50 protein-coding genes and 5 pseudogenes (2 of these 55 cut by a window edge) are annotated in these 57,671 nt (G+C 43.1%); 32 read left to right on the forward strand and 23 right to left on the reverse strand.

The features are described from left to right. On the reverse strand, positions 1-646 hold the 5' portion of the coding sequence (locus J5O05_RS18005; protein WP_208845015.1) for a M35 family metalloendopeptidase. Its footprint begins 464 nt before the window's first position; the window shows 646 of its 1,110 coding nt (coding positions 1-646); it begins with the start codon at positions 644-646; its stop codon lies beyond the left edge, outside the window. A 664-nt stretch (positions 647-1,310) separates the two neighbouring features. Between J5O05_RS18005 and J5O05_RS18010 the strand changes: the two genes are divergently transcribed. Continuing rightward, a complete protein-coding gene (locus J5O05_RS18010; RefSeq protein WP_208845016.1) occupies positions 1,311-2,852 on the forward strand; it encodes a winged helix-turn-helix domain-containing protein in 1,542 nt (513 codons plus the stop codon). Positions 2,853-2,947: 95 nt separating this feature from the next. Here the strand turns inward: J5O05_RS18010 and J5O05_RS22055 are convergent, their stop codons facing one another. The 4 genes from J5O05_RS22055 to J5O05_RS22065 form a co-directional block, all read right to left on the reverse strand. Beyond that, positions 2,948-3,262, reverse strand: a complete 315-nt coding sequence (locus tag J5O05_RS22055; protein ID WP_244370149.1) for a LamG domain-containing protein — start codon at positions 3,260-3,262, stop codon at positions 2,948-2,950. 242 nt (positions 3,263-3,504) lie between these two features. Then, entirely contained in the window at positions 3,505-3,879 is a 375-nt protein-coding gene (locus J5O05_RS22060) for a hypothetical protein (protein ID WP_244370150.1), read from the reverse strand. 390 nt (positions 3,880-4,269) lie between these two features. Next, positions 4,270-5,688 (reverse strand): choice-of-anchor B family protein, encoded by a 1,419-nt coding sequence (locus J5O05_RS18020; protein ID WP_341874741.1) that lies wholly within the window; start codon positions 5,686-5,688, stop codon positions 4,270-4,272. Then, complete coding sequence (locus J5O05_RS22065) at positions 5,570-6,979, reverse strand: choice-of-anchor B family protein (RefSeq protein ID WP_244370151.1); 1,410 nt, start codon at positions 6,977-6,979, stop codon at positions 5,570-5,572. Before J5O05_RS22065 ends, J5O05_RS18020 begins: the two co-directional genes overlap by 119 nt. An 82-nt stretch (positions 6,980-7,061) precedes the next feature. Here J5O05_RS22065 and J5O05_RS18025 point away from each other — a divergent pair, with 82 nt between their 5' ends. The 3 genes and pseudogenes from J5O05_RS18025 to J5O05_RS18035 all read left to right on the forward strand — a co-directional run bounded on the left by J5O05_RS18025 (position 7,062) and on the right by J5O05_RS18035 (position 9,455). Continuing rightward, complete coding sequence (locus J5O05_RS18025; RefSeq protein ID WP_208845018.1) at positions 7,062-7,796, forward strand: MbnP family copper-binding protein; 735 nt, start codon at positions 7,062-7,064, stop codon at positions 7,794-7,796. 76 nt (positions 7,797-7,872) lie between these two features. Continuing rightward, a pseudogene (locus J5O05_RS18030) lies at positions 7,873-8,956 on the forward strand (MbnH family di-heme enzyme). A gap of 55 nt (positions 8,957-9,011) precedes the next feature. After that, complete coding sequence (locus J5O05_RS18035; RefSeq protein WP_208845019.1) at positions 9,012-9,455, forward strand: GNAT family N-acetyltransferase; 444 nt, start codon at positions 9,012-9,014, stop codon at positions 9,453-9,455. Here J5O05_RS18035 and J5O05_RS18040 read toward each other — a convergent pair. Further along, positions 9,444-10,304 carry an EamA family transporter gene (locus J5O05_RS18040; RefSeq protein ID WP_208845020.1) on the reverse strand — a complete coding sequence of 287 codons (861 nt, stop codon included), beginning with the start codon at positions 10,302-10,304 and terminating at the stop codon, positions 9,444-9,446. The genes J5O05_RS18035 and J5O05_RS18040 overlap by 12 nt on opposite strands. A gap of 278 nt (positions 10,305-10,582) precedes the next feature. Here J5O05_RS18040 and J5O05_RS18045 point away from each other — a divergent pair, with 278 nt between their 5' ends. Beyond that, positions 10,583-11,146: a lipid-binding SYLF domain-containing protein gene (locus J5O05_RS18045; RefSeq protein ID WP_208845357.1), complete on the forward strand. Its 564-nt coding sequence runs from the start codon at positions 10,583-10,585 to the stop codon at positions 11,144-11,146. Between the two features lie 44 nt (positions 11,147-11,190). Here J5O05_RS18045 and J5O05_RS18050 read toward each other — a convergent pair whose 3' ends face one another. From J5O05_RS18050 to J5O05_RS18060, 3 genes are read right to left on the reverse strand one after another with little or no spacing between them, the layout of a single operon-like run. Then, the gene (locus J5O05_RS18050; protein ID WP_244370152.1) at positions 11,191-11,541 is read right to left on the reverse strand and encodes a HopJ type III effector protein; all 351 of its coding nucleotides are present in this window, start codon (positions 11,539-11,541) and stop codon (positions 11,191-11,193) included. Continuing rightward, positions 11,498-12,103 carry an FMN-binding negative transcriptional regulator gene (locus tag J5O05_RS18055; protein WP_208845021.1) on the reverse strand — a complete coding sequence of 202 codons (606 nt, stop codon included), beginning with the start codon at positions 12,101-12,103 and terminating at the stop codon, positions 11,498-11,500. The genes J5O05_RS18050 and J5O05_RS18055 overlap by 44 nt, the downstream gene beginning before the upstream one ends. Then, the gene (locus J5O05_RS18060; protein WP_208845022.1) at positions 12,100-12,675 is read right to left on the reverse strand and encodes a GNAT family N-acetyltransferase; all 576 of its coding nucleotides are present in this window, start codon (positions 12,673-12,675) and stop codon (positions 12,100-12,102) included. The genes J5O05_RS18055 and J5O05_RS18060 overlap by 4 nt, the downstream gene beginning before the upstream one ends. Before the next feature lie 102 nt (positions 12,676-12,777). On the opposite strand from J5O05_RS18060, the gene pdxR reads away from it, so the two are divergent. Continuing rightward, entirely contained in the window at positions 12,778-14,199 is a 1,422-nt protein-coding gene (pdxR, locus tag J5O05_RS18065) for a MocR-like pyridoxine biosynthesis transcription factor PdxR (RefSeq protein ID WP_208845023.1), read from the forward strand. A gap of 111 nt (positions 14,200-14,310) precedes the next feature. On the opposite strand, the gene J5O05_RS18070 is transcribed toward pdxR, so the two are convergent. The 3 genes from J5O05_RS18070 to J5O05_RS18080 form a co-directional block, all read right to left on the reverse strand. Next, entirely contained in the window at positions 14,311-15,468 is a 1,158-nt protein-coding gene (locus tag J5O05_RS18070; protein ID WP_208845361.1) for a type III PLP-dependent enzyme, read from the reverse strand. Positions 15,469-15,776: 308 nt separating this feature from the next. Then, positions 15,777-15,917, reverse strand: coding sequence for a type B 50S ribosomal protein L36 (gene ykgO / locus J5O05_RS18075; protein WP_208845024.1), 141 nt, complete (start codon positions 15,915-15,917; stop codon positions 15,777-15,779). Between the two features lie 136 nt (positions 15,918-16,053). Continuing rightward, complete coding sequence (locus J5O05_RS18080; RefSeq protein WP_208845025.1) at positions 16,054-17,328, reverse strand: Xaa-Pro dipeptidase; 1,275 nt, start codon at positions 17,326-17,328, stop codon at positions 16,054-16,056. Between the two features lie 268 nt (positions 17,329-17,596). Between J5O05_RS18080 and J5O05_RS18085 the strand changes: the two genes are divergently transcribed. The 6 genes from J5O05_RS18085 (at position 17,597) to J5O05_RS18110 (ending at position 24,224) form a co-directional block, all read left to right on the forward strand. Next, positions 17,597-19,444 (forward strand): S8 family peptidase, encoded by a 1,848-nt coding sequence (locus J5O05_RS18085; protein WP_244370153.1) that lies wholly within the window; start codon positions 17,597-17,599, stop codon positions 19,442-19,444. Positions 19,445-19,696: 252 nt separating this feature from the next. Beyond that, positions 19,697-21,031, forward strand: coding sequence for a hypothetical protein (locus J5O05_RS18090; RefSeq protein ID WP_208845026.1), 1,335 nt, complete (start codon positions 19,697-19,699; stop codon positions 21,029-21,031). A gap of 16 nt (positions 21,032-21,047) precedes the next feature. After that, positions 21,048-22,658 (forward strand): hypothetical protein, encoded by a 1,611-nt coding sequence (locus tag J5O05_RS18095; protein ID WP_208845027.1) that lies wholly within the window; start codon positions 21,048-21,050, stop codon positions 22,656-22,658. A gap of 195 nt (positions 22,659-22,853) precedes the next feature. Continuing rightward, positions 22,854-23,282, forward strand: coding sequence for a hypothetical protein (locus J5O05_RS18100; RefSeq protein WP_208845028.1), 429 nt, complete (start codon positions 22,854-22,856; stop codon positions 23,280-23,282). Next, positions 23,279-23,767, forward strand: coding sequence for a hypothetical protein (locus tag J5O05_RS18105; RefSeq protein WP_208845029.1), 489 nt, complete (start codon positions 23,279-23,281; stop codon positions 23,765-23,767). The genes J5O05_RS18100 and J5O05_RS18105 overlap by 4 nt, the downstream gene beginning before the upstream one ends. A 34-nt stretch (positions 23,768-23,801) precedes the next feature. Continuing rightward, positions 23,802-24,224 carry a nucleotide triphosphate diphosphatase NUDT15 gene (locus J5O05_RS18110; RefSeq protein WP_208845030.1) on the forward strand — a complete coding sequence of 141 codons (423 nt, stop codon included), beginning with the start codon at positions 23,802-23,804 and terminating at the stop codon, positions 24,222-24,224. A gap of 78 nt (positions 24,225-24,302) precedes the next feature. On the opposite strand, the gene J5O05_RS18115 is transcribed toward J5O05_RS18110, so the two are convergent. Beyond that, entirely contained in the window at positions 24,303-25,325 is a 1,023-nt protein-coding gene (locus tag J5O05_RS18115) for an MBL fold metallo-hydrolase (RefSeq protein ID WP_208845031.1), read from the reverse strand. Positions 25,326-25,511: 186 nt separating this feature from the next. On the opposite strand from J5O05_RS18115, the gene J5O05_RS18120 reads away from it, so the two are divergent. Continuing rightward, positions 25,512-26,054: a TetR/AcrR family transcriptional regulator gene (locus J5O05_RS18120; protein WP_244370154.1), complete on the forward strand. Its 543-nt coding sequence runs from the start codon at positions 25,512-25,514 to the stop codon at positions 26,052-26,054. Between the two features lie 97 nt (positions 26,055-26,151). Here J5O05_RS18120 and J5O05_RS18125 read toward each other — a convergent pair whose 3' ends face one another. After that, positions 26,152-27,522, reverse strand: a complete 1,371-nt coding sequence (locus J5O05_RS18125) for a flavohemoglobin expression-modulating QEGLA motif protein (protein ID WP_208845032.1) — start codon at positions 27,520-27,522, stop codon at positions 26,152-26,154. A 107-nt stretch (positions 27,523-27,629) separates the two neighbouring features. Between J5O05_RS18125 and J5O05_RS18130 the strand changes: the two genes are divergently transcribed. Beyond that, on the forward strand, positions 27,630-28,061 hold the full coding sequence (locus J5O05_RS18130) for a GFA family protein (RefSeq protein ID WP_208845033.1): 432 nt from the start codon (positions 27,630-27,632) through the stop codon (positions 28,059-28,061). A gap of 93 nt (positions 28,062-28,154) precedes the next feature. Next, positions 28,155-30,183: pseudogene (locus tag J5O05_RS18135) on the forward strand (S9 family peptidase). Between the two features lie 166 nt (positions 30,184-30,349). Here the strand turns inward: J5O05_RS18135 and J5O05_RS18140 are convergent. The 4 genes from J5O05_RS18140 to J5O05_RS18155 all read right to left on the reverse strand — a co-directional run bounded on the left by J5O05_RS18140 (position 30,350) and on the right by J5O05_RS18155 (position 35,704). Then, positions 30,350-32,521 (reverse strand): ATP-binding protein, encoded by a 2,172-nt coding sequence (locus tag J5O05_RS18140; RefSeq protein ID WP_208845034.1) that lies wholly within the window; start codon positions 32,519-32,521, stop codon positions 30,350-30,352. Further along, positions 32,496-33,686 (reverse strand): sugar ABC transporter substrate-binding protein, encoded by a 1,191-nt coding sequence (locus tag J5O05_RS18145; RefSeq protein WP_208845035.1) that lies wholly within the window; start codon positions 33,684-33,686, stop codon positions 32,496-32,498. The genes J5O05_RS18140 and J5O05_RS18145 overlap by 26 nt, the downstream gene beginning before the upstream one ends. A 111-nt stretch (positions 33,687-33,797) precedes the next feature. Continuing rightward, complete coding sequence (locus J5O05_RS18150; protein ID WP_208845036.1) at positions 33,798-35,135, reverse strand: NAD(P)/FAD-dependent oxidoreductase; 1,338 nt, start codon at positions 35,133-35,135, stop codon at positions 33,798-33,800. Then, positions 35,135-35,704, reverse strand: a complete 570-nt coding sequence (locus J5O05_RS18155) for a GNAT family N-acetyltransferase (protein WP_208845037.1) — start codon at positions 35,702-35,704, stop codon at positions 35,135-35,137. Before J5O05_RS18155 ends, J5O05_RS18150 begins: the two co-directional genes overlap by 1 nt. 203 nt (positions 35,705-35,907) lie before the next feature. Here J5O05_RS18155 and J5O05_RS18160 point away from each other — a divergent pair, with 203 nt between their 5' ends. The 4 genes from J5O05_RS18160 to J5O05_RS18175 all read left to right on the forward strand — a co-directional run bounded on the left by J5O05_RS18160 (position 35,908) and on the right by J5O05_RS18175 (position 40,153). Continuing rightward, the gene (locus J5O05_RS18160; protein ID WP_208845038.1) at positions 35,908-37,353 is read left to right on the forward strand and encodes a chitinase; all 1,446 of its coding nucleotides are present in this window, start codon (positions 35,908-35,910) and stop codon (positions 37,351-37,353) included. A gap of 185 nt (positions 37,354-37,538) precedes the next feature. Then, positions 37,539-38,714, forward strand: a complete 1,176-nt coding sequence (locus J5O05_RS18165) for an RsmB/NOP family class I SAM-dependent RNA methyltransferase (protein ID WP_208845039.1) — start codon at positions 37,539-37,541, stop codon at positions 38,712-38,714. Positions 38,715-38,940: 226 nt separating this feature from the next. Continuing rightward, positions 38,941-39,825 carry a DMT family transporter gene (locus J5O05_RS18170; protein ID WP_208845040.1) on the forward strand — a complete coding sequence of 295 codons (885 nt, stop codon included), beginning with the start codon at positions 38,941-38,943 and terminating at the stop codon, positions 39,823-39,825. Positions 39,826-39,901: 76 nt separating this feature from the next. Further along, positions 39,902-40,153 (forward strand): DUF2999 family protein, encoded by a 252-nt coding sequence (locus J5O05_RS18175; RefSeq protein ID WP_208845041.1) that lies wholly within the window; start codon positions 39,902-39,904, stop codon positions 40,151-40,153. 53 nt (positions 40,154-40,206) lie between these two features. Here J5O05_RS18175 and J5O05_RS18180 read toward each other — a convergent pair whose 3' ends face one another. The 3 genes and pseudogenes from J5O05_RS18180 to udk form a co-directional block, all read right to left on the reverse strand. Continuing rightward, positions 40,207-40,728, reverse strand: coding sequence for a dienelactone hydrolase family protein (locus J5O05_RS18180; RefSeq protein ID WP_208845042.1), 522 nt, complete (start codon positions 40,726-40,728; stop codon positions 40,207-40,209). A 327-nt stretch (positions 40,729-41,055) separates the two neighbouring features. Further along, a pseudogene (locus J5O05_RS18185) lies at positions 41,056-42,280 on the reverse strand (NupC/NupG family nucleoside CNT transporter). A 17-nt stretch (positions 42,281-42,297) separates the two neighbouring features. Beyond that, positions 42,298-42,927 (reverse strand): uridine kinase, encoded by a 630-nt coding sequence (udk, locus tag J5O05_RS18190; RefSeq protein ID WP_208845043.1) that lies wholly within the window; start codon positions 42,925-42,927, stop codon positions 42,298-42,300. Positions 42,928-43,216: 289 nt separating this feature from the next. Here udk and J5O05_RS18195 point away from each other — a divergent pair. The 9 genes and pseudogenes from J5O05_RS18195 to J5O05_RS18235 all read left to right on the forward strand — a co-directional run bounded on the left by J5O05_RS18195 (position 43,217) and on the right by J5O05_RS18235 (position 52,310). Further along, a pseudogene (locus tag J5O05_RS18195) lies at positions 43,217-44,432 on the forward strand (phosphopentomutase). Between the two features lie 16 nt (positions 44,433-44,448). Beyond that, on the forward strand, positions 44,449-45,150 hold the full coding sequence (gene deoD, locus J5O05_RS18200; protein ID WP_208845044.1) for a purine-nucleoside phosphorylase: 702 nt from the start codon (positions 44,449-44,451) through the stop codon (positions 45,148-45,150). Positions 45,151-45,434: 284 nt separating this feature from the next. Next, complete coding sequence (locus J5O05_RS18205; RefSeq protein WP_208845045.1) at positions 45,435-46,307, forward strand: tetratricopeptide repeat protein; 873 nt, start codon at positions 45,435-45,437, stop codon at positions 46,305-46,307. Between the two features lie 54 nt (positions 46,308-46,361). Next, positions 46,362-47,102, forward strand: a complete 741-nt coding sequence (locus J5O05_RS18210; protein WP_208845046.1) for a ferredoxin--NADP reductase — start codon at positions 46,362-46,364, stop codon at positions 47,100-47,102. A 46-nt stretch (positions 47,103-47,148) separates the two neighbouring features. After that, on the forward strand, positions 47,149-48,036 hold the full coding sequence (locus tag J5O05_RS18215) for a hypothetical protein (protein WP_208845047.1): 888 nt from the start codon (positions 47,149-47,151) through the stop codon (positions 48,034-48,036). A gap of 27 nt (positions 48,037-48,063) precedes the next feature. Beyond that, entirely contained in the window at positions 48,064-48,798 is a 735-nt protein-coding gene (locus tag J5O05_RS18220) for a substrate-binding periplasmic protein (protein WP_244370155.1), read from the forward strand. Between the two features lie 187 nt (positions 48,799-48,985). Then, positions 48,986-49,966 carry an L-threonylcarbamoyladenylate synthase gene (locus J5O05_RS18225; RefSeq protein ID WP_208845049.1) on the forward strand — a complete coding sequence of 327 codons (981 nt, stop codon included), beginning with the start codon at positions 48,986-48,988 and terminating at the stop codon, positions 49,964-49,966. Between the two features lie 93 nt (positions 49,967-50,059). Then, positions 50,060-51,548 (forward strand): annotated as a pseudogene (locus J5O05_RS18230) (carboxypeptidase M32). A 318-nt stretch (positions 51,549-51,866) separates the two neighbouring features. Then, entirely contained in the window at positions 51,867-52,310 is a 444-nt protein-coding gene (locus J5O05_RS18235) for a hypothetical protein (RefSeq protein ID WP_208845050.1), read from the forward strand. Positions 52,311-52,400: 90 nt separating this feature from the next. On the opposite strand, the gene J5O05_RS18240 is transcribed toward J5O05_RS18235, so the two are convergent. Continuing rightward, on the reverse strand, positions 52,401-52,910 hold the full coding sequence (locus tag J5O05_RS18240) for a MerR family transcriptional regulator (RefSeq protein WP_208845051.1): 510 nt from the start codon (positions 52,908-52,910) through the stop codon (positions 52,401-52,403). A gap of 201 nt (positions 52,911-53,111) precedes the next feature. Between J5O05_RS18240 and J5O05_RS18245 the strand changes: the two genes are divergently transcribed. The 4 genes from J5O05_RS18245 (at position 53,112) to J5O05_RS18260 (ending at position 56,971) form a co-directional block, all read left to right on the forward strand. Further along, positions 53,112-53,615 (forward strand): hypothetical protein, encoded by a 504-nt coding sequence (locus J5O05_RS18245; RefSeq protein WP_208845052.1) that lies wholly within the window; start codon positions 53,112-53,114, stop codon positions 53,613-53,615. A 144-nt stretch (positions 53,616-53,759) separates the two neighbouring features. Then, positions 53,760-54,218 (forward strand): GNAT family N-acetyltransferase, encoded by a 459-nt coding sequence (locus tag J5O05_RS18250; RefSeq protein WP_208845053.1) that lies wholly within the window; start codon positions 53,760-53,762, stop codon positions 54,216-54,218. Between the two features lie 223 nt (positions 54,219-54,441). Next, positions 54,442-55,071, forward strand: a complete 630-nt coding sequence (locus tag J5O05_RS18255) for a M23 family metallopeptidase (RefSeq protein WP_208845054.1) — start codon at positions 54,442-54,444, stop codon at positions 55,069-55,071. 319 nt (positions 55,072-55,390) lie between these two features. Next, a complete protein-coding gene (locus tag J5O05_RS18260; RefSeq protein ID WP_208845055.1) occupies positions 55,391-56,971 on the forward strand; it encodes an FAD-dependent monooxygenase in 1,581 nt (526 codons plus the stop codon). A gap of 242 nt (positions 56,972-57,213) precedes the next feature. Here the strand turns inward: J5O05_RS18260 and J5O05_RS18265 are convergent, their stop codons facing one another. Continuing rightward, positions 57,214-57,671 carry the 3' portion of a nuclear transport factor 2 family protein gene (locus tag J5O05_RS18265; protein ID WP_208845056.1) on the reverse strand. The gene runs 10 nt beyond the window's last position, so the window shows 458 of its 468 coding nt (coding positions 11-468); the start codon falls outside the window, past its right edge; it ends in the stop codon at positions 57,214-57,216.

A 57,671-nucleotide genomic window follows, 5' to 3' on the forward strand; every position in this document is an offset into this window, starting at 1 on the left:
CAGATAGAATGTCATTTTTCTGTCCGTTGTCACAACGTCCAGTGAAGCATGTGCCATCGACACAATCGCCTGCAGCGGCCGTTGGTTTTGCCGCAGTTCGCATGTTATCCATTTTTAGACCCATGCCGTTAATCCACACAGATACTGATTCAGACTTTAACGTTGATACGTTTGCATTTGAACGTGACGAAGTAGTGTGCAACTTACTGTCAATTGGCATTAACGTAGGTTGTTGAAATAGGTTGAGCGAATGTACGTTATAACTTACTTCATAATTACCAGGCTGGCTGAAATCGTAAAAGCCCGTTAACTCGAACGTTTTTGTCATGCTTTCGCCTGCGTTCAAGGTGATGTAGTCATTTTCTGTTGGAGCAGGGCGTTTGAAGTGTGGTCCATTAAACGCGACTTCTTCACCATCACGAGTCACTTTGAAAATGTGCTCTTCTTCTAAGTCGGTGTACCAGCTCAATAGCTTTTGAGTGTGATTTGATTGGTTCGTAAATTGAACCACTGCAGAAACGTTACCATTTGTATGTGTTTCTAAATTAACAGAAACATCTACGTTGTTTGCTGCAAATGCGCTTGTAGCGCCCATTAACGCCATTGCAAGCGCTGTGCGAGAGAATGTTTGGATACTTGTTGTCATAATTGATCCTATTGATTTTTATATTGCGTGTTTTTCGACCGTTTTGGTCAAGTAGATTATTAGTATGAGGTACAAAGAAATGCAATAAAAAATTTACATATTTTGTAATGTTTTAGTAACACATGCGATTTATTATTTTTATTTCATTGTATTTTAAACTATTTATTTTTGTGCTTGTATTTTTCTGTGTAGTAAAAATGTTACCAACGTGACGTTGAAATTCGCTGTGACTTATACGATTACGGTCAAATGTGTTTCTGTGGATTTTGGGTGCTAGGCGTTTTCATAAACTATGTGTTCCTAGAAAAAAGTTATACACCGCTATAGTAAGTGTTTGAATATTAATCAGTATAGTTGTGTTATCCACAAAATCTGTGGATAGCTTTGTGTTTAACTAGGGTATAGGCTTGTGACAATTGGGTTTGCGCAAGTTATGTTCACAAGACTTTTTCTAAAGTGGTGACTTAATGATTTTTCCACTTTTCCACCTAGGCTTTATTTCACATCCCCTTCAGCAATCTATTACTACTTCTAATTTAGGTAAAAATCCGATAACGTGTTTTGTAAATTATTTTTCTATTAACGACGCATGCAATACTTCGGTACTGGTTTTCAAATCGATGTAAGACAAGGGGTAATCTCAAAAGGGAACGAGGTTTATACCTTGCGAGCCAAAACATTGCAGGTGATCGCTTTACTTTTGCGCGAAAAAGACAGCGTTGTCTCAAAAGATCGCATGCTTGCTGAAATATGGTCGGATGTCATTGTACAAGAGCAGGTTTTGGTGCAGTCAATTAAGGAAATTCGCGATATTCTCGGTGCTGATGTAATACGAACGTTCCCGCGGCAAGGCTATCAATGGGTAGCTGAAATATCCGATATGCCTTTAGAGACTGCCGCAATAACACGCTTTAAGAAGCCGCTCGTTTTCATGTTGTTTTTATCTCTACTCGTGCTTGCCATGGCAATTAGTCTGTTTTTCCGCGGTTCTATACAAGCCCAGCGAATCGCATTCTTACCTGTTATGAATCAATTGAACGACGCTAACCACAATTGGGTGAGTGTGAATGGACAACGTTTTCTCATGGATACGTTCTCACGCTCGAGTCAATCTAACAAAAGCCATTGGCAAATTGTCAGCATGGAGGAGATCCACTATGCATTTGAGCGATTGACTGCTAAAGAATTGAATGCCGTTCAAGCTGGGGATTATTATGACTTATTGCAATACATTGGTGCCGATGTGGTCGTCGCAACCCGTTTGCAGGGATTTCCAGAAGACTATCAACTGCAATACACGTTATATTTTCCGTACACACAAGAAAAAGGAATTGTATTTGAGCAACGGGTAAACGAGGCATTTTCCGATTTGATTACGCGTCTAAATAAGCGTTTTCAATTACAGGATAATGCTGAACACGCTTCACTCATCAGTCATGATTTTGGACATTCAGCTTTTGTTGAAGGGATCAATTACTATCTCAACGGCCAATTCCATGAAGCAATTACGATGCTGCGCGCAGCTAAACAAAGCACGCCTGACTATTTACCGGTTAGCCGTTACTTAGGTGCTTCGTATGCAAATTCAGGTGAGTTAGACACCGGTATACACGAGCTGGATGAAGTACTCATGCAGCATGCATCGCAAGTTGATAGAGAAGTGATGCGTACACATTTACTTTTAGGATACTTACTACTGTCTCATGCACAGGGCGACCAGCAAGTACTAGCAAAGGCGGAAACTCACGTAGCAATAGCCATACAGCTTGCACAGCAGTTGGAAGACTCACTGTTTGAAGCTTACAGTAATGAGGAATTTGCAAAGATTAAACGGATGCAAGGCGACTTTGTTGCAGCGAAAGCAGCCCTAAAAAATTCTCTCAGATTGCATCAAGTACGGCCTGAAAGTTATGGACGCACCGCAACCCTTATTGAGCTCGCGAAAGTCTTTGCGGCCGAAAGCGAAGACGAAGCCGCGTGGGAACAGTTAAATCAAGCAATGCAAATTGCGCAACAAGCCGATGTGCCTGCGAATCAAATTTGGGTATTACTTGCCAAGGTGGAACTTGCACAAACTGAACTTAATGAACAAAAGGCTGCGCAATTTTTGGCACAGGCGGAAAACATTGCCAAAAACAGTGATGATCCGCTACTGATTGCACGAGTTGAAACGTTTAGAAACAAGACCTTTCCACTGGTCAATTAAGGGTATTGACTGAGAGTACTGCGAAATTGAATGGCATTCTTTTATCTAATTTGGTTGGGGAATTCTGGATAAGAGAAGCCATTCAAAGGTTGATGCTATAGGCTGCAGTATGCAGCGTAGTTACCCGCGGGCACGGTGTCAGTGAAACGAGAGTGTTGTTTTCTGAGCATTTCAACTTTATTGAGCACCGTTTTTGTATCTAGTTTACTTTTTGCTTCGAAGTACACCCAATCAATATCTTGACTGTATTGGCGCATGGATTGTTGAGTGACAATTTGCTCGGCAATAAACCATAAATTAAAGTTTATCGACATCGGTACTTCAGGATAAACTTGACTACTGTGCGTTGCAAAAAGCTCTCCATCAACATAATAATTCAAAGTGTTATCTGTGATAGTGAGCACTAACACATGCCAACCTTGTAGTGAGTTCCCTACGAGCGTTGTGTTCGTTTATTGGCGTCCACGGCGTCAGCTGAAAAGTTTCCCACGATGTGGCAAATAACGCATTGTTCTCTTCGCCCCATCCTCCGTTTGGTAAATATTCGAAATCGGTTTCGCTATAATCTTTATCAAGAGGTTTTTCCAAAGGGCTGATAGCATAAAACGTTTGCACTACACCATCGCCATCTACCCCGTAATCGGACTCATCATTAAAGTGTACTCGCGCAGCTGTACGTGCCTTCGAGGTACTTACGTTGATGACATACTTGAGTTTGTCGCGTATTAACGGATGTACCATCTGTCTTAGAAGTAATGCGCATTACCTGATTATTGCTATTCGTGATGTCAGGATGAAACGTCACGCCTTCTGTCCACCAAACCCCGTTTTTTATGCCAGGGTGACCTGTTTCAGTGCGAATGAGCCAGCCGTTACTAGCGGCCTCGCTGAACGACTTGTAGCTAAAGTCATCAAACATGACACCATTATTGGAATTGGATTTCGCGAAAGCAGGGTTATCCACCGCGAAACTCGATGTGAAAATCAGGGCTGTTATCAAAGCACATTTTAATGTTGTTTTTTTCATGGGTCTTCCTCCATTAGCTTTTCCCAAGTTATGGCAGAGGAGCGTCAACAAAATCCAATTAAAGAATCTTAAATTGGTCAAATGCGGAGATTAAAAATTATTAAATTGTTATTTTACAATTGGTTAAATTTCTTTTTTGTAAGGCCATTTTCACACTTCTGATTGTGTTTTTTGAGACGAAACGTTTTATATCTTTTTGAAGATTTAGAAAGACTTTGTAATTTTGGGGGTATTTCAAGCGTCAATTTATAAGTCAAATTGCAGACTCAAGAAGTTTGCGTTACCGAGTTTACGATCAAATTGCTACGGATTAATTTAGGTCATCTTATTCAAAACGAGATGTTGCCGCCGTAGCGGCATTCACTTAAACGGTTGGGTTTCGCGGTTATTTCACGTGTACAACGTAGATCTCATTCTTCTATTAACGCTAACCACCAGTAATACTAAAACGTAATACAAACTACCGCCTGAGGAATTTTGCGGACTTGTGGTAGGCGTTGTTGTAGCGGGTTCAGTGACTTTAACCGTGAGTGTTTGTTCCGTTGATTTTCCTCGCTCGTCGGTTGCCCTGAGCAAAAAATGTAATTCACCCGCTGTGTCTGGAGCTTGGAAATTTATTGACGCGCTTGTTGGGTTATTTATGGTCACGGGTGTTCCAGCTGTTTGGGTCCAATTTAGGGTGACCGCGTCATTGTTCGCATCGGTTACGTTCACCGACACTTGGATCACTTGTCTCGTGTTTACTTCTACTGTTTGGGTCAAGTAAATTTCGGGGGCAACGTTTGACTCATCATCCAGAATCTGTACCGACAATTGCTGATTGGTGCCGAGTGCGCTGCCAGAGAGAGTAAATTGGTAACGTTTATCTTCATTCGTTGTGGCATTATCGATCGTTTGAAAAGCAAGAATTTTGTTTGCGGTTTCCCCATCTTGCCAATGTAATTCACCGCTAAGTTCGCCAGAAATTGCGTCTGCCGCGACGCCATCAAACGCATACTGTACAGTCAAATCACCTTCACTGCCGTTAATGCGTTTTACTTCAATAGTGAATGTACCTAGGTTTTCTACTACGCGAAGCGCCGTTGTGTGTAAATCTGCATACCCTGATTTGCTAGGCTGTTCACCGAAATTAATTCGAGTTATGTGATTGGATATAGTCGCGCCGCCTTTTACATTGTGAAGCCGTAAGAACACAGATTTATTGAAAGCGGTACTCGCCGTCTGTATAGGCATAGTTAGCGTTTTACTATTCGAATCGTTCGAATCCCACGTTAGCGTGCCCGAAATAGGTGTAAAATCACCAGATGTTGCATTACCTGAGAGTACATCGTAATCGACACTTATAGCACCAATGCTGCCCTGAATACGTTGTATGTCGATAGTTGCTTGAGTGGCTGTTTGATCCACTTGGATGACCTGTTCGCTGACGGCAATTGACCCTGCAGGATTGTCTTTCGTGTTGTCACGAAGCACGTAGAGGCCACTGTTGATGTCACTAACTAAGATCAAACCGGATGGCAGATAAGGGTAGGTTCCCCATGCGCCATTAAATTGAGCATCGTCGCTGTTGGGGTAAGTATCAAAGAAGCCGACTTGCTGCGGTGACGTCGGGTCTGAAATATCTAAAATCGTTAATCCACGCTGATAATTAGACATGTAATAGCGATTACCTTTGACGAAACCATTGTGGTCAATCGCGGGAGTTGGGCCTTGCCATTCTTTCACCAGTTTTGGATTCGTTAACACCGAAACGTCGAACACGCGCACTGTAGTGTTGAATCCATGAGAGAGCCTCATCAACTTCATCATGAACAAAGAGATATTGACCATCTTCACTCCACCAGCCGGAATGAACGTACTCTGCATTTTGATACTTGGCTTGCGCAAGCTCAACATGTTCCGCTTTATTGGTAATGTCCCATAAACGTACTTCTTCTTCATTAAAATCGACAAATACTTCGCATCCCGACTGAGTGGTGTTTTGACAATCTCGCGCAGCTCGAGAGTCAGTGACCCAAAAAGACACAGCATCATGAGTATAGTCTGAACGCGTTGTGGCTCGACTGGGGCTTGCAAGAGAGAGTGAGCGAGGTGAGGTAAGAGAAATATTACGATATGCTCCGCCCGCCACGTTTTCACCAACCAGGTGTAATGTGGGTGTTTGTTGATTCAGTGCGACATTCAAACTGTAATCTACGTTCGACACGTATAAGTTATGGGCACGGCCAGAAATAGGGTCGTTCTTAACCAAGCTGATAGCGTTAGGTAAGTTAGACAGGTCGATGATCATCACCCCGTCAGCACCATTTTCCGATGTTACATAGGCGTAGGCTTGCCAGCGTCGTTGTTGTTCGGAATAAAATTGATACACCTTGATGTCACGCCAAGTTGTACTTCGCCCTTCGATGAACCCAACTTCCGTAGGTTGGTCTGGATGGGCCAAGTTAACCACCGCAACACCATTGTAAAAGCCCATAATGGCGTATTCTTTGTTGTCGTTAAGATCAACATGTCCCCAAATGTCATTTCCAGCCACGCTAGGTTTGGAAAATGCCGAAAGTGGCATATGCGCCACTAAATCAACATTTGAGCACGCAAAAGCCCCAGCTTGGCCATTGGTGCAGGTCATTTGTGAATGTGTTTGGCTCAACTCTTCTTGATTGCGTTTTAGTTTTTCAAAATCAGTTTGATAACGTGAAAGGCCATCTTGAATTATGTGAAATCCCTTGTTGTATAGTTCATCCTTTAACTCATTTGGTACGCCATAAAGGGTTGTGGTATGAATAGATGGAGCCTGATTTAAGAAATGATCAAAACGATTAAACCCACCTAAAACCGGAACCATGTCACTGGTTAGAGCAAGCAACTCTGCACTGCTGTTTATTGTGTAATTGCCTTCGGCAACTAAGACTTTGTCACCTTTTTTTGCTTGCTTTACTGCATATTCAATACTTTTGCATGGACGCACTGGCGTATCACAACGTCCTTTGTCACTGCCATCAGGAGATACAAATCGCGCTTTATCATGCTCAGCATGGGCATACGTGACATTACTGAAAATGCTACAACAGATTAAAAATGATGATAAAGTAAGCTTCATCGTTGTCTCCAAGCGAATGTACATCCTGTCATGCACCTGCATAACGTCGTATTAATACACAATATAGGAACACTATACTAACTTGAAAAGAAATTTCCTGTATACATTCTATTCAACAATGTTGATTGTGGGTCTTTTAGGGTGTTCATCAAACGAATCGTCAGTCCTATCCATTCGCCCAGTTTGGGGAAGTAATGCAGCACCAATTTCCTTGTGCCAATCAAATAACCCAGCAGCGCTCAGCGTAGAACAACTGCAATTTTACCTTTCTGACTTTTATTTAAACGGTCAACGCCTCACTCTTGTCGACAATGGCATAGAGCAAAATACGGAAGTCGTGTTGGTTGGCGGTGATTGCTCACAAAAACATTGGCGTATTGAATTTGAAGGGCGTCTCCCTGAGGGGACATTGAGTTTTACGTTGGGTCTGCCGTTTGATGACAACCATCGTAATCCACTGACGCAAGTTTCACCGCTGAATGTACCTGAAATGTTTTGGACATGGCAGCAGGGGCACAAGTTCTTGCGTTTGGACTTAAAGCAGCAAAATGAAGGTTGGGAATTTCACTTAGGTTCAATAGGTTGTCAATCAGCAAGCGTGATGCGTGCACCAAGTCAGCCCTGTGCCCTTGCCAATCGCTACCAGTACTCCATTGAATTAAAAGGCGAAAATGCGGTGTTGTTTGATCTTAAAGCGTTGCTTAACGGTCTCGATTTGGCTGATCTGCCTGATTGTATGGGAGATCCAGAACAACAAGGGTGTAAAACAGTAATGTCGCGGCTCAAGCTGCCACTTTTTAGAGGTGAGCATGAGTAAAAAGAAGGCATTTGTGCTTGCGTTGATTGGACTTGTGCCACTCGTAACATGGTTTGTGTATAGCAAATTTATTGCCATGCCGAAGGAATATAGGTGGGCGATACCGACGGGTTTTCCAAAACCCTTGGTGCACGAAGGCAATCCCATGTCTGAAGCAAAGGTCTCGCTTGGTCGTTATTTGTTTTATGACAAAGCACTTTCAGGAAATGGCACGCAAAGCTGCGCCAGTTGTCATCAGCAAGCTCATGCTTTCGCTGAAAATCGCAAGGTTTCTGTAGGTTCAACAGGGCAGGCTCATACGCGAAATGCTTTGGCCCTGGTGAACGTAGCGTACAATAAAACGTTAACATGGAGTCATCCATTCCTAACCGACATTGAAGCGCAGCTACTGATCCCGATGTTTGGGCAAAGACCTATTGAAATGGGGATCACAGGCAATGAAGCCACCATTCTGAAACACTTTCGACAGGGTGATTATCCCAGTAAATTCGAAGCGGCGTTTGGGAGTGAAGAGGTGTCGTTTAACCGTATAGTGCAAGCGCTCGCAGCTGTTTGTACGAAGTTTGATATCGTTGTCGAGTCCGTTTGACCGTTATGCTTATACTGGGGATGACAATGCGTTGACCGAACAACAAATCAAAGGTATGAACCTATTTTTCTCAGAGCGTTTAGAGTGCCATCATTGTCATGGTGGATTTAATTTTACTCAATCAACAACCCATGAAAATCAGCCGATTAACCGCTTTGCGTTTCATAATACAGGGTTGTATTACACCGACCAGCCTAATTTTAACCATAAAGGTTATCCTCAATATGACCGAGGCATGATTGATGTCACGCTCAACTTGGGGGATGAAGGCAGATTTAGAGCGCCGACACTCAGAAATGTCGAATTAACAGCACCCTACATGCATGATGGTAGTATCGCGACCCTATCAGATGTGATTGACTTCTATGCGGCGGGTGGGCGAAATATTGAGTCGGGGCCGTTAGCGGGAGATGGCAGGCTTCATCCAAATAAAAGTTTGTTTGTAAAAGGCTTTGTATTAAGCAACGATGAAAAACAGGCATTACTTGCGTTTTTGCACAGCTTGACCGACAACGATTTTGTGACGAATGAAAAATATTCTGATCCACGGGCGTCAAAAAATAAAAATTAGGCAATCTGACGAATAAGTATGCTCAACCACAAACCTCATCGGGAATAAGTCTATTATGCAAAATGAGTTTGAAATAAAGTCTTCAACGCTTGAACATGTCTTAGAAGTTGAGGCTCAAATCCCTGAATTTGGCGCACCAAAGAAAGCAGATGATCTTGAAAAGCGTTTAGCAAATGCAAAGATGCTGCCGCTAGTTGCCTATCATCGAGGTAAGCCTATTGCGTACAAGCTGGGTTATGCCTTGAATGAAGATACATTTTATTCTTGGCTCGGGGCTGTAATTCCTGCCTATCGTGGACGAGGGATTGCTCGCGCATTACTGTTGAGGCAAGAAGCGTGGTGTGAAGCCGAGGGATTTAGCGCGATTGAAGTTAAAACCATGAACCAATTCAAAACTATGCTTCAAATGTTGATAAGCCATGACTACCACATCGTGAGTGTGAAAGAAAACGCGGATCCTCGTTTAGTAAAGATCCGATGTCGTAAACTATTGGGTTGAAATGCGACGTTTTTGCCAGTAAGTATCAATGAGCAGTGCCAACAGAATAACCGCACTTCCCAGTACTAAGCGTAAGGGGTCGCTTGGTTTACTCCAAATAATGACATTAACTAGAATGCCTGCCGGGATCAGTAAATTGTTCATGACTGCAAGCTGTCCCACAGACACAAGCGTGGCCCCTTTATTCCACATTAGATAACCAAGACCAGACGCGACTAGTCCTAAATAAACGATAACTCCCCACTGCAGTGAAGTTTGAGGCAATTTATCGACATTGCAAAAGGAAACTAAACTGCATGAGGATACCAGTAGAGCGCCAAGGAAAAACCAGCCAAAGCGCTCTCTATGTTTAATTGTGAGTTGGTTGTCTAAGTGTTTATACATGACTTGGCCAGCTGCGAAGCACAAATTAGCGCCTTGTACGATGGCAATGCCTTTCCAATAATTCAAATCGAGCGTCTGATAGCGAATGATCACCGCGCCCAAGACAGCCAAAAGCGCAACGAGCAAATAACGCCAATGGAAGGATTTTTCCATTAAGTCGTTGATTAGAGTGATATATACAGGGGTCATTACGGTAAAGAGTAACACCTCGGGAACGCTGAGATAGAGAAAAGATTGGTAGTAAAACCCATACATTGCACCAATTTGAATTGCACCTACTAGCATCAATTTCAGCTTATGTGGTGTCGAAATTCGAGAGGGTCGCAGAAAAGGCAGTAAAACCAGAGTGGCCAGCAGAATGCGTGTCCATGCGGCGAACCATGCATCCACTTGACCTGCGAGGTAGACACCAATGAGGCTAAACGAAAACGCCCAAAGTAGGGTTATCGAAAATAAATAAGTCATGGTCTTTGTGTTTATATAAGGCTGAGGTTGAATAGCACGCATTTTAACGAGTTGTAGTGGATTTCACTATTGTTCGTAAAAAGCGATGATTTTCGTCGTTATAATGTGATTTTAATTTACTATTAAATCTCTAGAATAAGCCTTGTTCACACTTATCCCTTAAGTATACCCATGAACGATTAGCCACGCTTTTTGCGTGGCTTTTTTCTTTCTCGCTTATTCATCACACGCTTATGTTGCTTTGCTACACTCAATGCAAACCAATAAGGAGGTTTATGATGAAAACACTACTACAAATCGTGTCGCTCAGTTTTTTACTGACATTAACAGGCTGTGCAACGAGCGGAGACGCGTCACCCGCTGAAAAACGCCAAGTGGTGCAAAGTATGAAAACGAATACCTTGAACCAACTTTATGCCCAAAAACCAGATGTGAGAAAGCAAATTCGCTCAGCACCAGGCTACGCTGTGTTTGATAACGCAAATGTGAATTTGCTGATAGCGAGTGTTGGTGGTGGCTATGGTGTGGTCACGAACAACAGTACTGGTAAGCAAACGTATATGAATATGGCGGAAGCGGGACTCGGTTTAGGCCTAGGCGCAAAAGATTTTAATATCGTGATGGTGTTTCATACTGATGCAGCAATGAAACGTTTTATTGAACATGGTTGGGCATTTGGAGGTAACGCGGATGCAGCAGCTAAACACGAAGATAAAGGTGCCGCTGTTGCAGCTGAGGCGGTAGTGGACGACGTCACGGTTTATTCGTTAACGGATACCGGCCTTGCACTCCAAGCTGTGCTAAAAGGTACTAAGTTTTGGGTAGATAAAGAACTTAATTAGCGTTCATTGTTGATACCGTAAAGAAAAATAGGCAGGTCTTCTGCCTATTTTTCCATTAGTACTTTACTGTCGAACATAACTCCATCCAATCCACGCTCACTTTTCATAAAATGCCGGATATTCTGATGACTTTGACTCTCTGGATGTACGAGAACATCTTTGAAGTAATGTTCTGCAAAACAAGCTAATGTTTCGTCCTTGGTTAACTTATGCTGTTTTGCAAAAGCAAATACTTTGCATGATCCTAAATTAGTTCCTATTTCATTCTCCAAGCCATTGTTGTGAAAACGAGAGGCTGTAAAATGATAATGTGCATCAATGGTGGCAATGACGTCATTAAAAACAAGAAGTTCAGGCGATAATCTCAGCATTTCGAGTAGTTTTTTGAGTTCCAACTTGTTGCTCTTTTTTAGCTTGGAGCGCGTCGCGAATGGCGAATTGGTGCTCCGTTGATTTGTGCTGACTGAGTTTAAAGTTACCTTCAATAGAGTCAATGTCTATCTTGAATACTTGAATTTGTTTCATAAGCATCCGTTGCTCCTGCAAATTCAGAGAATCTGCTTTCCAAGGTGATGACTCGGTTTGCTCGACATGCTCAACTTGCTTAACCAGTTCAAGCCACGCAAGTGTTGGATCTTGGATGATACTCAATTTACCACGCACGATGACTTTTTTGTAATGCCAGGTCGGCAAATATTGATTCGATACTAAATTAGGCGAAATGTAGTCATCTTCACCACTAAAGACGACGACTACTTCTTGTCCATCCGCATTGACAAGTGGGTTATACGCCGCAACGTGCCCACTGAGCTGTGTGCCCAGCTCATCGGGTTGAAGAGGGATGAACACCACATTTCGATGAGGATCAACAATCGTGGCTAGTGGAAACGCCAAAATCACGTTGATAAGCTCACTTAGGTTCGTTTCAATAAATTGTCGTTTTGGATATCGTTTCATAAACTCAGCTCCAATTTTTGTTTAGCAAGTGGCCAATCGTCATCAATGATGGCGAATTTAGCTGTATTGCGATACTCACCATTGGGTAACAGCCTATCTTTGCGCGCTAACCCTTCAAACGTGGCGCCTACACGAGCAATAGCGTTTCGCGATTTTGAATTGTGCTCATGCGTACGAAATTCAACACGTACCATCTTTAGCGTTTCAAAAGCGTGCGTTAGCATGAGGTATTTGGCATGGGTATTTACAAATGAACGTTGCCATTTATCGGTTATAAACGTGTGGCCGATTTCTACAGAACGATTAGCGGGATCTAATCGGAAAAAACGAGTTGTGCCAACAACTTCGCCTGTTTGAGCTATTGTAGTAGCGAACACTAACTGCTCGTTTGGGTCGAATTGTGCTGTTGTTTGAAACCAGGTTTTAAGTATTTCAGGGCTTTTACAGTAGTTACCAAATAACCACGTCCATACCGATGGGCCTTGTCCAGCTTCGTACAGTGAAGGCAAGTGTGATTCGTTAAGCGGCACAAGCTTGATTTTATCAGAGGTAAGTTCGAGTGAAGTCAGCATATTAGTTCCATATCTAGTAATTAGGTTGATAAAAATACGCTTTGATTGGTATAACTAAAACAACCAGAAATGCAAAAGTAACTAGACCAGAGTAATGGAAACATGGGAACAACAGTCACGGAATCAATCCCGAAATATCAGTCGGTGCAAGATGCCTTAAGAGAGGCAATTCGAACGGGCCAATTTAAACCAAAAGAAAAACTCGCTTCAGCGCGAATTCTTGCAGAGTCATTTCAAGTGAATAGACACACCATGATGCACGCTTTACAACAACTAGTCGCAGAAGGTTGGTTAGTGAGTAAAGAGCGCAGTGGCTATTACGTTGAAGACAATTTGCCGATTGAACACTCGTCTGGAGGTCAAACACTAAGAGCATTTCGCACAGTATCACCTTCATTGGCACTGGAATTAGAAAAACCCATTACCTCAGAGATCGTTGATTTTGATTATCACTTTGGCGGCGGGTTGCCTGATTTTGATCTTTTTCCATTTGATTCGTTTCGACGCTCGTTATCGGTGATGTGTCGCAAAGCGAATGCGCATGCATTGCATTATGGTGAAATAACCGGAGTACCGCTTTTGAAAGCGCAAATTCTTCAATATCTGCGGCGCGCTCGAGGGGCAACCTTTGATGATGTGTTGGTGTGTAATGGTTCGCAGGAGGCTTTGTTTCTCATCGCTAAACTGTTCATCACACCCGGAGATAAAGTGGCCATTGAAGCGCTTGGTTATCCGCCTGCTCGAAAAGCGTTTGACTCATGTGGAGCGCAAGTTGTCGGAATTCGGCAAGATAAAACCGGCATTTGTACAGAGCATCTTAAATCGGTGTTAAGTGCTGGGCGAGTTAAATTATTGTATTTAACACCGCTTCATCAATATCCTACGACCGTTACATTAAGCGCCTCAAAAAGACTCGAGATCTATCAATTGTGCTATGAATATGGCGTATTTATCGTTGAAGATGATTACGATCATGAGTTTCACTACGCGTGTCAGCCTCTAAAACCAATGGCGACGGACGACCCCGCGCAGATAGTCATTTACCTTTCGACGTTTTCAAAAGTGATGTTTGCGGGGACGCGAACAGGTTACCTATGTGCGCCTCAACACCTTCTTCATCCACTGATTGCTTTAAAGCAGTTAATGAATCATCGAAATGACGCTCTCACTCAACTATCAATTGGTCATTGGATGGCAGAAGGTCATTTTGAACGTCATTTACGGAAAATGACCAAAGCATATCGACTTCGTCGGGATGCGATGATCAATGTACTGAACGAGATAAAGCATTCTGGCCACGCAATGAATTTCGAAGTACCGGATGGAGGTATGGCGCTTTGGGTTGATATCATGCGTGAGTCATCTGATCTGAAAGCGAGAGCGTGGCAAAGCAAAATATACATCCAAAGCGAGCGAGAATTTCATTTAACTCCTCCGAATGTAGCAACGCACATTCGTCTCGGTTTTGCGGCGCAACCCGAAGAAAAAGCGCGTGCAGGTCTATTAAAACTATTTGATCTTTGACGAAGAGGAGAACACTGTCGAGAAGAAGGGTCTACTAGTTTAATTCAACGATTTGCCCAAAAACAAAAAGAGCCTCAAATTTGAGATCAAACTGAAGGGATAAAGTGTTGCTTAAGCGGCAACCACCGCATTTATCTCGCAAGGGCCGTTAACGACGACAAAGTTAGCCTTACGGAAGAAGTTAAATTCAGTTGCCGACGCCCATGTATACGCACCCATCACGTGACCGATCACAATTTCACCTACCGCTAACGGAGGAAGCATGATGTCTTCACGGATCACATCGATGCTATCGCACGTTGGACCAGACAATACGCTTAGCTGTGGCTCGCCAGAGGCGTACGGAAAACTCAATGGGTAGACCATGTGGTCGTATATTTGGCCTGAATAAGAACCATATACGCCATCATCAAGGTAGTACCACGTTTGCTCACCACGTTGAGCTATGCCCATGACGGAAGACACCGCAGTCACCGCCGGTGCGCAAATATAACGACCAGGTTCTGCTAGTACTCGAATATGCTCAGGTAATAGCGCCAGTTGCTCACGGATGGGCGCGCAATATTCGACGATGTCAATTGGATTACCATCGTAACTCACTGGGAATCCACCACCAATGTCCAACGTAGTAAGTGTTACACCGAATTGAGCTGCCTCACGAATAATGTTATTACATGCAGCGACCGCATTACTGTGACGCACAGGGTTTACGGCTTGCGAACCTACGTGGAACGACAAACCAATCACATTCAAACCAAGTTCTTTCGCTTTACAAAGTAAGCCAATTGCTTCTTCTTGACGACAACCAAACTTTTTCGATAAATCGATTTTCGTGTCAGGATTTCTAAAGCTAACACGAAGCAAAAGCTGGGTGACGTCTTTGTAAGCGACAAATTTTTCGAGTTCAACAATGTTGTCCACTACAAACGTACTACAACCATAATCCAGAGCATAACGAATGTCGCTATCGCGTTTGATTGGATGACTGTGTATGCAACGTTCTGGGTCTACACCAACATTGCGGACTAAGTCCACTTCACCATTGGTTGCAAGGTCAAAGTAGCCATTTAAGTCTTTCAATATTGCAACAACAGCGTCATGTGGCAGTGGCTTTAACGCATAATGAAGGGCTACACCTGGAAGCGCCTGTTGCAGCGACAAATACTGCTTTCGGATTGCATCGCCATCTAATACAAGCAGTGGCGAACCGTGCTCAGAAACAAGTTTACGGTAATCTGTTTGATTTGCATTCAATGCGCTCAATTCCATAAAGTGTGTGGTTACCTCTTCAGTTAGGTTTAAGAATCTATTTGCGCGCATTATGCACTCGATGAATTTAAATGCAATAAAATTAAATAATATTTCAGCGATAAGATCTTATTTTCACGACAAGTGAAATTGATTGAACGTACGTATTTTATTCAGCATGTTTGGTGTGTGATTTGGTTATGTGGCGAATAGAAATTAAAGTAATTAAGATCAAACCGTTAAAGTAGCACACGATCTTTGCTTACCTGATTGAAAAAAGGCGGCTTGCGCCGCCTTGGAAGGTTGGGCTATAGAGTCCCTAGATGAACTTATGCTCGTTTTTTCGATTTGCCTTGCACGGCTTTGAAACGAGGATTTGTTTTACAAATAACAAAAATTCTTCCACGACGTTTGACGACTTGGCATCCAGGACGTGACTTGGCACTTTTAAGCGAACTTAATACTTTCATAACAACCTCAGAATAGCTTGGATATGTTATACTATAACAAAAGCTGGCGAGTTGCTAGTTAGAAAGTGTTCAATAACGCTTGGTTTGGCTGTAAAACATACAAATTAGTAAAAGGGTAGCTGTGCTACCCGTATTTTTACAGCTTGTTTATTTCAATTTTGCCGTCTTTCATTACAAAGGTAACGTTTTCAAGAGTGTCGATGTGTTTGAGAGGGTTACCTTTGACCGCAATGATATCGGCCAATTTGCCAGTTTCTAATGATCCCAAATTACTTTGCTGTTTAAGTAGTGTTGCTGAATTGATGGTTGCGGCTTGAATTGCCTGCAATTCAGTCATACCAAACTTAACCATACGGCTAAACTGCTTACCATTGTCACCGTGTGGATAGACTCCTGCATCAGAGCCAAATACCATGTTTACACCGGCTTTAACTGCTTTACGGAAACTGTCTCTTTGCTTTGTGCCCACGACACGCTCTTTGTCTAGGCTTTCAGCTAAGATACCGGCTTTTTCACCTTCACCTAGAATGTACTCTGTGTTGTAGATGTCCATGGAAAAGTAGGTGCCCTTTTTCTTCGCCATTAAGATAGCATCGTCATCCAAAAAGGATACATGTTCTACAGAGTCAACGCCGGCTTTAATCGCCGATTTAATGCCCTCGGTTCCATGAGCATGTGCTGCAACCGTTAATCCACGCAAGTGTGCTTCTGAAACTAACGCTTCCATTTCTTCAAGCGAATATTGCTGTGCGCCTACTTTTGTGCCTTTTGATAGTACGCCACCCGTCGCACAGTATTTAATAACGTCAACACCGTACTTTATGTTTTCGCGCACTTTTGCCCGAACGGCCCAAGGGCCATCAGCTACACCTTCTGCAACGACTTGATGTTCATGGGTGAGTAAATTGTTGTCACAGTGTCCACCAGTGATCCCAAGTGCTGGACCCGATGCAAAAATACGTGGTCCAGGTACGTCACCATCATAAATAGCATCGCGAAGCGCGATATCTGAATACCCCGCTGCACCTAAATTTCTCACTGAAGTGAAGCCTGCTTCCAGCGTTCGTTTCGCGTTGCGTACACCTGTGATAGCTTGTCTTTGAGTCGTACGTTGCAGTCGTTTATAACCATGCACATGGGCATCGCCCGTGAGGTGTACGTGCATATCGAACAAACCGGGTAATAGCGTATGGCCTGATAAATCAACCACGGTCGCGTCGGCTGGCAAGGCTTTTTTATTCGATTTAGCTAAACTGACAATTTTGTTGTCTTCAATGACAAGCGTTGCTGGTTGAATCAATTTTCCTGTTTTGACATCGAGAGCGGCATCGGCATTTAAGACGATGGTTTGAGCGAAGGAATAGGATGATAATCCCGCCAAAGAAAGCGCAAGTAAAGTACGTTTGAACATGACTAACCTTAATTCTAGTTATTTGTCTTTGAGTGTTGATGTTTCGTATTGAGAACGCAATCGTAATGCGTCTAAAACGCGATAAAATTGGGAAAAATGGCGTTAACACGCGGCTTGTGTCACTTATCGGTATACTGTATTCCAAACGCTGGAAACAATCTAAACACCAAATTTGTCTTTGTTATAATCAAAATTCAAGACAACGCCTATGAAAACTAAAAACATGACCTAGGCTTGGAGCGCTTTCAAATCATCTAAGGAGAGATAAATGAAACGCGAGCATAGATACATGCTTTATCCCGTTGCGTTGTTATTCGCATCGTCTACCAGTGCATTCGCTAAGACCAATCAACACGCTGCTATAAACGATAAATATATTGTGGTTCTTAAGAATGATAAGAAACAACTTCATCAAGAATCCCAAATGCTCACTACGATGATGTCCAATGAATTGGAAAATCATTTAGGCATAAAGGTATCGCGGGTATTTTCGGGGGAATTTAACGCGCTCGTTGTCCAAGCAACACAACAACAAGTGAAGCAGCTAAGAGATGACCCAAACATTGCATACATTGAAAAAGACAGGAAAATCCAAGTAGCACCAGTAAAATCAAAGGAATTATTGGACTCAGTTATTTGGGGATTAGACCGTATAGATCAGCGTAATTTACCTTTAGATGGCATCTATAATTACGTCGAAACAGGTCAAGGTGTTTCGGCCTATGTGATTGATACTGGTATTAACGTTGGACATACCGAGTTTCAAGGGCGGGCGACTCATGGATATGATTTTGTTGAGAATGACAAGGACGCAAGTGATTGTAATGGGCACGGTACGCACGTCGCGGGAACGATTGGTGCACGCAATTATGGAGTAGCAAAAGCCGTTAATCTGGTTGGCGTGCGCGTTCTAGACTGCTCAGGTAGTGGTTCCTATTCTGATGTCATTGCTGGAATTGATTGGGTAAAGCAACACGCGAACCGACCAGCCGTTGCCAATATGAGCCTTGGCGGTGGAATTTCACAAGCAATAGATGACGCGGTAAATGCGGCAGTTCGTTCAGGTATCAATTTCGTCGTAGCAGCAGGCAACGATAATGATTTAGCGTGCAACTATTCACCAGCTAGAGCACAAGAGGCATTAACGGTTGGTGCCAGCACGCGCACTGATAGGCGAGCTGAATATTCCAATTTTGGTAGTTGCGTTGACGTGTTTGCACCAGGCAGCGACATCACATCTACTTGGATAGGGTCGTCTACGGCAACTCACGTTATTAGTGGTACATCGATGGCTGCACCACATGTTGCTGGAGCGGCAGCTCTGCTTCTTGAAAGTAAGCCGAATTTGTCTCCGCCAGAAATTAAAGCAGAACTTATTCGCAGAAGCTCGAAAAACAAATTAACGGATCTAAAAGTAAATTCGCCGAATCATCTGTTATTTTCGTTTGATGGTGAAACACCGGACCCAGATGTGCCAATACCGGAGCTTACACTTAATAATGGCATTGCGGTAAGTGGATTGCGCGATACGCAGCAGTTTTACAAGTTTACATTAACCAATAGTGAGCCTTCATTGCAGGTTTTGTTGACAGGTGGAAATGGCGATGCAGACCTTTATGTGAGGCAAGGGGTAAAGCCGACAATAACCGATTACGACTGCCGACCCTTTCAATCTGGAAACAATGAAAGCTGTGAATTTGCGAATCCAAAGCAAGGTGAATGGTATGTCATGCTTAATGCGTATCAAGGGTACAGTGGAGCAATATTAAAAGCACTGGTGGGAAGTCGTACAGACGTATGTACGGGGCTTTGCTTGCAAAATGGTATCCCAGTTACAGACCTCTCCGGAGGATTAAACTCGGATATACGTTATACCTTTGATGTGCCGCCCAATACTCAAGTGTCGATTCAAACTTCAGGTGGAACGGGCGATGTAGACCTCTTCGTACGGATGAATAAACCGCCGACAACAGGACTCTATGATTGCCGCCCTTTTGAAACAGGTAACCGTGAACAATGTGTGCTGGACAGTAAAGCGGGTGGGATTATGCATATTTTATTGAGAGGTCAAGCTCGATACAGCGGAGTTACGTTACTTGGTAACTACGTTGAATAGAATAAATATAACTTGTTGTAACTTCGCTATTTAATTTAATGGTGATGTTTAATTTATTGATTTATAAGGCTCAAATTTTATTGAGCCTTTATTCGTATTTTTTATTTTGGACTCGCAAAAGAAACAAAACTTGTTACATTTTTCCTAAGCAAGGTCGATAAGTTGGGGACTAATATTGATGTAGCTACAACAATATTGTTCGGCAATAGCCACTTCGACCAACCTTAATTTACAGGGTTCAAGGGATAAAATATGAAGGCAAGTTTGTTCGCCAAATTGGGATTGCTGTTAATGATGAGTCTATCAATTAACGTGCAAAGCCAAACGGTCAATGATAAATCTCCACTTGGTATCAACGTAACGGGTATTAATTATTGGTCAAGTCAGTGGATGCTGATTGACGTAATGAAGCAAGCATCGGATGGTCAAGGCCACCTCTGGGCACCAGGTAATAGTTCAACATGGCACACTGGCGAATACGACAAATTGGATTTAGACGATCAAGGTTGGCCAAAGTCACTGCCGAAGGAAGACGATCAGACCGTTCAATATCGTTATGTAACCAGCATTGTTTTTGGTGACAATCATCATGCACCGACAGGGCGATATGTGGTGTTATACGACGGTGAGGGGACACTGGAGTACATAGGTCCGAGCAAAGTGTCTTCGCTATCAAGTCCTGGGCGCGACATCCTTAATTTGCCAAAAGACAGCGCGTTGATGGTGCGTATCACTCAAACAGATCCAAACAACAACGGCAATTATCTTCGTAATATTCGCATTATTTCACCGGGGGGGATTTGTAACCGTGATGCGTTCCACTTTGCAAATCGCCCTAGCGATTGCGAAGCTACATTCACACCTTTTGAGTACTTGTACCAAACGCAAACATTCCATCCGTTGTTTTTAGAAGACATTAAGCGCTTTGGCTCGTTACGCTTTCTGAATATGTTTATCACCAACGGCAATGGTGAACAAACATGGGAAACTCGAAGCGCATTTAATTACGCTACATGGGCATTAGGCACGGGCGCACCATTTGAAACAGCAATAAAAATGGCCAACAAAGTTCAAGCTGAGCCTTGGTTCAATGTCCCTGCGAGAGTGAACGACGACTACATAAAAGAGATGGCGAAACTTATCAAAAGCCAACTCGATGGTAACTTATCTTTTGCCATTGAGCTTGGAAATGAAATTTGGAATAACGCCTATCCTTATTCGCTTGATGCAACGTGGATGGAGCAGCAAGGCCGGGCAACATGGCCGCAAGCAGCGGTCACTGATTTTGAATTTCGACTCAATTACTTTGGCATGCGCTCCGCGCAAATGTGTCAATTATTTAAGGCAGAGTTCGGTGAACAAGCATCTCGCGTTAAGTGCATGATGGGTGGCTTTGTTGCCAACGATTGGGTAACAGACCGTATCTTGAGTTGTCCACTGTATGCGCAAACTGAAGGCGGTTATGTGTGTTCTAAAGACATGTATGGTGTCGCTATTGCGCCGTATTTCGCTGGCTACTTTCATGAAGATAAATATTTGCCTCTATGGCAAGACTGGCTAGATAACGAGTTCCGAAAAAGGCTTTAGCCAACTATTTCAAGAAATGTATGATGGACTGCTTTATCTGCGCACCTATGACCCCGATGAGCCTGATTGGGCGCAAGCACCAGAGCATGGCGCAATTGCAATGACGACAGAGTTTATAAAACGAAATAAGCAAGTTGCGGATAAACATGGTATCAAACTGACGGCCTACGAAGGCGGACAACACATTACGTTTGCTGGCAATCTCTCCGGTGAACGCGAACGGATAAACAACGAACTATTTTTGCCCGCTAATCGTGACCCAAGAATGGGGCAGGCAATGCGTGCTATTTACCAAACATGGAAAGAGCAAGGAGGCGAAATATTCAACGTATTCGAGAGCACGGCAACGTGGGGGCGATGGGGGGCATTTCCATTGAAGGAATACCAATTACAACCAGATAGTGAAGCTCCAAAATTTGCCGCAACGAAAGGTTTTATTGAGCAGACTCCCTGCTGGTGGTCACTGTGCGAACGCACGACACAAACGCCAATCGCGTACAATCAAACCCAAGCCCCTTATGTAAATGATTACGATATTTATGGTGATGATGATAGCGGTACGCCTGATCCAGACCCAACCGATCCAGAACCGCAAACACCGATCACGTTAACCGCGGAAGTTAGACCTGAAACGTGGGGAGTCGCGCTTACTTGGAATGCAACAAACAATGACGTTTTTGCATATTATATTTACCGTGATGGTGAGTTTATCGGCCATGTTGATGCAACAGGTAACCATTTTAACAATGACTGGCTAACGCTGAATGTGGATTATCATTTTGTCGTCACAGCAGTGAGCCAAACATCGGAAGTCTTGGCGCAGTCCAATGAAGTTGTTACTAAAGCGGGGGATTCTGTTGCACCATCGGCAGTTAGCCTGTCGGGAGAGCCGTTGTCTGAGAGCGGCAATCGATTGAGTTGGTCAACATCGACAGACAATACGGGAATTCGATTTTACCTGATCTATCGAAATGGTGTGCAGTTTACGCATGTTGATGGGGTGAGCACATCGTGGACTGATCCTTGGCCACCATCTGGTGTGGTTAGCTATCAAGTTCAGGCTGTTGACCTCTATGAGAATCATTCAGCTATGTCGAATGTGACGAGTTTACCATTCGCGTTGACTGCAGAGCCGATTGCAGAAGTGTATGGCGTGAAATTATCATGGAGTGAATTAAGTCAAACCAAGTACTATAAAATTTACGTAGATGGTCAACTGCGCGCTCATACAGATGGGTCAACATCAAAAACAATTGAGTGGCTCTCGCAGCATGAAATTCATGAATTCTATGTTGTTGCTGTCGATGATGAAGAACATGTACTTGCAACGACGCCAATAATACAAAGTTTCGCGGGCGACTCCGAAGCCCCATCACAAGTGACAGGGCTTCAGTCCCAGAGTGATGGAGCATATGGTTTTACCCTTTCATGGCAACCAGCGAGTGATAACACGGGTGTACAATTTTACCTTATTTACCGAAACGGTGAGCCATACACGCACGTGTCAGGCGACATTACATCTTTTGTTGACGAATGGCCGCCGCAAGGAACACTGAGCTATCAAATTGTGGCAAAAGACGCCTACCACAATATGTCTATACCGTCAGAGGCGGTGATAGCACGTTAAGCCATGATAAGAGAGCAAATTAGACACACAGTTGGCTGTGTCTAATTTGCTCAACGTGTTTGTCATGAAGAGCCTACCTCTTGATAATCGCGTACTATTCTTTTGATTTTTACAAGCCTGTCACAGTGAAAATTGGTCTTAAGTACTGCGGTTATGCTAAGGTGCGATTGCGCAATCAACAGGGACTGTTTCGTCATGAATATTTTGGCATTGATAATCGGCATTTTGGTGGCGATTTTTATCGTTACCCGTTTCCCAAGCCCTACGAACCCGAAAAAGTCTACGTATTATCCAATTTTACTGGCTACTTTCCCGCTCTACTATGTCGTGTTTGCGCTCAGTGTTTTGCATATTGACGCTCTTATTCAAGAGGTACTTTATTCACTGTGGTTTATTATCCCGGCGTTACTTGCATTTAAGTTCTCGGCTCGACCTTTTCTGTTTCTACTCGGCACCGCATATTTGGGACATGCAGTTTATGACGCATTTCATGAGCAGCTATTTATTAATAATGGCACACCGAGCTGGTGGCCTGAGTTTTGTGGCGCAGTGGATGGGCTACTTGGGCTTTTCATACTTTATAAAGTCTGGCGACGACATCAAACCGATGAGAGAGACAAATGATACGTTCATTCAATGTCCACTTAGTGCCGATTAATTTTAACAATGCGCAATTTTGTTTCTGTCCGCTGGAACCAAGTGTTGCTGCCGCTGATTATGACGCTGTTATGGAAAACCCGCGCTATTTACAAGGGGTGTTTGGGCCAGATAGTCAATGGCCTAACGAGTTAATGACTTACGCTGAAAACCTCGCTAGTTTAGCGGTTCATCAAGCTGAATTCGAGCGCCAGGAAGCCTTTGCGTATTCTATTTTTAACAGCGAAAGAACGCGTTGTTTAGGTTCGATTTATGTGGAACCATGCCGGCTCAATGAATTCGATTGCGAAGTTTATTTTTGGGTTCGACAATCCCAAATGGCTTTAGAAAACGCGTTGTTCGACGTTATACAAACTTGGCTAAAATCAACGTGGATGTTCTCAAAAATCGTATTCCCTGGCCGCACGGTTTCCTGGCTAGAATGGCAAGAAAAACTTGCTGGAAATGAATAATTAACTTTAGACTTTTCAATATAGTAGTAACGATATGAATGACAAACAAGTGCGTGTTGGCGTTGCGGTGGTGATTGTACGCCATGGCCGTATTCTTTTGGGTGAACGTATTGGCGCTCATGGTGCGCACACGTGGGCGACACCTGGGGGGCATCTCGAATTTGGGGAGTCGATTGCGGAGTGTGCTATACGCGAAGTGGCCGAAGAAACCGGTCTCATTGTGAAAGAAGTAACCGAGCTTGGTTTTAGCAACGACGTTTTCGCCAGCGATAGTAAGCACTATGTGACGGTATTTGTGCATGCAGAGGTTTCAGAGGGGCAAGAAGCCCAGATACTGGAGCCACATAAATGTTTGCAATGGGTTTGGTATGAATTGGATGCGCTTCCGTCCGCTTTATTCTTGTCGCTTAAAAATTTCATGTCGAAATCACCAGATGTAATCACTAATCTGATGTAATCACTAATTTGATGTAAAAAACAATTTCACGAAAATGCGCGGAAAAACCGCGCATAAGACCGTGAAAGTGAACGGTTGTTATTTCCACCATGGCGTGGTTGGATACGCTTTTCCTAGCGTTACCGTTTCACCTACGATTGGTGTACACAGCGCAACGTGTTCTTGAGCTGCTGCTGCGGATACACGATTGAGAGGTTCGTACCAGGCATGAAATGCCAAATCAAACGTTCCATTGTGGATAGGCATCATGACTTGACCGCGCAAATCTAAATGCGCCTGAACACTTTCTTCAGGAGTCATGTGAATGTCGTGCCAGTCTTTATCGTATGCGCCCGTTTCAATTAACGTAAGGTCAAAAGGACCGAATCTGTCACCAATTTCTTTGAAACCATTGAAGTAGCCGGAATCTCCGCTAAAGAAGAGTTTCTGACCGTTCGCCTCAATGACCCATGAACCCCAAAGAGTTGTGTTAGCATCAGATAATCCTCGGCCCGAAAAGTGCTGAGTTGGCGTAAACGTAACCATTGAGTTACCTAACGAAGTCGATTGCCACCAATCGAATGATGAAATGTTATTTTCATCAACACCAAAGCGCTTTAAGTCACCTTCCACACCCATTGGCACATAGAAATGTTTAACCTTCTCCTTAAGTGCAATGATCGCATTTTTGTCTAAATGGTCGTAATGGTTGTGTGAAATCAGGACTCTATCGATTGGTGGTAAGTTGGCAATACTAATGGGTGTGGGTTGAAAACGTTTTGGACCAATGAAACTAAAAGGTGAAGCTCTATCTGAAAAGACAGGATCAAGTAACCAGTATTCACCTAACACTTTCAAAATGAACGAAGAGTGACCTAATTTGATCACGTGGATCTCTGAGTTCGATAAACCATCGAGTAAATCTCTTGAAACCACTTTCATTGGCAATGCTTGATTAGGCTCTGTATCTATACGGTTCTCGCGAATATAACGCCACATGATTTTGAGTGTTTTTGCTAAAGTAGTTGGAGCCGTTGGCGTTTCATTAATAAATTTACCATTCTCATGGTGTTGAGATGTCAAAGTGCTTTCATCAATTTGAGCATTTAAATTGTTAATCATAAATCCACCTCCAATGCCGAATGCTGCAAAAACTAACCACGTGATGCGTTTCATAAAATCTACCACAAAGTAAACTACACTGTGCAGTTTACTTTGTTTTTTATAAAAGTAAACTGTGTAGTGTAACTTTTGTGTGTTTCGGTTATTATAGGGTTAACGAAATTAGCCCTATGACCTTGAAACACGATGAAACTTTCTGAGAAAAAACGATTGCAAATAGTTACCGCGGCTGAATCATTGTTCGCATCGCAAGGCGTTGAAGCGACGAGTATGGATCAGGTTTCTTCGCTTGCCGAGGTTTCGAAGCGCACGGTTTATAATCATTTTGCAACCAAAGCTGAGCTGTTTCAGGCCGTATTAGAAGCCATGTTCGCTAAAGTTGATCAAGGTAAACAATTTCAGTTTACCTCGGATTGCTCGATTGAATCACAGTTAATGGAGATAGCAGCACAAGAAGTCGAATTGTTGACGTCGCCAGCGTTTTTAAAAATAGCGAAAGTTGCTTTTATGCAGATGTTGCAAGACGCCAACTTAGCAAACTCGTTAAATGGTCAGTCTGTCGGGTGTTTGCGATTTTTTGAACAGTTTCTGTCCGATGCGGTGAAAGCGGAGGTGTTAACTGTCGACGATGTGTCGTTAGCTGCAAAGCAATTTGTTTATCAGCTCAAATCGTTGCTGTTCTACCCTCTGCTTTATGGTATTTCGAGCAAAGATGAGACTCAATGTTGATTATTTAGTGCTTGAAACCGTGAAACTGTTTCTTGCTCGATACCAAAAGTAGCCTATTCAAGAACACGTTTAAGCGTCGGATAAGAAAAGCGCCTTCTCATCCGACAAAACATGCGCTTACCATTCGATATCTTGAACCGCCGTTGAGACTCATCGTCGTTGGACACACTTTAGGTATATCTTTAAACAAGTCAATAAAGTGATTTTGCACTCGTTTCATGTCAATTAAATGCATGCCGTTTGCAAACCCAAACCAGACATAGAGTCCGTTCAAATCGCTAAACATATCTGGAACATACATTGGCGCCTCAATTGTCCCATCTAAATAGGCGCCATAGAGAGCCGGAATATCGTGTAAATTCAATTTACCAACAAACAACATTGGAATGAGTTCTGGGCGGCCTGCAGAAATGGCGCTGTGAATAAAATTGAGGTTCTCAACGAAACCTCTGACGTACGAGAGATCTTTCGTAAAGGCCGAACCGCCATCGACTCTACCGCCTCGGAATACACGCTGAGCAACGGCGTAACTGTCATTTTTACTGAGTCCAACGTTCACAAAGTGACGGTAAACATCTAAAAAGTCTGCACCTTCTTCTGCCATGTGGATAGCAGTAACACGGTCACTGATCCTTCTTGCTCTGGCTGGAAAACTAGCGAAGGTGAGTGTTTCCATAAGCACGGCAAGCCCCTCTTGGTGTGCGGCGATGCGCGGAGACCCCACACCAAGCCACGTAGCATAAGGTTGAGCGCGACCGTTCAAGGTTGTACCAACATGGACCCAGCCTTCATGCACCTCCAGCACGCGTAAATCTCGATCTGAAAATGACGAGCGGGAGTTGAGTTTAATGCTGTCACCACCGGCAGCAGCATCCGACACTATGCCATCAGATAGCTTGACTTGAACATTATGACGGGTGAAGTAGGTATCCAATTTACTTTGCAGGATCTCGACGCTTTTCGGTGCATCGTACAATTTCGGTTGGGCGAACGAAATGTGTTTTGCTGCGGGTAAGTGGAAAATGCCACAAAGATGTTCCCCCACCTCTTTTAGCGAACGGCGATCGCCAATCAAATGGTCGTGCGCGGACCCATATAATGCGCGACTGTGATCGATAAACCCAGTGGTGCCCCGGTCCTTAATTAAGTCCATGACCTGCAAGTACTGCTGTGTTGTGTCTTGCAATATCAATCCGAGCGCATCTTTTTTACCTAGCGTTTTTTTTATGTCCGCTAATAAGCTTTTCAACTCACCTTTAACTGTATTTAAGTCAAAGTCTAATGGAATTGACTGGTAATACGCTTTGTCAGCAGGTGGCGGTGTTTTCTCCCCTTTCGCAAAAAACTCTTCACGCCAATGTGGGGGCCATTTTATGGCATCTAGAATTCGAATTGGCTGTTGAATTGCAACTAGACGGTCTGAAAGTGTTTTAAGGTTTTGTTGATAAGCGGTCGGATTGCTCGGCATTCGATAAACTCAGCATTGTAATTATCTTAAATGTAAGTCATAACCAAGTAATTGAATAGCAAAAATAATCAATCGTTTTGGTCAGATAAATACATAGTAGGAACATTATGGATAACTTAAAAGTGTTTAACGCAACACGCGGCCAGTGTCTTTGCGGGCAAGTCAAATATGAATTGAACGGCGAAGCTTCTTCCTTTCATTTATGCTATTGCAGTCGATGTCGTCACAGCACGGGGTCAGCGCATGCGGCGAACGTGTTTACAAAGCCTGAAGCAATTAAATGGGTCTGTGGTGAGGAGCAAATTAAACGTTTTGAACTCGCACAGGCAAAGTCATTTGCAAAGCAGTTTTGCCAGAATTGCGCAGGCGCAGTACCGTATTTAAATAAAGCCGGTACGTTCCTTGTTGTTCCTGCGGGTTCTTTGGTCGATGAGATTGCGTTTGACCCTGATGACCGCATATTTACGGACTCAAAAGCAAAATGGACAGAATGTATTTTCGAGCTACCCACATTTGAACGTTATCCAGACAAATTTTGAAACACTATAATTTCTTGTTTACATCGCAAATAGCTGGTGTGAAAAGTAAATAGGTAGTTAGATAACATCAACAATAACAAGCAGGATAGAACAATGAAACGTCTATTTACCTTGGCGCTCGTCAGTGCTGCGTGTAGTTTCACTACACAAGCAGAGTCGCTGAAGCCGATTAATGTATTTGATCTCGAGTACGCAAGCCAAGTCGACATTAGTAATGATGGTAAAACGACTTATTTCGTTCGCAATCGGATGGACATCAAAACGGATAAGAAAGTCGGTAATATTTGGTCAGTGGATAATACCAGCGGTGAAATGCTGCCTGTGACGTCGGGCGTGCACCGAGATTTCGCACCGGTTTTATCACCAAAAGGGGATAAACTAGCGTTTATTTCGACACGCGATGGAAGCCCACAAGTGTACATTAAATGGCTGAAAACCAACGCAGTTGCAAAGCTAACGAATCTTACACAATCACCGGGAAAAGTCACTTGGACGCCTGATGGAACTGGTCTTGTGTTTAGTATGTTCGTACCTAAGGCGAGTAAAACACCCGTTCATGTAGCGGGTAAGCCAGAAGGGGCTACGTGGGCGAAACCAGCCGTGTTTATAGACGATGTTTATTATCGTGTAGATGGAATGGGTTATCTAGACCAAGGTTTTGAGCATTTATTCTGGATTAGTGCGGATGGTGGAAATGCGAGACAATTGACCTCTGGTGACTATGACCACGGTGGTAAGGTCAGTTTTAGTCGAGACGGTAAAACGCTCTATTTCAGTGCGAATCGACGTGAAAATAACGCGTTAAAACCAACAAACGACGAAATCTACTCGCTTGATATGGATTCAAAGGAAATTACCGCGATTACGTCGCGTTTGAAGTTCAGATCGTTACCCTGAAGTATCACCAAATGGGCGCTACCTAGCCTATTTAGGGCATGATGACAAACAAACAAACTATGAAAACAATCTATTGTATGTAATGGATTTAAAGTCTGGTGAAACAGAAGCTTACGGTGAAGAACTAGACCGAAACTTCAGTCGACTTAAATGGGCGGGGAACAGTAATGCTGTTTACCTTGAATATGATACAGAAGGGCAAACGTCTCTAGGCGTACAAAAGCTAAAAGGTAAGTTCTCTGTTGTAACAAAACAGATAGGCAGCACATCCTTTGGAAGACCTTATTCTGGCGGTGACTTTGATGTCAGTGACCGTGGTATAGTTGCGATTACGCTAGCCGATACACAGCGTCCTGCTGATATCGCTGTTGTTGACAAAGGTGAAGTTAAGCGCCTTACGCACTTGAACGACGATGCACTTGCTGACATTACGCTTGGCAACGTTGAAGAAATTTGGGTGAAATCCAAATTCGATGGACTGGATATTCAAGGCTGGGTTGTTTATCCACCCGAGTTCGACGCAACCAAAAAATACCCCATGATTCTAGAGATCCATGGTGGGCCAGTCGCTAACTACGGACCTCATTTTGCTTCTGAACTTCAGTTAATGGCAGCAAAAGGCTACGTTGTACTGTATATGAATCCTCGAGGAAGTGATTCATATGGCAAGAAGTTTGCGCAAACAATCCACCATAACTACCCAAGCAATGATTTTGATGATCTAATGACGGGTGTTGACACCATGTTAGCTAAAGGGTTTATAGATAAAGACAAACTGTTTGTAACAGGTGGATCGGGTGGTGGCGTGCTAACTGCTTGGACGGTAGGGCATACCGATCGCTTTGCTGCAGCGGTGGTCGCAAAACCAGTAATTAACTGGTATTCATTTGTACTGACGGCAGACGCATACCCATTCTTTAGTGATTATTGGTTCCCAGGTAAACCTTGGGATCACATGGAACACTATATGAAGCGTTCGCCAATCAGCTATGTAGGCAATGTAAAGACACCGACAATGCTACTGACTGGAGAGTCGGACTACCGAACGCCGATATCGGAAACAGAACAATTCTATCAAGCGCTGAAACTACAAGGCGTAGAAAGTGCAATGGTCCGTATCCCAGATGCTTCACACGGCATTACTGCGCGTCCATCAAATCTTCTGACGAAAGTTGAATATATTTTGTGGTGGTTTGAAAAGCACCAAACGAAAAAAGAACAGTAGTCGTTCAAAACAAAAGGGCTTCACACGGAAGCCCTTTTTTGATTTATGTGACCCATCCTAATTAGCGTTGACACTTTTCAAATGATGAGCCTCGTAATCCTTTGGTGAATCTATTCCTAGATGACCAATTAACTCAGACGAATGACGCCAAAAGCCGTGTGGTGCTTTAAGAGCTTGTCGGAATATGACTATAGATAGATTTATAGAGTGCTTGTATCTCGATTGGCTTACCAACGCAGTCTGCAAAGTGATTGTTTAAATAATACTCGACGTCTTTCGCCATAACGTTTGCGGTTAATGCAATAATCGGTTTCTTGAAGCCTTGTTCGATAAGTTGGTTACACGCGCCAACACCGTCCAAATTCGGCATTTGTATGTCCATGAAAATAGCATCAACATAATATTTTTGGGCGATAGCAACGGCTTCTACACCGTCATTGGCAATCAAAATCTCCGCTCCTGTCTTTTTGACCATTGCGCAGAATACGGTTTGGTTGATTCTGTTATCTTCCGCGAGTAACAGCGTTTTTCCTGTTAAGTCTGGAGGAACAACTGCATCAGCTATTTTTTTAACTTGTTGAGTTTCGCGTTTGAATGGCAGGCATACTTTAAACGTCGTCCCTTTACCTTCTTCACTTTGCACCGTTACTTCGCCATTCATCAGTTCAATAAGTTGCTTGATGATAGAAAGACCAAGGCCTGTGCCGCCATATTTTCGAGTGGTAGACGTGTCTGCCTGCGAAAATCGATTAAATAATCGTCCGAGCTGAGCTTCAGACATCCCGATGCCAGAATCTTGTATCGAGAATTCTACTTTTTCTTCTGTGCCCTTGAGTGAAATTCTGACGTCACCTTCGTGCGTGAACTTCAGGGCGTTAGATAAGAGATTCCGAAGAATTTGTTTTATCCTAAGTGTGTCAACTTTGCGTAAAACTTCAAAGTCTTCATCGACATTTAGCTTGATTGGAACTTGTTTGTTTTTAGAAACGTCCTTGAACTCGATGCACACCTCTTCGAAAAGGAGTTTTAAATCATAGACAACGTATTCAAATGATAACTTCCCTGCTTCCATTTTGGAAAAGTCTAAAATGTCGTTGAGTAAATGTAATAACGATTTGGCTGAAACCAGACCTGTATCGACGAGTTCTTTATTTTCCGGATCGTGTTCAACCTCAGCAAGCAGTTGAAATGTGCCCAAAATTCCATTCATCGGTGTGCGAATTTCGTGGCTCATGTTCGCTAAGAACAGTGATTTCGCTTGCTCAGAAAGTTCGGCCTTTTGTTTTGCCAGCCTTAAATTCGATACATGTTCATCAAGCTTGTCGGCCATGTCATTGAAGGTATCTTGCAAAGTTTGCAGTTCACTAAAATGCACAGCATCTTGCGATTTCTTAAAGTTGCCAGTGGAAAAATCGTGACATTGCTTTTCTAAGCGTTTCAATGGCTGGATTAAACGTCGACCGAAGTAATTCAAAAACCATACAACAAGCAACAAATCAATGATGCTGATGAATACCGTTAAGTAAAGAGAATGTACAAAGCGTTCAGTATAAATACTTTTTGAATGTTGCACATTAATCGTGGCGTTCGGCCAAGTATTATCTGTATTTTCAAAAAGACTGATGGATTGCGAAAAACTGTCGGTAAATGGCTTGCCTTTTTCAAACCACACTTGCTGGTTTGATTCGATGGTTAAGTGTTCGCTTAGGTTGCTTTTTTCATGCGAGGCATTTGCAATAACAGCATCCAAATCGACTTCAACGAATAGAGCGCCTGTATAACGATAAGGCCGTACGAGCGATTGAAGCGCTTCACGAAGCGGGATAACAAACAGCAATTTTCCATTTTCAGAATTGGCATCTTGTAATTGTTGAGGTGGGAAAATGATGGCACGAATACCTAAGTTAGGCTTTTTTGACAAAATAATGTCTTCGCTGAGCTGCGAGATTTCAGTAATGCCCCAGCGTAGGGTATGCAATGGATAACCATCGGTAATGTAAGGCGAACCATCAGCAATAAAGGCACTTTTTACCAGGCTATTGTCTTTAACCAGATCGGTAAGCTGTTTTAAAGCAAATTGGGTATAGAGCAAATTATTGGGCGAATCTGCGAGAACTTTGTTGTCCATCAACGGGACGAGCAAATAACTCAGCTCGGTAATTTGGTTTTTAATATCGTACTTAAGACCATAGGCGCGCCGAGAGACGTTTTCAATGGCAACGTCTTCTGCTTGTTTGTAGGAAGCATAAGCAAAATAGAATATCTCCGCGGTAAAGAGCAGTAATATAAATCCGCCTATTTTCAGCTTAAACTCAGTTGCTATGCTTTTGTTTTGCATGGTTTATTGACTTGTTTGTAACGTACTGCATGTAATCCGCTGCTTGGGCTGCATTCATAATTCCAGCTTCATATCGGGTGATCCCTTTCAGCATGGCTTCCCACACATACGCCATAGCCGTATCATTTGGTAAGGCTACTGTATTCTCTAAGCCATCGATGAGCAATTGTAAATTGCTGTCATTATGGGACAATTTATCTAGTGTGTCTTGTCGAACCGGTAAAGTATGAAGGCGCGCCCAGACCTGATTTTGAACTTGAGAAGATTGTATAAACTGAGAAAAGGCCTTGAGTAATGCTTTCTTTTTGCCCTCAATGCCCTCATTAGGAAAAGCAATAACATGAGGAGAATAGAACGAGCGCATGGGTCTTGTATGATATGCGGGTAAATTCGCGACGCCAATGTCTTCGCCCATTTTGTCCATCCATTTATTGAATATCCATGAGCCATTAATCACCATGGCGACATTTCCTGATTCAAATTTTTCCACCATACAGCTGTAATTACATTCAATGTCTAAATGGGATTTTTGTTTCAGCTCATCATACATCAGTAGGCTTGAGATCATCGCTTCTGGATCAATAGTGGCATACCCAGCGCGGATTAGTGGCTCATCAAAGGAGTTATAAAATGCCGCAAACCAATACATTTCAAAGTAGTTCCAAGCAATAAGCTCCTTACCTAGTGGTAATTTTGGCGCAAGATTAAATAGTTCAGTCCATGTCCTCGGTGGTTCCTTAATCCACTTTTTGTTGTAATACAGCAGCAGATGATTGCCAAAGATAAAAGGGATCCCCTTGTAACCAGAACCATGTTTTGTACTTTCTCGCGCTTTGGGATTAAGTGCCTGATTTAGCCAGTTGTCTGGAATCGTTGAAAATTGCAGTTGCTCTAAACCCAAATAATCAGAGGGAACAATGACGACATCCGGTAACGAAGCGGAATTGGCTTTTTGTAGCAGTTGGGATTTTAGTTCGTTATTTTCAAAGGCCATCACTTCAATTTGGATGCCTGTTTTGTGCGTGAATTCATTAAAAAATGGTTTGAAATCATAATTTTCAATGCCGACTGCAACAGACAAACTAGCACTATTTGCAAAAGCATTGCTAACTACTGAGATAACTAACGCCAACAGCGTAATTGATTTTTTAAGTACGTTAAACATAGCCGCCGTCACTGGCAAGTTGTGCTTTAAGGTATAGCAAAGGGAACAAAAAGCACAACCGACCAAAGTTATTAATTTGTTGAATTCATATTTGGTTTTTATCAATTGGGGCTAAAAATACTGGTCTTTTATCTGAGCGAATTGATAATAACCCCATTGACCAAATCGCCTTAGTGCAGGAAAAGGCAGATAAGGTAAACCCGTGTTGTATAACGGTACGTTGGGGACGTCAACGCCAGCAAGTTGCTGCGCTAAGCGGTAGGCTGCTTGCGCGCTGAACGACACACCTGCGCCGCAATAACCTAAAATGTAGCCCACATTGCCAACCACATTTACGTGCGGCATATCATCCATTGCTGCAGCGATGTAACCATGCCAATAATATTCATGGTCTTTATCGCCCAAGGATGGAAAGCATTCTCTTAAACCCCGCTTTAGGTTATTAAGGTAAAAAGGCTTATCTCTATCTTTGGCAAAAATTGCCCCTCGTCCGCCGAAAAGTAAACGATTATCTGGCAGTAATCGGTAGTAGTACTTTAACGTCCTCGTATCCATGGTTACTTGATTCGTCTTAAGACCACAGGATTCTAACTCGGCTTGAGTTAGTGGTTTCGTGACCATCACACTACTTAATATGGGTAAGTAACGATTGTTGATGATTGAATGCGTATTTTTGCTGTTATAAGCATTGCCTGTAATTACGAGTTTTTTAGCGGATACTGTTTGGTCATTTGCCCGAAAAGTGACTCCTGTGCTTGCATCATGAACATCAGTAACAAGAGTGTGTTCAAAAATTTTAACGCCAACAGACTGCGCTAAGCTGCGATAACCCAGTAGCAATTTTAATGGATTCACACCAAATCCATCTGGCAGTCGAAGTGCTCCGAATGCTTGTTGGTTATCCATGTAATTTGCTTTTAACTCTTCAATCGACAGAAACTCGGCATCACTCCCTAAGTGTAATTTCAGAAAGTCCGCTTGCGCTTTTAAGTTTTCAAATGCTTGTGGGTTGTGAGCAATTTTGATGTACCCTTTTGGCTGTGGATCACAGTCGATTTGGTGAGTTTTTATAATAGACTCAACCCGGCAAACCGCTTCTGAAAACTCGTGATAAATTGCTTTAGCGGTATCGATATTCCACTTTTGCGCCATTTGTGCGTAGCTAAGTCGCCCAGAGCCTTTTAGCACAAACCCTGCATTACGAGCACTAGCGCCAAACCCAACTTGGTTTGCTTCAAAAACGGCGCATTCCAGGTGATGTTCGGTTGCAAGATAGTAAGCCGTGAGCAGACCGCTGAATCCACCGCCAATGATGGCAACATCAAAAGACTGTGAAGTTGACAAAGCGATAGTGTCCGTGGGAAGAGGAATGGTTGACGCCCAATAACTGGGTGCAAATTCTTGGCCTTGGCAGTGTTTCGCAAAGATTGGATCGTAATTCTTATTCATTATTGTTTTTGCTCAAAAATAATCGCCATCTCAGCGGCCTGGCAATGACATTCATTACCACAAATGGTGCATACGTAACCGTCTTCCAGACACAATGGCAGCCATCGGTCATGATGCGTATTGATTAAAACCCCACCGGCTTTGGTAAAGTATTTCACCGCAGCATTACCTGGACTTTGCATCCACAAATGAGCAAGTCCGGCTTTTGCTCCTTGCTGTTTTAGTACATCAATAGAGGCTTCGAGTAGCTTGGGTCCTATACCTTGCCCTTGTGCTTCAGGGGCAATCGCGGAACATTTAAAATACGCCATCAGGTCGTTATTCACTGGCCATTTATCTGGAGTACACCATTTGTCTATCGACCACTGCGTCGCCGCGTAGGTTGTTCTAAAACCGATGATTTTGTCGTTATCATCCACGGCGACAAAACAGGCATTCAGACCGGATTTTGTTCCCTTTCGGATCATGTCGAGTAAGCCGTCCATGTCGAGATAGTTATCTCCATGCACCAAATTCGCGAGTAAAATGACTTCATCGAAGTAGTTTTCTGTTAAAGGTTTTATTTGCATTATTTTTTCCTCTTTAACCCATCCCAACCTTACTCTTATTTTTAATACAAATCATTCAGTTAACCTTAAATGGGTACTAATTTATTGCTGATTTTAGGTCTGTACCTGAACTGGTTGGATTTGACAGCGATGTCATAAAGTTAATAATGTGAATCGATTGTAATAATAAATACTCAAAAACAACATGTAAGGAAAAAGACAAAATGATAAAGACGAAACTATCGATGCTAGTTGCATCGTCGTTACTTTGCGGGAGCTTTCAAGCACTTGCAATGCATCCTCAACCAGATCCAGATAATGCGGGCGCTTACTTACTTTCTCGAGAAGAAGTGCAACAAGCTGAAAAAGATAAAACCCTCAACCCTATGTACGCGGTTTGGGCCAATGCATTAAAAACAGCAAGTAATGCGGTTGTTGATCAAATAACAATTGGTGCTTCAACCAATCCGGCAAACGTTAAGCGAGTGGAACGTGTATTTGGTCAAATGGAATGGGATTTCTTAACACAAATGGCGGCACCCGAATACACCTATGAGCGCTTTTTAAAAGCTGTAGGTAAGTTTCCTGCATTTTGTGGCGACTATACCGATGGACGTAACGCAGACGCAATTTGTAAGAAATCTATCGTCACGGCGTTTGCACACTTCTCGCAGGAGACAGGGGGTCACATTGCAAAAGATAACGTGTCTGATAATCCACAAGGTTTGGAAGAGTGGCAACAAGCGTTAGTGCATGTGCGTGAAATGGGTTGGAAAGAGGGCCAAGCAGGGTACACGACAGGTTGTGGTCAAGATGATTGGCAAAATCGCCGCTGGCCATGCAAAGCCGGGGAAGGATATTTTGGTCGTGGTGCGAAGCAATTGTCTTATCATTTTAACTACGGTGCATTTTCTGAAGCGATGTTCGATGGCGATGCGACGGTGCTATTGAACAATCCTGGGCTAGTTGCGGATTCATGGCTCAATTTGGCTTCTGCTATTTGGTTTTTCTTAACACCTCAAGCACCAAAGCCCGCAATGTTACACGTTATTGACCGCACTTGGGTGCCTTCGGCTCGCGAACTGAATGCAAACATTGGGCACGGATTCGGCACTACAATCAACATTATCAATGGTGGCATCGAATGTGGCGAACAAAATCGCACAAAAGGCCAGCCAGTAAATCGCATTAGGTATTGGGAAGGACTGGCGAATTACTACGCTATCCCAATCGAAACAGATGAGGAAAACACGTGTTGGCAACAAACACCCTACGGTAGTTTAAACTTGAATGGTGCTACGGACGTGCTTTACACAAACTGGGAAGGGGATTGGGGTTATTATGCTGATCGTCCAGGAGGTTATTCCTTTGAGTGTAAACTTGTGGGCTATCAAACGGCATATTCTGCGTTAGTCCCAGGGGACTACGAAAAATGTGTCACCAACTTCTATAAATCTCATGCGAACTGGCCAACGGTAACGGTGGTGGACAGCATCAAGCCGCCAAAAGAAGAGCCTCCTGTTGGTGGTGTTGCCGCGTGGAACGCTGAAAAAGCCTATTCAAAAGGCGACAAAGTTAGTTTTAACAATCAACTGTTCCAAGCAAAGTGGTGGACGAAAGGTGAGCAACCTGGAGTGCAATGGGGTCCTTGGGAAGTGGTTGCTGAATAAGTGAGTTAACTTAAGAAAAGCGTGAGAAGCCAAAGCAAAGGAGCTTTGGCTTCTCAAGGTTGCGCGGGCAGGCAACATAATATGTTCTGTGTATGTATTGAATTGCTCAAAATGTGAAAACCACTTTGCGGTTTCTGGGTGTCGATATACAATTTACACTTTGCACTACGCCAGAGAGTCCCACATTGTCAAATCGCTACTTAATCGAGCAAATCCTATCAACACTTGCTACCGTTGAATCCGACCAAATTTACGCAGATAAACTGATTGAAACTACGCTTAGAAATCATCCTGAATGGAATGGTGCGGAGCGAGGTGAGTACGTTACGACGTGTTATGGAATGTTGTCGCAAAAGCGCAAATTAGAAGCCGCCGTTGGCTCAAATTCACTTTGGGCTATGTGGGCTGCTTTTCAGCTTTTGAATGGTAAAGCATTGCCAGATTACGATGAAGTCGAAGACATCACGGTAGAGCGAATTGAAGCAAATTTAGCAGATGCCAGTGAATCTGCGTTTTTGAGTTACCCTGAATGGCTTCATGAAAAAGCAAAAGCGGAATATGGAGAAAAGTGGCCAGCTATCGCAAAAGCGATGAACTCTCGTCCAAATACCTATTTGCGTTGTAACACGTTGAAAGGCTCTGCAGCTGAGTTACAACAAAAGTTGGAATTAGAGCGCACGCAAACAACGCTTGAGGGCGATGATGCGTTACTCGTAGATTCAGGTGCGAATATCTTCAAAACTAAAGCCTTCCAAGATGGTTGGTTTGAGATGCAAGATGTAGGTTCACAACGTATTGCGCCATTACTAGACGTTCGTCCGGGCCTGCGCGTGGTTGATGCGTGTAGCGGTTCGGGTGGTAAAAGCTTGCATTTAGCCGCTCTGATGAATAATAAAGGGTATGTTCTTGCAATGGACATACACGAGCATAAGTTACAAACGCTGAAAAAAAGAGCCAAACGTGCCGGCATTCACATGATTGAAACTCGCGTGATCAAAAACAGTAAGACAGTAAAAAGGCTAAAGGATAAGTTCGATCGTGTATTGCTCGACGTGCCATGTACAGGTTCTGGTGTATTTAAACGTAATCCAGATGCAAAATGGAATTTATCTGAACAAGGATTACTCGAGCTGACTCAACTGCAGAGTGAAATCCTGCAGCGATATAGCCAAATGTGTAAAGTAGGTGGAAAGTTGGTTTATGCTACGTGCTCCATTTTACCAGAAGAAAACCGTGCACAAGTCGAAGCCTTTTTAGCAAATAATGCGAATTTTAAGCTTGCTGAAGAAATGAAATTATTACCTGGCGTGAATACAGAGGGTGATGGATTTTACGCTGCGGTGCTTGAGCGCGCTGAGTAAAATCGGGTTCTTAAACCAAGTATACAGAATGAAAAAGGCACATAGATTTGTGCCTTTTTTGATTGCCTAATCTTGCTTATTCTTTGCATCGCATCTTATTTTGCTTGTACTCCTATGCGTTCAACTCGCAATTCTTTCGATACCTCACTTCAAGTGCCAAAAGTGGCTTGTTTGAATTTCTCATGCCTGTCATAGTGTGTCTGAAATTATTTGGGATAAGTAAACAATGTTAGGATTTATCATTCTTGTTTTACTCGGGGCGATTTGGGGTGGTTCGTTTCTTTTTATGCGAATTGCAGTACCAAGTCTCGGTCCAGCATACTTAATTGAGCTTCGAGTACTATTTGCTGCGTTAACGCTCACTATCATTGCATTAATAACTAGACGGGCGATTAATCACAAAGGTTTGACTAAACATTATTTAATTCTGGGGCTTTTTAATTCTGCACTTCCGTTTCTGCTATTTGCCTATGCCGCACAATACGTAAGTGCTTCTGTGTTGTCGGTCTTAAATTCCACAGCACCTTTCTGGGGAGTTATTGTTGCGTCAGTTTGGCTCAAGCAAGACATCAGTGCACGCACGTTGCTTGGGTGTTTGTGTGGATTGTTAGGGGTTGCTGCGTTGGTCGACTTGCAAAGTATGCCCAGCTTCTCCGAACTATTACCTATCTTGGCCGCACTTGGTGCGACATTAAGCTATGGTATCGCATCAAATTACACAAAAATTGCGCCCAAAGTTGGGGCCTTCGATAATGCACACGGTAACCTTTGGGCATCAACTTTTCTTGTTATTCCTGTGTTATTTGTACAACCGATACCCACTGCAACAGAGGCAAACACGGTACTTTGGGCGGTGATTGCGCTTGGTGTGATCTGTACTGGAGTTGCGTACATTTTATACTTTAAGCTCATTGATTTGATGGGCGCTGCACAAGCTCTTACGGTTACGTTTTTAATTCCACTGTTTGGTATTATGTGGGGTCATATGTTCTTAAATGAGCCTATCGGGCCAAATACATTAATCGGTGCGGTATTAGTTATAATGGGTGTTATGCTTGTGACTGGTGTGAAAGTGCAGCAGTTTTTGCCTTGGCGGCAACGAGTATCGTAAAATAGATGATAACAATTACTTTGGTTGCCGGTAAATTCACTTCATATGAAGTCGGCTTTCAGTTAAAGGAATCGAAATGAACCCAATTTTAGCCCTTTTAAAAGAGCACAACATTAGCGACGAACAGATCCAGTCTTTGTTTGAAACGCTTACCGCAAATCCGTTGATGGCCATGGGCGTTATTCAACAACTCGGGATCCCACAAGAAAAACTTCAGCAGTTGATGATGATGGTGATGCAAAACCCGGCACTCATCAAAGATGCCGTTAACGAACTTGGATTGGACTTTTCTAAAGTAGAAGAAGCCAAAGCGAAGCTACAAAAATAGTCGTTTAAAACGAGAAATGGCCACCGAAAGTGGCCATTTTTTTGCCTTGCTGTTTAACGTTTTACAACGCTAAAGATGGTTTTTGATAAAATACCGTCGTCGGCAATAGTTTTGATGTCGTCATGTGGCATTGCAAGTTGTAACTTTTTAACCAAGTTAGACTCTAAAACATCGGTAGAAAAATAATGTTCTTCGTTTGAGAAGAGGAGAACGGTGGGCTTTACCGGTTTAATGTAAAGGTAATCTCGAATTCTCGAACCAAACACACCAATGCACTGATTCAATGTAGGCAGGTCTAGCGCTGCTAAACGCCAAGCCACTGTCGCACCGACACTAAATCCAATTACGCTAACTGGACTGTGACTTTGTTTTAATTTGTTTAATGCTGATTCAAAGTAAACATCTAAAGAGGAAACGCGTTTAAAAAACTCGTATTGGGATTCTGATGGTAGTTTGGTGTTCAAATCAATTCGCGAATAGGGGGTGAGATACTCAACCCGACCTTGCAATCTTTCTCCAAATTGTCTCAAGTAACTCGTGTCGCCATGTATGTCCGATAAAATAATGTAATTCATGTCTGTCCTTTGGTCGCGCTATGAATTGGGCTTTGGGTGCTTTATTCCCAATTTCGATGTCGGATGGCACGCTATTTTACGTGTCTTTTAAGGTTACAAACAAGTCGGTGTGGAGTAGGTGAGTTGATTCGGGGGGGTTGCAATTAGAGCTTATGTGAAAGCGGTGGCACAACAAATCAATAAAAAAAGGAATGTTCAGAGTGCAGAAACGATAAAAGGGCCTTGCGGCCCTTTGGTGAAGTATCGTTCAAGTTAGTGTGGTCACTTTAACCCCTTAAAGCAACCAACCAATTGTTTTGCAACTACGTGGCTTATCTCGTTAAGTTTCTAAGCTAGCGAGAGGAAGAAACCTGCAATTGCGGCACTCATGAGGTTAGCCATTGACCCTGCCAACACTGCTCTGAGTTCCTAAGCGCGCGATATCCTTTCTACGACTTGGCGCCATACCGCCCAGTCCGCCTAGTAAAATAGCTATCGATGATAAGTTAGCAAATCCACATAACGCGAATGTGACAATCGCTTGTGTGTGCTCGCTTAACGTATCGCGATAATTAATAAAGTCTAAGTAGGCAACAAATTCGTTAACTACTAGTTTTTGGCCGATGAAGCTGCCAGCAATCTGGGCTTCTGACCATGGAACGCCGATGACCCAAGCAACTGGAGCAAAAACGTACCCTAAAATTTCTTGCAATGTTAGTGTTGGGTGTCCAAACCAACCACCAATACCACCTAACATGCCATTTAGCAGTGCGATTAGTGCGACGAATGCAAGTAACATTGCGCCAACATTTAACGCAAGGTGCATACCACTTGAAGCCCCTGCTGCTGCAGCATCGATAACATTGACGGGTTTGTCGTCACCGCTATCGACTTCCGCTAAATTCTCTTTTGGTTTCTCCGTTTCTGGCACAATCATTTTAGCCATTAAGAAACCACCTGGTGCTGCCATAAAACTTGCCGCAATGAGGAATTTAAGTTCAACACCAATTGTGACGTAGCCTGCCATAACAGAACCCGCTACTGTTGCTAAACCACCCACCATTACGGCGAAAAGTTCAGACTTAGTCATTGTTGGAATAAACGGCTTTACAATTAAAGGCGCTTCAGTTTGACCAACAAAGATATTCGCTGTCGCTGAAAGTGACTCTGGACGAGACGTATTCAATAGTTTTTGCAATCCGCCACCGAGAATTTTGATTATCCAATTCATAATTCCCAAGTGATACAACACAGCGACTAACGCTGAGAAGAACACAATGACAGGTAAAACTTGTACCGCGAAAATAAATCCTAACGCGTCTTGTTTGCTCAAAGCGCCAAACAAGAATCCGATACCGTCGTTGGCATAACCGATTACGGCTGAAACACCACTCGACATTGCTGCAAGTGTGTTTTTACCGGCTTCAAAAAAGAGGACAAAGCCACCGATAAACACTTGCATTAAAAACGCACCACCAACGGTGCGTAGGTTAATCGCTTTACGATTTGTGGACGCCGTAAAAGCGATGCCAAGGAGCACTGCCATGCCCACTAGGCTCATTATTGTTGTCATGCTGAATAGTTCCCGTTTTATTCTTGCAGTAAATATTTTATTTTACTTTTAATAATATCAATCGCAACGCGATTCATACCACCACGGGTTACGACCAGGTCAGCATTATGCTTTGAAGGCTCAATAAATTGATAAAACATCGGGCGTACTGTTGCCTGATATTGATCAACCACAGATGCAATACTGCGCCCTCGCTGCTCAATGTCTCGCTGCATTCGACGTAGAAGACAGATGTCTAAAGGCGTATCAATAAATACTTTTATGTCGAACACTTCACTCAACGCAGGATCACTTAATAACAGAATGCCCTCGACAATTAAAATTTTTGCCGGGTTTACTGTACGTGTCTTGTTACTGCGCGTGTGCTGAGTATAGTCATACGTTGGTACTTCAACGGATTGACCTAAACGCAGCTGTTCTAGGTGCTGACGCAGCAAATCATGCTCGAATGCATCGGGATGGTCGTAATTCGTTTGAGTACGATGTTCAAACGGCAGATGCGACTGATCTTTATAATAGGCATCTTCTTCAATAACGGCAATTGCGCCTGATTCCAGCTCCGCAACTAGTTCATTGTAGATCGTTTGACTAAACAAGGATTTGCCCGACGCAGAAGCGCCAGCTATGGCTATAATAGTTCGTGTCACTAAAGTTCACACCCAGCAGTTGTTCTTGATGGAGATCACAATAACAAAAAAGACACGAATAATCTCTTTTGCCTCGCTTAGGGAGCAAATTTAACGAGTTTATTTGATGTGAAACAGGACTTATGTCCGCTGTGGACAAATCACTAGGTACAAGGGTTAATTGAATTTTATTATGCTTTTATTACGGAGGACTTATGTCCTGTACGATAAATTTACGTATCAATAAAGTATCCAACATCGGAGTTGCAGTGAAAAGACTGAACACTGAATTCGCAGCAAGAGGTAAGGTATGGCTAGAGCAATCATTCTAATGGCGGACAGCTTGGGTATAGGGGCTGCACCAGATGCCGAACAGTTTGGTGACGTAGGTGCCAATACACTTGCTCATTTATTAGCTGCGTATAAAGCAGAGAAACAAGTCGCACTTTCGCTGCCAAATTTAAGCCGTTTAGGTTTGATGGATGCATGTGAAGCTGCTGGAAAAGAAACGTGTGAGATTTCAGATAGACAAGCGCCAATCGGAGCGTATGGCTACGCGAAAGAGCCTCTCAAGCGGTAAAGATACACCATCAGGTCATTGGGAAATGGCAGGTGTACCAGTACTGATTGATTGGGGGTATTTCCCTAACACGACACCTTGTTTCCCACAAGAATTCGTTGACGAATTGTGTAAACGAGCAGGCATTCCTGGGATCTTAGGAAATTGTCATGCATCAGGTACAACAATTCTAGAACAGCTAGGTGAGGAGCATGTAAAAACAGGCATGCCTATTTGCTACACCTCTGTTGATAGCGTTTTTCAAGTGGCCGCGCATGAAGAAACATTCGGACTGGAAAAACTTTATCAAGTATGCGAAATCGCACGGGCGCTGCTTGATGATTTAAATATAGGACGAGTGATAGCGCGGCCTTTTTTAGGTTCGAGCAAAGCGGACTTCGCACGTACAGGTAATCGCCGAGATTTCTCAGTATTGCCTCCTGCACCTACGGTGTTGGATAAACTGGCAGAAGCCGGTGGCGAAGTAGTTAGTATCGGAAAGATTTCCGATATCTATGCTCATCAAGGGATTACGCAAAAGTTCAAGGCGCCGGGTCTCGAAAACTTACTTGCGAAAACCAGTGAAGTGATGGACTTGATTACAGACAATGCCATCATATTTACAAACCTTGTTGATTTTGATGAAAAATTCGGTCACCGCCGTAATGCTGTAGGTTATGCCGAAGCATTAAAAACGTTCGATGACTATTTACCGACTATACTTGGCAAGATGAGAGATGATGATCTACTCATTATTACTGCTGACCACGGTTGCGACCCAACGGCGGCTGGTACAGATCACACTCGAGAGTACGTACCAGTAGTGGCCTATGTGAAAGGGATGCAGCCAGTAGCACTCGGTGAAAGAGAAACATTTGCAGACATAGGTCAAACCCTTGCCCAGTGGTTTAATTTATCTGCGCTTGAATACGGTGAAGGTTTTGCACCTTTACTAAAGAAAGCTTAATTAAAGGAAACGAACAATGAGTACGCCTCATATTAACGCGAATCTAGGTGATTTTGCTGAAACAGTATTGATGCCTGGTGATCCATTACGCGCGAAATATATTGCGGAGAACTTTTTGGAAGATGCTCGTCAAGTGACCGGCGTACGCAACATGTTTGGTTTTACAGGTACTTACAATGGTAAGCCAGTGAGCTTGATGGGTTCAGGTATGGGTATTCCATCAATGTCTATCTATGCTCGTGAACTCATTGCAACGTATGGCGTGAAAAACCTTATCCGCATCGGCACATGTGGTGGTATTAGCCAAGACGTTAAAATTCGTGACGTTATCTTCGCACAAGGTGCAAGCACGGATTCGAACGTAAACCGCGCACGTGTTCGTGGTTACGATTTTGCAGCCATTGCCGATTTCGGTTTGCTTGAAAATGGCGTGAACGCGACGCGTCGTTTAGGTATTGAGGCGAAAGTAGGTAACGTGTTTACAACGGACACTTTCTATCAAGCTGATGGCTCGTTCTACCAACAACTAGATAAACTAGGCGTTATGGCCGTAGATATGGAAACGGCGGGTCTTTACGGTGTCGCAGCTGAATATGGTGCCAAAGCAATGGCTTTGTTTACTGTAAGCGACCACGTAATTACAGGCGAAGCAACACCAGCTGAAGAACGTCAAAGTACATTTAATGAGATGGTTAAGATTGCATTAGAGTCAATCTAACGGTCTTGGTTTTGCACAGCAAAACGACACTGTTCCTTGGTAACGTAATCGCAGAGTTTTGGAGACACGCCTAAAACAACGCGAATCACACCCCAAAAAGCCGCACATCGTGTGGCTTTTTTTTGTCTTCAATCCACGCTAAGATGAAATAACCCTGTTTAGTTCATGGTTATTTATGTCGCTTCCGCTTTTATTGACGTTTGCTATTAATCTTTCGGCACATGTATCACACAGTGACATGGCTCATTTTAAAGAGGCTCGTTTACACCAGCCCGAGTGAAGCGATGATGGAGTACGAACGTCTTGTGAAACGCATTGATGAAAATGAGAGTGAAGGAGCGATAGCGATACATCGCTTAGCGCTGATTGCAGCCTATCGAGCCAACCGATTAGAAGACATCCCTAAAATAACACAGGCAATGACAGACGCTAAATTTGATGAGCTAAATGGGGAAATAAAAGCCAATGCACTACTCGCATTAGGCGGTATTTATATTTATAACGAGCAACTCGACCAAACACTTTGGCACTATGAATGTGCAAAACGGCTTGACCCATCACCTGAAAACGCAATCAAGCTGAATGTGAACACGGTGATCGTTTACATAAAACAGAAGAAGTTTAGCGAAGCTCTAGCGCTGCTCGATTCAATCGATGAATCTAAGATTGGTAGTCGTGGTAAGGGGGTAAAGCGAATGCTTGAAGGTAACATCCTCTTTTTTGAATCTCGCTACGCCGAAGCAATTAAAGCATACCTGCGCTCTTTGTCTTTTTATCAAAGTGAGGAAGACATGACAGGTGCTATCAAGGTAAAACACAACATTCTTTTCGCCGCTTTATTGTCTTCAGATTGGATAACTTATGACCGGTTTTACAACGCATTACACGGTGACATCATAGAAAATGTAGAGTTGTTTGGGCGTAACTGGATAGATCTCATGCATGTGTCTGCGCAATTTCAACGCCAAAGAATTACTCAAACACAATTTGAAAAGGCGTTTCTTGATATTACGGCTGTCATGGAAGCAGATTATCAAGATGAAGTTGCTGAACTGATAGAGCGGCTTCATTTATCCATCAAACCTTCTGTTTCAAATAAAACGCAGTATCAGTTGCCGGTTCAATTGGGAAAACGTTGGTGTAGTCCCTCAAATTGACAAAATGTTGCTTTGTTCCTAGTTTAAAAGGAATTAAAAGAAAAGGGATCAAGCATGGCTAACTGGGAAAAGGGAAAGGTAGTAGACGTGGTTTGGTGGACTGATAAACTGTTCTCCATCAAAGTAGATGCGAAAATTCAGCCATTTACTGCTGGTCAATTCACCAAGCTTGCATTGGAAGTTGACGGTAAACGGATTGCGCGAGCGTATTCTTTTGTTAACCCGCCTCATGCTGCCTATCATGAATTTTATCTTATAGAAGTCGAAGACGGTGAGCTAACGCCTCCACTCGCAACGCTTAAAGTTGGCGATGACATTTGGGTTGATAGCCAACCCTCAGGTTATTTTACCCTTGATGAAGTGCCTAAAAGCGAACAGTTATGGATGCTGAGCACGGGGACTGCGATAGGACCATTTTTGTCTATATTAGCTGATGAAAGGGTCTGGGATAAATTTAACTACGTGGTGTTAGTTCATGGGGTACGACACAATATCGATTTGACTTATCAAAGTTTAATCGCTGATATTAAAGCGGTACAAACAGGCTTTCAGTATGTCCCTGTCGTTTCCCGAGAGAACTCAACCATAGGCTTAAGTGGACGCATCACCAAATTGTTAGACGAAGGTGAGCTTGAGAGTTTTACTGGTCTTGCGCTCAATCCAAGCATCAGCCAAGTGATGATATGCGGCAATCCACAAATGGTTAAGGATACAACAGCGCTTTTAAATAGCCGTGGTTTACAACGAAATCGTAGAGCCTCACCCGGGCATATTACCGTTGAGCAATATTGGTAAACATCATCTATAGTTAGGCAAGGTTTGTTTTTAATAATAAATTATTATGTCACTAAAGTGGTTTTGTGGTGTCTGCCTTGTTTTGTTAAGTCAGTTTGTTTATGCAGGTACTGACATTGTTCGGTTTGTCGATGCGTCAGGCCTTAGAAAAAATCCGAACAACCGCTATTTCATTGCCGTATTAGACCTTGCGCTACAAAAAAGTCAGCGAGAATTTGGTGACTATATCCTTCAGCCCATTGATATTCCTATTACTCAAAAACGCCATTTTGTGGAGTTATCATTAGGACGAATAGATGTGTTTTGGACGATGGCATCGTCAATTCGAGAAACCTTTGCAAGACCAGTCCCAGTCCCCTTAGCGTTTGGAAGTTATGGTATTCGTTTGATGGCAATTAACAAACAATCCGCCGCGCGATTTGGTCAGATAAAAGATATTGTCGGGTTAAACGAGTATTCGGCCCTAAGTGGTGTGGATTGGCCCGATACTGAAATACTGAAGCAAAATGGCATTGTGACGGATGCTTCTCATCCAGAACGCGACTTTTACCATTTACTTAGCACCGCAACGAACTATTACTTTCCGCGAGGAATAACGGAAATATACAGTGAACTCGAACGAAGCGAATTCGATAACCTTGTTGTGGATGAGCATTTAGCTTTAATTTACCCAGCCGTTATGTATTTTTATGTTGCAAACGATAATTTCGAATTGCAAACGAGACTGGAAAAAGGACTTAAAACCGCTATTGAAGATGGCAGTCTTGAAGAGCTGTTTTTTAAATTTGACCATCACAAGAAGGCGTTTGAACAGGCTTATGTAAAAAAGCGGAATCTTATTTTTTTACCGAATCCTTTATTGCCTAATAAAGTCGACATTGACCAGATCCGCGAATTACAGATGAAAGTGATTGGGCAAAAACCCAAGCACTAAAAGCAATTTAGTGAAATGAGGACACCAATGATGCGTTTTCTCCTTGTTTTTCTCAGCTTTATCCTGTTGTGTTCAACTGCGGATGCGTTACCCCGTTTAGAAGTCGTCACGGAAGAGTGGCGTCCCTACAATTATTTGGATGAAAACGGTACATTGATAGGTGGTGCAACGGAGAAAGTAAAACGGGTCCTCGATAAGGCTGGGGTCGAATATGAGATGCAGGTCTATCCTTGGGTACGTGCGTTGAAAATAGCGCGACAAAAGCCGAATACTCTTATTTACTCAATCTTCCGTACGCCTGAGCGAGAGTCTTGGTTTCATTGGGGATGTCCTTTACTACAACCAGTCAAGGAGTATGTTTTCACGTTAAAGTCTCGCAAAGACATTAAAATCAGAACGTTGGAAGATGCAAAACAATACATCACGTCAACAGTTAGAGGCTCTGTTGGACACGATTTTTTAGTGAACCAAGGTTTTGAAGCAGGCAAAAACTTAGATGTTGCAGCGGATGCCTCCGCAATTCCAAGAAAATTGTTGGCAGGTCGAGTTGATCTCACCATGACGACTGAATATACGATGTTTGAAGCGCTTAAACATATCGGGATGCCTTATGATTTAGTCGAGCGAGGAATTGAAATAAAAGAAGTTGATACCAACAGGGCTTGTTTCGCCTTCAATTTAGATTCTGACCCAGCTTTAATCAACATCGTGTTAAAAGCGCTTGAAGAAGACAATAAAGACCCCTCGGTAGTGCAGCCTTAATTATTTAACGGTGACACGGAGCGTTGATCGCTGTTTAACAAATGACCTCTGACAAGCCGCCGATAAAGCGTTCTACTTTATTGCTCCAATTTGAAGTTTTTCGCTATAATACGCGGCTATTTCGCGCCTATTGGTGGATTGCAATTGAGCGCGGTTTCTTCGAAGGTTATAAGCAAAGGTTACTGTTGTGCACACAGATAAATTAGTTGATGAAAAATCCGTTTCAATTGCTGCAAAGTTGCTTGAGCAAGGCGAACTCGTGGCCGTGCCAACAGAAACAGTTTATGGGCTTGCTGCGGATGCACGTCAACCTCATGCTGTTGCAAAAATCTTTGCAGCAAAGGGTCGACCTGCTGACCATCCACTCATCGTGCATATAGCTCACGCATCCAAACTCAGTGACTGGGCGAAAACGGTACCAGACACCGCATTGCTGCTTGCTGAAGCTTTTTGGCCTGGCCCATTGACTTTGATCCTTGAAAAACAAGAGACGGTCAGTGACGTGGTGACAGGAGGTCATCCAAGTGTGGGTCTTCGTTGTCCTGCTCATCCTTTGATGCTGGCGTTGTTAAATGAACTGGATACAGGCCTCGCTGCACCTTCTGCGAATCCCTATAAAAAAATAAGCCCAACCACGGCGGAACAAGTGTTATTTGGACTTTCAGGCAAGATAGCTGCTGTACTCGATGGTGGTCCCTGCGAAGTGGGACTAGAATCGACCATTGTGGATTTAACTTCATCGACACCTCGAATTCTGCGCGCAGGTCCAATAAGCAAAACGCAGATTGAATCTGTTTTGGGTGTGCCTGTCGACATGCCAAAAAAGCACAATGTTGCTGTATCCGGTAATGTAAAAGCACACTATCAGCCGAATAAACCGTTGTATGCTTTTTCAACCGCGGATTTGCAGTCACGTCTTTTAAGTGCAGGTGAAAATACGGCTGTTTTGTACTTTAACGAATCCTTGAATGAAGCAATAAGCCACACCAAAGTTGTCTCGCTTAAACTGGCAGATAACAAAGCAGATTATGCGAAAGGTTTATATTATGGCCTGTTTACGCTTGATCAAGCTGAGGTAACCGAAATTTGGTTGGAATTACCGCCAGCGAATGACGAGTGGGCGGATGTACAAGATAGGCTATCTAGAGCCGTAACAGAACTTAGCTAAATCAAGACGCTTTTGGTAAGTAAGCAAACTTGCTATTTGGATGAAGCGGTCATATTCCTATAACTAGAACAGATAATATCGGGAAACAGCGTTGTGAATCCAATTGATAAATTAAAAGCCCATTACGACACGCTAGACAGTTTTGAACATTTACGGGCGATGTCTGGGTGGGACCAAGCTACGATGATGCCTGTGGGTGGCGCAGAGGCGAGAAGCGACGCTATGTCAGCTCTTGCTCTGCATATCCACAAATTGTTGAGCGAACCTCGTATTTTAGATTGGATAGATGAAGCTAGAAACAAGCCATTGTCCAATGAGGATGATGCTTTTTTACGTGAAGCATTCAACAGCTACATGCATGCCAATAGGCTGCCTGAAAGTCTAATCGAGGCAAAGTCAAAAGCGGGGGCTAAATGTGAGCTTGCGTGGCGAGTGCAACGAAAAGAAAATGATTGGGCAGGCTTTTTAAAGAATTTTGAAACGGTTGTTGCTTTATCAAAAGAAGAGGCCGAAATTCGTAAAGATGGCCACGCGACAGCCTATGATGCCATGATGGATTTGTACGAACCCGGTATGACATCAAGCATGGTTGAAAGTGTATTCAACGATGTTGAGCAGTGGTTACCCTCGTTAATTGCTGAGGTGATAGAAAAGCAAAAGACGACACCAGATCAAAGCGAAGTTGAACGTGTCGTTCATTATCCGAGAGCAGCACAAAAGCAACTCAGTGAATCCTTGATGCATTTGTTCGGTTTTGACTTTGAGCGTGGTCGTTTAGACGTCAGCATGCATCCATTTTGTGGTGGAGTAAGTGACGATACTCGGATCACCACGCGTTATGATGACACCAGTTTTATCCAAGCAATGATGGGTGTGATCCACGAAACAGGCCATGCTCGTTATGAACAAAGCCTACCAGCTCACTTGAAAAAGTACCCTGTTGGAAAGGCGCGCTCAATGGGGATACATGAATCTCAGTCTCTGTTCTTCGAAATGCAAATAGCACGAGATGAGCGGTTCATTCCTCATCTTTTCAACTATGCTAATCAACATTTGGCTTCGGCTATTCCAACTGAACTTGGATTGATGCAGTTTCAGCGCCAAATTCAACGTGTTGAGAAAGGTTACATCCGAGTTGATGCTGATGAAGTGACGTATCCAGCACACGTTATACTGCGCTATCAAATTGAAAAAGCGCTTATAAATGGCGAGATTAATGCCTCTGACATTCCTGAACTCTGGGACCAAAAAATGCAGCACTATTTGGGGTTATCAACAAAAGGTAACTATAGAAATGGCTGTATGCAGGACATTCATTGGACGGATGGGAGTTTTGGGTATTTCCCAAGTTATACGCTCGGTGCGATGTATGCGGCTCAGTTTAGAGCTGCAATGAGCCAAGAAGTAGATGTGGCTGGTTGCTTCGAACAAGCGGATTTAAAACCGATCCAACAGTGGTTGAATACCAAAATTTGGTCCAAAGGTAGTGTTTTAACAACAAACGAATTGGTCAAGCAGGCTACGGGCGAAGCGCTTAATGCCGCACATTTTAGAGCCTCACCTCGAAACACGTTATCTTTAGCAAAAGGTAAAACCATGCCCATACTTGGGCATGGACTTTTTTTGCACCCCGCTTTTCAATTCTTTGGCTCATACCTCAAAAGCGTGATGTTCAGAGTTGTCATTTTGATTTACATGCCGAGTTTAGCTAATTCGACCGACTTTATCGGCTATTTGGTTGGGTTATAGGTACATTCATTATTTAAACTTCTTCCACTCGAAAAGGGCTGCGCTGTTTTCGAGTGGAAAACAAGTATTCAGTATTGTTGGAATATCTTGTTTTCATTAGGAGCTACAGCATAACTTTTTGTAATAGAAGTTTATTTAGAAGGAAATTTATATGCCAGCAAAAGGTGATAGATACATTATGAAGCTCAAAGATGGCCAATATCTTGGGTATCCTAAAGGCACTAAAATCGATGAAGAGCATGATCTGATTGTTGTTGAAAAGGAAGAAGATGCCATTTTAATCAACCGTTCTACAAAGAGTGTTGTGGAGAAAGGTTATTATACGTGGGCCTTCTACCCGCATGGAGAGAACAAAGAAGGCAAGCATATCGATTATCGACTAAAAGGGGATTTTCGTCGTATTTTCGGCAATAGACATGACAGTTTAGCCGTATCTTGGAAACCAGAAAATGAAGACGGTACTGGCAAGTTTTTCGCTGTCATGCCACCGAAAACGCAGCACGAAGTTATCCGTCCTCGCTTGGGCAACAAAGAAGGTAAACTGATTGCAGCAGCAAATGACGGCTATGATATTACCCTTATTAAAAAGAGTTAATATCTAGGATTTGTTAATAAATTAAGCCCGTTTGAACGGGCTTTTACTCCGCTTAATATTAGCGGCTCTTATATTGATGCCATTTGTGCTTTATAAAGCTCGGATCTTAGTGATTTCGTCACCAGAAATACCAAGCGATTCAAGGAATTTTTGGTGTTCATTTGGCTCTAGTTCTTCAAATTTTTGATGCCATCTAACCATATCCATTTCGGTGAATCCTGCAGCAATCATGATTTCTACCCAGCGTTTTTTGTTCACAATATTTTCCTCTAATAGAGTTGGCTCTTGAAGCAATACGACAACCGCCTTTTGCTGTGCTCGTAGGTTTTGAATTTCTCTTTCTAGCTCATTGAAATGGTCTTTCAATATTTGGGTTTGAGTTTCTCCATTTCGGTTTAGTAACGTTTTAATGCTTGAAATTGTGAGTTCGTAGGAGCGATAAGAGATAATTGCTTGTAAGCGCTTAATCTCTTTTTGGCTGTACCAGCGGTATCCATTTTCAGAACGGTAAGCAGGAGTTAGCAGCTCTTCTCTTTCGTAGTACAGAATGGTGGTACGAGAAACGCCAAACTTTTTTGCGATTTGAGTAACTGTTAGCATATATGCTCCATTGTTTGACCGAATATGCATCTTGAACCCTTTCCTTATAGACGGGTCAATAGTTTAATTGTACATTCCTTTGATGTGGCACGTTTTGTATTACAAGTTTACAAATAGACGGATATTTTTACCGTTTTACCAAACCCTTTTCGACTTCAAAAGGGCATGAGTAAGGCGCTCAATTAAAATCAAAGGATTAAAATGAAATTAGGATATTGGTTGTATTTAAGTCCAGTGCTTTTCTTTAGTCAGACATCGTTGGCAAAAATGTCGGATTCTGAAATTCAAATAAGAGAAGTAATAGAGCAATTTAGGACAAGTATAATCAAGAAAGATAAAGAAGCTTTTAAATCACTCTTTTTCAGCGATACAGTACCTTTTATCGCGGTATTCAGTGACGATATGTTGGCAAGTAAACGGTTAGAGAAGCCAAATTATCCAGCAGCGGTTAATCTAGGGAAATTTGGTCCGCCAGAAAACTTAATATCTGATGATAAAGACCAAGAAGAAAAAATGTGGAATATCAAAGTGCAGACGGATGGCCACCTTGCCAGTGTGCATTTTGATTACAGCGACCATGAAAGCGGAAAAAAGAGAGCCTTCGGTACTGAATCTTGGAGCATGGTGAAGGTTGATGCAAACTGGAAAATCACAGCGGTTTCTTTTACGGTCACCGAATTAAACATCGAAGATAAAGAGCAATGATATCGTGATTGAATTGGACTGAATGATGCACGCGCTCACTTTGTGCGTGTTTCGTCAGTACAGTCTCTTCGTTGAGTATAAACCGAATAAAGAAAAAGCATCATTGCGTGGGCGACAGGTATTACTAGGAAATCGAAACTTTACATGATAATTCGTGAATATTTAGAAACTGATTGGATTCGTCTTTGTGAGATTCATGATTTGGCTCGACTAGACGAACTTCGTAATGCCTCTTTAGAAGGCGCATTTCTACCTCTGGAAATCGCCGCGCAAAATGAAGATCTTTTTGATTACAACATACTGATTGCTGAGCAAAATGACCAAGTTGTGGGATTTGTTGCATATGACGAAGAAGAAATAGCTTGGTTATATGTTGATCCAACTACTTATCGCAATGGCATTGGCAAAGCGCTAGTGAAGGCGGCTTTAGGGACACCAACTCGGCAATACTCAATCGAAGTTTTAAAAGGAAATACTGCCGCGCTGGCGTTCTATAAATCGCTCGGTTTTATCGAAGTAGGCACAGCGAGTGGCGTGATGCCGGGAAATGAAGAATATGCAGTTACTGTGTATCAATTAAATAACGTTCAACCAGCCGATTAAAATGAAATAAACGTGACGGTTGAAGTAAATAGAAAATAATTTAATATCAAATTCACAGCATTTGATAACGAAAAAAAATTGCAATACAACCGCTTTGTCTCAACGAAGGTGTCTCAAAATATAGAGTTAAATCTCTTTTGAGGTGAAGAAAACACAACATCACAGTCAGTTATATTTCGATTTTTGCCACAAAGCGTTAAAAGATAGGTAAATAAGGAATGACATGTACTACAAGCTTTTAATTTTAATAAGCAGTTTGATTTTTCTCATATCATGTAATTCAACCACCACGAATATAGATGAACGCTGTATTTCACAAAATACGCCCAGATTCAGTGACCCTGAAAAATCCTTGTATAATTTACCCTTTGGTGTAGGTAAAAGTTACCAACTGGGTCAGGGAAATTGCACTTTCCATACTCATTCAGCTGAAAGTAGAGGTGAATTTGCGTTTGATTTTATTATGGAAATAGGGACTCCCATTCATGCCGCGCGCTCTGGTCAAGTCGTTGCTATTGAAGATAAGTTTATCGATGGAAATAACATAAACAGTGATTTTAACCACATTATAATAGCGCATGGAGACAACACGTTTTCTTACTACACTCACCTTAAAAACGGTGGGGTCGCTGTTGAGTTGGGTGCATTTGTAAAGAAAGGTGAGGTGATTGGATACAGTGGTAACACAGGCAAAAGTTCAAGCCCTCATTTACATTTTGAAGTATTTGAAACCAATGACGCCTGCTTTAAAAAAGGATCCACGGGGAGGTGTCCGACCATTCCTATCTCATTTAAGAATATAAATCCTAAGGATAAAATACTTAAGAATGGAGTAATCTACACCGCACAATAGTTTGACCAAACAAGTCATTATCAATACTCAATGCTGACGAGTTAGCCGCTTTTACTACATCAATATCGTTACACACTGATATTGTTTCTCACTATTTTTTGCTCTATATTGTCACGGTCGAAAAAGGTGGACCGGTTTGGTGAGCTTCCGGTCAACTGCAAGAATTGCAGTTTCTTTCCAGCCCCTGTGGCCGCGGACCACGACTCAGTTACGGACGTATATGCCGTTCTGGTCGTAGCCCTGTGCGCACAATTTATGCCTCTTTGCTTAAGCCTGAACATATACGTCTGGTGGTTTATAACTTCCGGAGTCTTAATCTATGCAACATACACAGGTCATTATACTTGGCGGCAGTCTAGTTGGACTGTCAGCGTCACTTTTTCTGGCTTATCATGGCGTACCTCACGTACTTGTAGAAAAACATCCATCAAGTTCCCCCCATCCGCGGGCGATGGGTTTTACTGAGCGTAGTCTGGAATATTTCCGTCTTATGGGGAACTTCGGCGAGATTATTCCTCAGGCACCTGTTGGTACGCGTGTACGTCGGGTAAAGGCGCAAAGTTTAGCCGGAGATTGGTTTGCGGAATCGCAGTGGACGCCGGGTTCTGAAACTGATGCCGATCCGGCCTCACCTTGTCATGGCGCAGCCATTGCGCAGGATAAACTTGAGCCGATTTTGCGTGAACGCGCACGTGTGCTCGGCGCTGATATTCGCACAGGCAATCAGATGACTGCATTTTGTCAGGACAGTCATGGGGTCACGCTTCAAATTCGTAACTTGGCAGACGGCACAGATTATGCGTCGCGCGGTCAATACTTGATTGCTGCCGATGGTGCCTCAAGTCTAGTTCGCGAACAGTTAGGCATTCAACGTGACGGTGTGGGTTATCTTAAAACCGTGCGTAGCGTGCTTTTTCAGTGCCCAGAAGCCGATGTATATCTGCAACATGGTGTGCATCAATTTGAGATTGAACAAAACGACTTCCACGCTTTTCTTACTACCTATCAGGACGGCCGTTGGGTGCTGATGTTTACTGACAATGAAGAGCGCAATGATGAACAACTGCAACAGGCTATTCGCCGTGCACTGGGAGCCAACATGGCGTTCACAATACTGTCGCGAGGACAGTGGGAAATGGCTGGGCGCATCGCGACTCAGTACCGGAAAGGTCGGGTGTTTCTTGCCGGTGACGCCGCTCACCAGTTACCACCAACCAGAGGTGGATTCGGTGCCAATACTGGGATTGATGATGTCTATAATCTCGCTTGGAAGCTTGCATACGTGCTGGCGGGTAAAGCCGGTTCGGATCTTTTAATTAGTTATGACGCTGAACGCCAACCAATTGGACTGTTACGGCATCAACAGACTTTCGCGAGACCAGACTACGCGCGCTGGCTAAACGATGAGCTACGTAGTACCACTGTGCTGTTCGGTGATACTGCCATGGAACTAGGCCAGTTACATCGCTCGACTGCGGTGGTCGGCATCAATCCCGACCTGCCTGAAGCAGCTCATCCAAACGACTGGGCAGGTCAGCCGGGCGTGCGAGCTCCACATATCTGGCTAACGGGAAAACACGATGAAAAATCTACTATCGATGTCTTTTGTCGAGACTTCACCCTGATAAGTGCCGACGCAAACTGGTTGGCTGCAGCAGGAGAGATTGCTGTACGTTTAAATCTGCCAATTCGATGTTTACATATTGGTGTTGATTTGACCGCTCGCACCGATTTGCTCAGTGCGTTTGGCATGACGTCTCAGGGGGCGGTTTTGATCCGTCCAGATGGTATAATTTGTTGGCGCAATAAAGCTCACCCGATAGAAGGGCTAGCGATGGTCTACGTAATAGAACAAGCGTTACTTCAAATTCTGGCACGAAATGAAAATGGTTGTCGCTAACCGTATCAAATTGAATAAGTTGTAAGCTACAAAATAAAAGTGGCCATCGACCGAAGCCAGACTTGATGTGAGGCTCGGCCTAGCTTTTTGATTTTATAAATGTTGAGGTTTGATGGTGGTCATCAATTAGCGGTTGCTGTTTTTAGGCAGCCGCTTTTTGCGCACACAGAAGGAATCTAAACTTTTGGTTACCGCTGGCGTGAAATAGAAGCGGTTAAATTAGTTTATCGATTCATCTCAGACTACCAATTTTCTTTGCGAATTATATCAACTTGGCGATCTTGGATCAGACATTTCCCCTCTAATACGCGAAGTTTGTCGGTGTATTTTCCGTTTATCACCGTTTGTGGCGCATCTACTTTATCTCGTTCTTGTTGATAGAGAATGAAGTACGATTCAGCACGTGCTTCGTCATTCTGAATTGCCTGTACATCGACACTTGTCATCATATGCATTGTTTTAAATTTTTGAATGGCCTGTTGCTGGCGTTCAGCGATGGTTTCAGCACCGACTAAATGAAGGCTAAGTGCAGGGATAGAAAAAGTAGCATCTTGACTAAAAAGAGCTTGATAGTCTGCCTGTGAGCCGGTGTCACGCAGATTGACGTAATTAAGTAGGGTTTCTTTGCATGATGCCATATCAACATGTGGTGTTGAGGTACAACCCAGCAAAGTAAGAGCAAAAGGGAGACAAATCAGTT

It is taken from the genome of Pseudoalteromonas xiamenensis (genome assembly GCF_017638925.1).
Taxonomy (GTDB): domain Bacteria; phylum Pseudomonadota; class Gammaproteobacteria; order Enterobacterales; family Alteromonadaceae; genus Pseudoalteromonas; species Pseudoalteromonas xiamenensis.

Coding starts and splice junctions, on each gene's coding strand:
- J5O05_RS18035 (WP_208845019.1), top strand. CDS start 9,012: ATGCAAAATGAGTTTGAAATAAAGTCTTCAACGCTTGAACATGTCTTA.
- J5O05_RS18160 (WP_208845038.1), top strand. CDS start 35,908: ATGATAAAGACGAAACTATCGATGCTAGTTGCATCGTCGTTACTTTGC.
- J5O05_RS18255 (WP_208845054.1), top strand. CDS start 54,442: ATGTACTACAAGCTTTTAATTTTAATAAGCAGTTTGATTTTTCTCATA.
- ykgO (WP_208845024.1), bottom strand. CDS start 15,917: ATGAAAGTATTAAGTTCGCTTAAAAGTGCCAAGTCACGTCCTGGATGC.
- J5O05_RS18205 (WP_208845045.1), top strand. CDS start 45,435: ATGATGGAGTACGAACGTCTTGTGAAACGCATTGATGAAAATGAGAGT.
- J5O05_RS18045 (WP_208845357.1), top strand. CDS start 10,583: ATGAAAACACTACTACAAATCGTGTCGCTCAGTTTTTTACTGACATTA.
- J5O05_RS18090 (WP_208845026.1), top strand. CDS start 19,697: ATGAAGGCAAGTTTGTTCGCCAAATTGGGATTGCTGTTAATGATGAGT.
- J5O05_RS18180 (WP_208845042.1), bottom strand. CDS start 40,728: ATGAATTACATTATTTTATCGGACATACATGGCGACACGAGTTACTTG.
- J5O05_RS18095 (WP_208845027.1), top strand. CDS start 21,048: ATGTATGATGGACTGCTTTATCTGCGCACCTATGACCCCGATGAGCCT.
- J5O05_RS18055 (WP_208845021.1), bottom strand. CDS start 12,103: ATGAAACGATATCCAAAACGACAATTTATTGAAACGAACCTAAGTGAG.
- J5O05_RS18080 (WP_208845025.1), bottom strand. CDS start 17,328: ATGTTCAAACGTACTTTACTTGCGCTTTCTTTGGCGGGATTATCATCC.
- J5O05_RS18150 (WP_208845036.1), bottom strand. CDS start 35,135: ATGAATAAGAATTACGATCCAATCTTTGCGAAACACTGCCAAGGCCAA.
- J5O05_RS18170 (WP_208845040.1), top strand. CDS start 38,941: ATGTTAGGATTTATCATTCTTGTTTTACTCGGGGCGATTTGGGGTGGT.
- J5O05_RS18235 (WP_208845050.1), top strand. CDS start 51,867: ATGCCAGCAAAAGGTGATAGATACATTATGAAGCTCAAAGATGGCCAA.
- J5O05_RS18115 (WP_208845031.1), bottom strand. CDS start 25,325: ATGATTAACAATTTAAATGCTCAAATTGATGAAAGCACTTTGACATCT.
- J5O05_RS18120 (WP_244370154.1), top strand. CDS start 25,512: ATGAAACTTTCTGAGAAAAAACGATTGCAAATAGTTACCGCGGCTGAA.
- J5O05_RS18145 (WP_208845035.1), bottom strand. CDS start 33,686: ATGTTTAACGTACTTAAAAAATCAATTACGCTGTTGGCGTTAGTTATC.
- J5O05_RS18100 (WP_208845028.1), top strand. CDS start 22,854: ATGAATATTTTGGCATTGATAATCGGCATTTTGGTGGCGATTTTTATC.
- J5O05_RS18210 (WP_208845046.1), top strand. CDS start 46,362: ATGGCTAACTGGGAAAAGGGAAAGGTAGTAGACGTGGTTTGGTGGACT.
- deoD (WP_208845044.1), top strand. CDS start 44,449: ATGAGTACGCCTCATATTAACGCGAATCTAGGTGATTTTGCTGAAACA.
- J5O05_RS18220 (WP_244370155.1), top strand. CDS start 48,064: ATGATGCGTTTTCTCCTTGTTTTTCTCAGCTTTATCCTGTTGTGTTCA.
- J5O05_RS18040 (WP_208845020.1), bottom strand. CDS start 10,304: ATGACTTATTTATTTTCGATAACCCTACTTTGGGCGTTTTCGTTTAGC.
- J5O05_RS18020 (WP_341874741.1), bottom strand. CDS start 5,688: ATGATGAAGTTGATGAGGCTCTCTCATGGATTCAACACTACAGTGCGC.
- J5O05_RS18110 (WP_208845030.1), top strand. CDS start 23,802: ATGAATGACAAACAAGTGCGTGTTGGCGTTGCGGTGGTGATTGTACGC.
- J5O05_RS18130 (WP_208845033.1), top strand. CDS start 27,630: ATGGATAACTTAAAAGTGTTTAACGCAACACGCGGCCAGTGTCTTTGC.
- J5O05_RS18155 (WP_208845037.1), bottom strand. CDS start 35,704: ATGCAAATAAAACCTTTAACAGAAAACTACTTCGATGAAGTCATTTTA.
- J5O05_RS18085 (WP_244370153.1), top strand. CDS start 17,597: ATGAAACGCGAGCATAGATACATGCTTTATCCCGTTGCGTTGTTATTC.
- J5O05_RS18240 (WP_208845051.1), bottom strand. CDS start 52,910: ATGCTAACAGTTACTCAAATCGCAAAAAAGTTTGGCGTTTCTCGTACC.
- J5O05_RS18070 (WP_208845361.1), bottom strand. CDS start 15,468: ATGGAATTGAGCGCATTGAATGCAAATCAAACAGATTACCGTAAACTT.
- J5O05_RS18175 (WP_208845041.1), top strand. CDS start 39,902: ATGAACCCAATTTTAGCCCTTTTAAAAGAGCACAACATTAGCGACGAA.
- J5O05_RS22060 (WP_244370150.1), bottom strand. CDS start 3,879: ATGAAAAAAACAACATTAAAATGTGCTTTGATAACAGCCCTGATTTTC.
- J5O05_RS18245 (WP_208845052.1), top strand. CDS start 53,112: ATGAAATTAGGATATTGGTTGTATTTAAGTCCAGTGCTTTTCTTTAGT.
- J5O05_RS18250 (WP_208845053.1), top strand. CDS start 53,760: ATGATAATTCGTGAATATTTAGAAACTGATTGGATTCGTCTTTGTGAG.
- J5O05_RS18215 (WP_208845047.1), top strand. CDS start 47,149: ATGTCACTAAAGTGGTTTTGTGGTGTCTGCCTTGTTTTGTTAAGTCAG.
- J5O05_RS18060 (WP_208845022.1), bottom strand. CDS start 12,675: ATGCTGACTTCACTCGAACTTACCTCTGATAAAATCAAGCTTGTGCCG.
- J5O05_RS18140 (WP_208845034.1), bottom strand. CDS start 32,521: ATGCAAAACAAAAGCATAGCAACTGAGTTTAAGCTGAAAATAGGCGGA.
- J5O05_RS22065 (WP_244370151.1), bottom strand. CDS start 6,979: ATGAAGCTTACTTTATCATCATTTTTAATCTGTTGTAGCATTTTCAGT.
- pdxR (WP_208845023.1), top strand. CDS start 12,778: ATGGGAACAACAGTCACGGAATCAATCCCGAAATATCAGTCGGTGCAA.
- J5O05_RS18260 (WP_208845055.1), top strand. CDS start 55,391: ATGCAACATACACAGGTCATTATACTTGGCGGCAGTCTAGTTGGACTG.
- J5O05_RS18105 (WP_208845029.1), top strand. CDS start 23,279: ATGATACGTTCATTCAATGTCCACTTAGTGCCGATTAATTTTAACAAT.
- J5O05_RS18125 (WP_208845032.1), bottom strand. CDS start 27,522: ATGCCGAGCAATCCGACCGCTTATCAACAAAACCTTAAAACACTTTCA.